This window comes from Hymenobacter nitidus, from assembly GCF_020447315.1.
GTDB lineage: Bacteria > Bacteroidota > Bacteroidia > Cytophagales > Hymenobacteraceae > Hymenobacter > Hymenobacter nitidus.
Map to the genome: position 1 here is coordinate 56,258 of NZ_JAJADQ010000010.1, position 57,544 is coordinate 113,801.

A 57,544-nucleotide genomic window follows, 5' to 3' on the forward strand; every position below is an offset into this window, starting at 1 on the left:
GCACGACGTTCAGCGCCATCCACTCTTCGTAGGAAAACGAGTCGGCCATGGGTGAGCGGCCGCCCCAATCCCAGGTGATGTATGGATATACTACCTGCAGGGCTTCTCCCGAGCCCAGGGTAATTTTCGACGTGAGGGCCTGCATGTACTGCAGCCACAGCTGATTTTGCGTTACCATTTCGTTTGTTTTTAGGAGGTGGTGAAAGGGCCCGTTCAGGTAAGCACGAGGCCACTTTGCAGCAGGTGTGGGGCGGGCGAAAAGAGCGGAGGCGTTGCGCAGACGCAGCAATGGAGGTGACTTTGGGCCGGCCGGCGTATTCTCCCTCATTGACCGATTCAAAGGAAGCGCATCGGTCCAGGTATTCTCAGCGCAGAACCACCCGATTTCGCAAGCACGTAGATCTACCTACTCCCCTCGGCTGCCCGCTTGCCCGGCCCCAAACGCCAAGCCCCGGCCCGGGCGCGGCATAGGCTTAGGCTACCTACTACCACGCCCGGACCGGGGCTTTGGATATTCTGAGTTTCGCGGTTTGCTCGTCGAGCGGGCTGGCGCCGCAACCCGTTTCCGCGGCGGTGCCAGCCTACAGCAGCACGTCGTAGAGCTGGTTTTTAACCGCGAATAAGACCAGGCCGGCGGTGTTGCGGCAGCCGGTTTTCAGCAGCAGGTTATTGCGGTGCCCTTCCACCGTGCGCACGCTCAAAAACAGCTTCTCCGCAATTTCGGCGTTGGAATATTCCTGGCAGATCAGCTGCAGAACCTCCTTCTCGCGGTTGGTCAGGTCGGCGCCGCCCGGCAGCAGGCTCGAAGCCGGCCGGTAGGTATGGGTTTGCTGAATGGCTTTGAGCACCTGCGGGCTCATGTAGAAGCCCGTGCGGTGCACTGACCGAATGGCTTGCACCAGCTCATCCTTGTTGCAGTTTTTGGCCAGGTAGCCTACTGCTCCCGCCGTTATCATCTTGGCCATCAGCCGCTCCTGGGTGTGCACCGACAGCACAATCACCTTCACGGTGGGGTACTGACGCTGGAGCGCCTCGTTGAGCTCTACCCCGTTGAGGCCGGGCATGTTCATGTCCATCAGCACGATGTCGGGCAGGGCGGGCAGCCGGGCGCACACGTCCAGAAAGGCTGCCCCGTCGCTGGCTTCGGCTACGTGCTCAAAATCGGGCTCGTAGCCAATTAGGGCAATCAGGCTTTCACGAAACAGGTTCTGGTCGTCGACGACAGCCAGGCGAATCTTAGCGGAAACACTCATGCGAAAGGATAGAATAAGTTGTGAATAAGCAGGTTATAGCGGAAGACGGGCCACAAATCCGAAGCCGGCGCCGGGGGCCGTGTGCACCGTGTAGGTGGCCTGCAAGATGGTCAGCCGGCTTTCAATATTGTGCAGCCCCATGCCTTTTTTGCTGGCGGGTTCCCAGCGCATGCCCTGGCCGTCGTCGTGGCAGGAAAAAACCAGGGCATTGGGCTCGAAGTAGAACTTCAAGGCCACGTGCTGCCCCCCGGAATGCTTGATGGCATTGTTGAGCAGCTCTTCCACCACGCGGTAGAGGGCCGTGGCCTGCGGGGCGGGCAGCGCGTCGAGCAGGGCGGCAGCTTCATTATCGAGGGAGCAGCGCAGGCGGCCGCCATTGTTGAGCATGTCGGCCAGCTCTTCCACGGCCTCCGTGAAGCCGTACAGGTTCAGGCTGACGGGTGAGAGGTTGTGCGAAATCTGCCGTACCTCCCCCATCACCTTGTCGATAATGGTTTTGCAGGTGCTGATAAAGGCGGTAGGGTCGGCCGCGAAGCCGTCCCGCTGCTGGTACAGCTCCACGGTCATGCGCAGGTTCGACAGGGCCGTGCCCACGTCATCGTGCAAATCCTGCCCGATTCGCCGCCGCTCGGCTTCCTGCGACTCGATAACGGCCTCCAGCAGCTTCTGCTGGTATTGAATCTGGGCCTGCTGCAGTGCCTCGGCCTGGACCGAAAGCCGGTTCAGGTTGCGGAAATGCAGCAGTACGAAGGAAACAATGATGCCGAACGTGGCAACCATGCTGAGCATAATCAGCAGGTAGATATTATCGCCGTTTTCCAAGGCTTAGAAACCCGAAGGAGAATAGAATATACATAATCAGAACCAGCGTGGCGTGGAACAGGCCGATGATAAACTGCCCCTGGCGGCTGGCGTGCTGGTAGAGCACGTTGGAGAAGGCAAACATAAATATAGAGCTTCCGAAATATTGCAGCAAGCCGAAATTAATCCAGCGGTTGGCCTGGCCGTGCGGGCCTTTGCGGGCTTCCTCGGCAAAGAAGTAGAACACCGCCAGGGCCACCACTACTACGGCCGCGACCGAGCGGGGATAGGAGTTGAAGGTGAAGATGTCCTGCACGAGCAGGAAATTCAGAACGGCGGCCACCGGAAAGGCAATGCTAAGCCAGCCGAGGGCCCGACCCAATACCGGGTGCCGCAGAATTTTGCCGTAGTAGCTCAGCAGGAGCAGAAACTCGACAATAGTATAGATGTGCAGCAGCGGCAGGTTGTTGAGGCGGGCTTCCCCCAGCAGCTTGGCCAGGATGTTGGTAGCCCCCGCAACGAGCAGATACAGAAACACGGCCCGCAATTCGGGCTGAGCATAGACGCGACGGTACGCGCCTATGCTCAGCGGAATCAGGACGGAGGCCGGCAGAAATATGCCAACGTAGAAATAGCTGGCCTGAACAAAACCAGACTCCGGCGCCATCAAACCTATACGTGCATGGGGCTGGGCTTACCGCAAAAAATGGGGCAAGGCGACGTGAAGTCGTAAATCGAGCTTTTCGCCCCGTCGCTGAGGATGACGTCGTTGTACTGACCTTCCTCCTCCTCCACGGGCACCACCGAGCCGATCAGCCGCATCTTGCCTTCAAACTCTTCCAGTCCGAAGTAGATACGGATGCCCGACGCTTCCGGAAAATTCTTCCGCAGGCCGTCCAGGTCTTCGTGCTTGACCAGGATGGCCCGTGGAATATCCTCAGGGTGCTCCTGGAAATACTGAATGCTCTGGGCCTCAGTCAGCCATTTGGTGATTCGGGCCTGGGCCTTTTCCAGCGAGATTTCGGGGTATTGGGGCTCTTCCTGCGAATGAGCGTTTTGGTCGGGGGTAGTGGTCATGGTGAATAAATTGGGGTAAGGAAAGTATAGTCCGAAACGGCGGCTCCGGAAGGAAGCACAACAGTACGGGTTTATTTGTCAATAGAATACTAGCGGCGCATGGCCTTCTCAATTTCGTCCCACATGGGGGCCGGAATCAGCTCCAGCTTATTGAACTCGCCGGCTCCGTTGAGCCACTCGCCCCCGTCGATGGTCACGACTTCACCGTTGACGTAAGCCGAGAAATCGGATACGAGGTAGGCGGCCAGGTTAGCCAGCTCCTGGTACTCGCCCACGCGCTTGAGCGGCACCGAAGCGGCCGGATCGAGCTTGGCGGCCAGTGGGGCCGGAAACAGGCGGCTCCAGGCACCTTCCGTCGGGAACGGGCCGGGGGCAATGGCATTGGAACGGATGCCATACTTGGCCCATTCCACGGCCAGTGAGCGGGTCATGGCCAGCACGCCGGCTTTGGCCGCGGCCGAGGGCACCACGTAGGCCGAGCCCACGGAGGCGTAGGTGGTAACGATATTGAGGATGGTACCGGGCTTCTTATCGGCAATCCAGCGCTTGCCGAAAGCCAGGGTGCAGTTGTAGGAACCGCGCAGCACGATGTCCACAATCACGTCGAAAGCCTTGTGCGACAGACGTTCAGTGGGCGAAATGAAATTGCCGGCCGCATTGTTCAGCAGCACGTCGACGCCGCCAAACTCGTCGATGGTGCGCTGCAGCATGTTTTCTACCTCGTCGTATTTGCGCACGTCGCACTGCACGGCCAGCACCTTGCCGCCGGTTTGCTGACGCAGCTCCTCGGCCGTTTTTTCCAGCACGTCGAGCTTGCGGCTGCTGATGGTTACGTTGGCGCCCAGTTGCAGAAAATACGTGGTCATGGCCCGGCCCAGGCCGGTGCCGCCGCCGGTCACGACGATGGTTTTGCCTTGGAGCGCATTGTCACGGAGCATGGGTTGAGTGTACGCAGACATAGAAAGGGAGAGTAATGAGGGAAGGATGGAAAGCTGCAAGAACGGTAATTGTTGGCTTTGCCCCCAACTAAACCGAGAAGAAGGATTTTTTACCACCTTTGGCCCCAGATGACCGCTCCAACTCCTTCTGCCCTTCCCACTATTGCCGTGCTTGGCTGCGGCTGGCTGGGCCTGCCCCTGGCCAAAAGCCTCGTGGCGGCCGGCTACCCCGTGGTAGGCTCCACCACCACGCCCAAGCAACTGCTGACTCTGCGTGACGCCGGTATTACGCCGTATCTGCTGCGTTTGGGCCCCGATTTCAGCGCCACCGACGCCGACACGCTGCGCGCCATGCTCAGCGGCGTGGATGTGCTGGTGCTGAATATTCCGCCGAGCAAAGTGGGCCCGGGCGGCTACCCGGCACTGCTGCGGCCGGTGGGCAGCGCCGTGGCCGCCACGGGCGTGAAGCAGGTGCTGTTTGTCAGCTCCACGAGCGTATATCCCGACGAGCCCCGGCGCATGAGCGAAGCCGATGCCGTGGCCTCCGCCGAAGCAGCCTCCGACCTGCTGCGGGCCGAGGGGCAGTTTATGTCGGCGCAGGGCCAGTGGCAAACCACGGTGGTGCGCCTCAGCGGCCTGATGGGCCCCGACCGGCCGCCGGGCCGTTTTCTGGCGGGCCGGCAGGATGTGCCCAACGGGGACGCACCCGTCAACCTGATTCACCTCGACGACTGCATCGGTCTGCTTATCAGCATTATCCGGCAGCAGCGCTGGGGCTATACCTTCAATGCCAGCGCCGCCCAGCACCTACCCCGCCGCGAGTTTTACGCCGCCGCGGCCCGTCAGCTCGGGCTCGACACCCCGGTTTTTCAGGCGGTTTCCGCGGGCGGCAAAATCATCGACAGCACCCTGATTCGCCAGACTCTGCACTACGAGTTTGCCCACGACGACCTGCTGGCCGCCCTGGCGCATTGTTAGGCCCCGCTTAAGCAGGATTCATCCTTCTCCGTGGGTTATCTTTGCGGGGTGAATACAACGAAACTTACGGTAGTTGTGCTGGGCGGCGGGGCGGCCGGCTTTTTTGGGGCAATTGCCTGCGCGGAGGCCAACCCCGCGGCCCGCGTATATCTGGTCGAGAAAACGGGTAAGCTGCTGAGCAAAGTCCGGGTATCGGGCGGGGGCCGCTGCAACGTGACTCACGCCTGCTTTTCGGCCGCGCAGTTGGTGCAGCACTATCCGCGGGGCGGCAAAAAACTTAAAGAGCCTTTTCAGCAGTTTGGGGCCCAGCATACGGTGCGCTGGTTTGAGCAGCGCGGCGTGGCGCTCAAAACGGAAGCCGACGGCCGCATGTTTCCCACCACCGACTCCTCCGAAACCATTGCGCAGTGCCTGCTGGAAGCGGCCCGCACGGCCGGCGTGCAGTTGCTGCTCAACACCAACGCCGAGCACCTGGAGCCCCTTCCTGAGGGGGGCTTCCGGGTGCAGCTCACCGGCACCCACGCCCAAACCCTGACAGCCCACCGCCTGCTGGTGGCCACGGGCGGCGTGCCCAAGTCGGAAGGCTACAACTGGCTGCGCAACCTGGGCCACACCATTGCTGAGCCGGTGCCGTCCCTGTTTACCTTCAACGTGCCTGAGTCGCCGTTAAAAGAGCTGATGGGCGTGAGCGTGCCCCTGGCCCGGGTGGTTATTGCCGGCGAAAAGCTCGACTACGAAGGTCCGCTGCTGATTACCCACTGGGGCGTCAGCGGACCGGCAGTCCTCAAGCTCTCGGCCTGGGGCGCACGCCGCCTGCACGAGCTGCAGTACACCGGCACGGCCCTAGTCAACTGGATTCCGCCGCAAAACGAAGAAAGCCTGCGCCAGTGGCTACACACCTACCGGGACGAAAACGGCCGGAAAGTAGTGCTCGTCAATCCGCTGCTGGGCCTGCCCCAGCGCCTGTGGCGGGCGCTGGTAGAGCAGGCCGGAATCGGGGCTGAAACCCGGTGGAGTGAGCTGCCCGCCAAGCCCCAGAACCGCTTAATCGAGCTGCTGCTACGCATGCCGTTGGCAGTGCGGGGCAAAACCACTTTTAAGGAAGAGTTTGTGACCTGCGGGGGCGTGGTACTGGGTGAAGTCAATATGAAAACTATGGAAAGCCGCCGACACCCGGGCCTGTACTTTGCCGGCGAGGTGCTCGACATTGACGGCATCACCGGGGGCTTCAATTTCCAGGCGGCCTGGACCACTGGCTTTCTGGCCGGACAGGCCATGAGCCAGGCTTAGCGGGCGGGCAGCGGCGCCTGGGGTAAGGCACTTGAGTGGCTTACGAAGCTGGCCGAGTACGACGCTGGGTGCTACGTACTGCCGTTAACCTGCTCTTTACTAAGGGCTCAGAACCGGGTGCAAAATACCGGACAACTATTGTACTCCAGGGTGTTGCGGTTAGTGGTTAACGGGAGGCCGACACGATGTGCAAGCGGTGTTACCTAGCGCTTTTATAATACTTTTTTAACATGGAATAGCACTTATATAAAGTCTTCCAACTGCTGGTTTGCAACCTAAACGACTTTCCAGCAGTAAAGACCTTCATATTCTTCGTATCCACAACCCCACAATTCACTGACCTACTCATGGAAGCCAAAGCAACCCAAGCCCTGCTCAACGAACTACTCGAAACGCTGAAAGACGGCGAAAAAGGCTACTCCACTGCCACCACCGATGTTGATGATCATGATCTGAAACAGGTATTCAAGAAATACGCCGTGCAGCGCGACGGTTTCCTGACCGAGCTGGAAGACCAGATGCACCAGCTCAACCTGAAAGCCGACGAGGAAAGCTCGATTACGGGCACCGTACACCGCGCCTTTATCAACCTGAAGGCCGCCATTACCAGCAAGAGCCGGGAAAGCATCCTCAACGAGTGCGAGCGGGGCGAAGACTACGCCGTAAAAGCGTACCAGACGGCCCTGAAAGCGGAAGGCCTGCCCGGCCAGCTCAAGACCATCATCGAAAAGCAATACCAGGGCATTCAGGCCGCGCACAACGAAATCCGCACCCTGCGCGACGCCGCTGCCAAGAAGTAATAGTGCCGCATATGCACAAAAAAAAGCCCCGCCAGATCTGGCGGGGCTTTTTTTGGTTGGCAGAAGTAACCAGCGGGTGAGGCAGTGGTACTACCCTCCCCGCCAGTCATTTTCTATCTATTCGTCGAAATCCTGACGCGGGCGGGGAGCCGGGCTGCCGCCTTCGCTGCGGTTGCCGCCGCGGAAGCCGCCACCGTCGTTGTCGCGCTTGCCTTTGTAGCCGCCGCCGTAGCTGCTGCCCCCGTCACGGTTGCCTTTGTAGCCACCGCCGTAGGAGCTGCCGCCGCTGTTGCCACCACGGTAGCCGCCGCCTTCACGACCACCACCGTAGGAGCTGCCGCCGCGGTTACCGCCGAAGCTGCTGCCTCCGCGCTGTCCACCGTAGCTGCTACCGCCTTCACGACGCTCGCCGAAACCACCGCTCCGGCGCGGACGATCCTCACCGCCGCCGAATCCGCCGGGGCCACGGGTGTTGCCTTCCTGCTGCGCATCGCCTTCCTGGCGGGGCGTGGCAATGTTGAAGGATACCGGACGGCCCTGAATAGAGGTGCGGCCCAGCTTGGAAGTAATTTCTTCGGCAAACTCCGAAGGCACTTCCACAAAGCTGAACTTGTCGTAGAGGGCAATATCACCGACTTTGCTGCCGATGAGCGCCGTGTTTTCGGCAATCAGGTCCACGATGTCACGAGGATGAACCCGGTCTTTCTTGCCCATGGTTACGAACAGGCGCGTGAAGCCGGGGCGCACGGCGCCCTGCTGGCGACCCGCCTCGAGGCTTTTCTCGGCCTGCTTGTCTTCCTTCATCGTCATACGGAGCAGGGCGGCGGCCACGTCCAGCGACGTGATATCCTCTTCCTGATCCAGCAGACGCTGCACGCGGGCCACGTATTTCTCCAGCTTGCCCTTCTCGATGATGTCCTTGATCTGAGCCAGGAACAGCGTGGTTTTCACCTCCGACACATCTTCGAAGGACGGAATCCGCTCCTGCTTGATGGTAGCCTTGGTGAAGCGCATGATGTCGCGCAGCTTGTAGATGTCGCGGCCACTCACGAAGGTGAAGGCTTTGCCCAGCTTGCCGGCGCGGCCGGTACGGCCGATGCGGTGCACGTAGTACTCTTCGTCGGCGGGCAGGTCGTAGTTCACCACGGCTTCCACGTTTTCCACGTCGATACCCCGGGCGGCTACGTCGGTAGCTACCAGAATCTCGAGCGTGCCCTTGCGGAACTTGTCGAGGGTGTTCTGGCGCTGCTGCTGGCCCATGTCGCCGTGCAAGCCGTCGGCGAAGTAGCCGCGGGCCTGCAGTTCAGCCACGCACTCGTCTACCATACGCTTCGTGTTGCAGAATACGATGGTCGACTTGAGGTTGTACATGTCGATGATGCGCGAGAGCACATCCTTCTTCATGGGGTTACGCACCTCGTAGTACATCTGCTCGATGTTCGTAACGGTCAGCTCCTGGTGGTTGACTTTTACGATCTGCGGATTTTTCTGGTACTTTTTGGTGAGCTCCATGATGGGCTTGCTCATCGTGGCCGAGAAGAATACCGTCTGGCGCTCCTCGGGCATTTTGCTCAGCACAATCTCGATGTCCTCGCGGAAGCCCATATCGAGCATTTCGTCGGCTTCATCCAGAATGATCTTGGTGGCCTTGTCCAGCTTCAGGGTACCACGCTCCAGGTGGTCCATTACGCGGCCGGGGGTACCAATGACGATCTGCACGCCGCGCTCCAGAGCCTGGAACTGGCGGTCGTAGCTCTGCCCGCCGTAGATTGGCACTACGGCCAGACCACGCTTATACTTGCCCAGCTTCTGGATTTCGCCCGAAACCTGTACTGCCAGCTCACGCGTGGGGCACAGAATCAGGACCTGAACGGCTTTGCTGTTGGTATCAACGCCTTCAATGGCGGGAATGCCGAAAGCGGCCGTTTTGCCGGTACCCGTCTGGGCCTGGCCAATAACGTCCTGGCCGGCCAGCAGCACGGGAATAGCAGCAGTTTGGATAGGGGATGCTTCTTCGTAGCCGAGGTCGGCAATGGCGCGCATCAACTCTTCAGAGAGGTTGAGCTCTTCAAATTTTACTTTTTCCATGACTTTGTTAGATGGAATGGGAGACACTAGCTCTGAAAACAGCGGATTCAGCGACGTTCCTCTCCCACTCAACAACAACGACAAGCGACGGAAGCAACGGACGGAAGACGAAGGCGGCCAGCCTATTAGATTACAGCAGCCTATGCTGCGCGGAACATGGCCGTTCTCAATGCGGCTGCAAAGGTACGTATTTTCCGCGAGAAAAGATACGTAGCAGGCATTTTAGCTAATTCTTAATTCCTTATGAAACGGGATGATTGTCCGCCTCAGACGGGGATGTATGCTAGCAAAAGCCGGCTCCCTTCCGAGTTGGATTGGTGTAACTACACACCTTGCATAGAAGTTCAGCGGTATAGGAATATAGCCGCTACCCTACTGGGCATCAGTAGACTACAGTATCTGGCTTAAACGCAAAAAAGCCTGCTCGAGGCAGGCTTTTTTGTTTCACTTGCGAGAAGTGAGTAAGGTGATTTACACCAACGACACCTTAACGGCGTTCAGACCCTTACGGCCCTGAGCTACGTCGAATTGTACTTTGTCGTTCTCGCGGATTTCGTCGACCAGGTCGCTTACGTGCACGAAGATGTCCTGACCGTTTTCGTCAGATTTAATGAAACCAAAGCCCTTGGTGTCATTGAAGAATTTTACTGTTCCTGTTTGCATGGGGGTAAAGTATGGATGTCATTCAAGCAAAGTCGCCATGCAATCTGCTGCAGCTCTTCACAGAACGTATAACAGAATAGATGTGCCTATTATCTTAAACTTGAACCAAAGGTACGCAAATATGCCATACTAGTTAGATTGAGGCGACTTATCTCGCTTGTAGCAAGCGGCCAAAACTCATCAAACCGGCCTTAGCAGGCTTTAAAGGCCTATAATCCAGCTATGAATTTCGAAGAAACTTTTGCACAGCTTCGCACTTTGGGCACCGAACCGACCCGCAAAACCTATCAACGCCACGGCAGCGGCCCGAATACGTTCGGGGTAAGCTTCGCCCAGTACGCGGCGCTGAAGAAGCAGTTCGTGGGCCGTGGCAAAGACAAAAACCACGCGCATCAGGTAGCCAAGCAGCTCTGGGACACCCAGAATATCGACGCCCAGTCGCTGGCGACGATGCTGGCCGACCCGCAGCAGCTGACCGAAACGCAAGCCGAGGCCTGGGCCCGCGACGTGCACTACCACGCCCTGGCCGATTTGCTGGCGGGCCTGATAGCGCAGACGCCCATTGCGCAAGCCAAGCTGGCGCAGTGGACTACTGAGCCCGGGGAAATGCGGCAGCGCCTGGGCTATACCCTGCTGAGCCGCCTGGCCCTGGATGACAAAGCATTGCCGGATGCCTATTTCGACAAGTGGCTGCCGCCGCTAGAAGCCGGCATTTCGCAGGCCCCGAATCGGGCCAAAGAAGCTATGAACACGGCGCTCATCAGCATCGGCAGCCGCTCCCCTTTGCTGCGCGACCTGGTAGAGCAGGCCGCCGGGCGTATCGGAGTGGTAGTTATCGACCACGGCGACACGAATTGCCAGACGTTCGATATTCGCGAGTATCTGGGCCGGGTGTGGGACCGAAAGGCAAAACAGGCCGCAAAGAAGTAACTGAACGTCACTTGTATGTAGCCTGCCTCCGCGCAGCCAACGCGTTTCTTCCACCTTATAGTACCTGATTACCACGGCCCGCGGGATTCCCCGCGGCTTGGAATGACGTTCTTGTTTTCTCTGGTAGCCTTTTTCTATGTCTGACCCCGCACCCTCCTTCCGCTTTTCCCGCCTGCTTACCGTGGTTGATTCCGATATTGACGAACTGAACCATGTGAATAATGTGCAGTACGTGCAGTTTGTGCAGGACACGGCAGCGGCGCACTGGCACGCGGCTTTCCCGGTGGGCGAGCGGGAACAGTACATCTGGGTGGTGCTGGAGCACCGGGTGCGCTACCACAAGCCCGCCTATCTGGGCGAGGAGCTGCGCTGTACTACCTGGATTGGCGAAGTACGCGGGGCACAGTCGCAGCGCTTCGTGCGCATCGAGCGGGCCGCCGACGGGGTGCTACTCTGCGAGGCCGAAACCCAGTGGGTGCTGCTGGAGCCTAGTACGCAACGGCCGAAACGGGTGACGACGGAGGTGGAGCAGCGGCTGCGGGTGGCGGTGCAGGACGACTACTCTATATCCTGAATAAACTGAGCTAAATTATCAGCTTATTACCTCCTGTACTTCTTCCTGTTTTCTTCACTGAAACTAATTAACACAACCCATTCCATTCGCAATAGCTCACCTCTTCTGTATAGAACATCCCATCTAGGTATCGATTTTATTACCCGAGCTGCTTCTTTTGCATAAACACTACTATCTTTCATTCTTATGTCCACACTATCGATAACACCTTTTCTGTTCGCTGAAAAAGAGACGAGCAAGCTTTTTCCATTAGTTGCATTTGGAATCTTATTCCAATCAATATTTCTATATATAAATTTTTTCAGCTTCTCAGGATTAGTCCTAAATGCAGAAATGCGAGACTTCGAGTTGTCATAATTTTTTGTATCTATTAACAAGCCACTTTCAAACTGTAGCTCTACTTCTTTCTCATACAAAGACCCATATCCCATATGAACATAATAAAGCAGCTTTCCTTGGGGTGATACGATCTTCCCTGTGAACCAATCAGCTTTCACCCTGCCATTGATGCATTTTTCACCGAAAAGGTTTTTTAAATCGGCACTTACTTTATCATCGTTATAGCAACAGCTATATATCCCGACAAGATATAGATTATCTTCACTTATTTCCCATGTCGCCTGATAGCCTCGCCAACAAGCAGTTGATTCGCAGGCTTCTTTTGCTCCAAAAAAGGCAGGATGCAATGAGTCATTCGAATACAGTTGTTCTAGTGGGTTCGCAAATATTTTGAGGGTATCTCCCTTATAAATCATTCTATCTGGAATTTGTCCGGTTGCATAAACGTGCACAACAGAAGACAGCCAGAGAACTATTGACAATGCATAGCATGTATATTTCATAGCTTTTCTTAAAAAGACATTGCGTAAGAATAGAGAAGAGCAATAATAGCTACAATATCCTATTCCCGGCGCTTATCGAGTATCTTGCACCCCGCTTTTCCCTGCCGCAATGCCCGCCACGTTCCGCATTTACTCGTCCTCCGCCGGCTCCGGCAAAACCTACCAGCTGACCAAGGAATACCTGAAGCTGGCCCTGGGCTCCGAGGACCCGGCTTACTTCAAGAGCATCCTGGCCATTACCTTCACCAACGATGCAGCGGGGGAAATGAAGGAGCGTATTATCAGCGCTTTACGGCGCTTTGCCTACCCCACCGAGTCCAACCAGGACGACGCTTTGCTGCGCGATATTGCCCGGGAGCTGGCCGAGGAAGGGCTGCTGCCGAAGCGCGCCGAAACGCCCGAGGAGCAACGGCAGGAGCTGCGGCGGCGGGCGGCGGCCACGTTCCGACTGGTGCTCTACCACTACGCCGACTTTGGCGTGAGCACCATTGACTCCTTCGTGCAGCGCATCGTGCAGGCCTTTACCCGGGAGCTGGGCTTGCCGGCCACGTTTGAGGTAGAGCTGGACGGCGACGCGGTGCTGCAAAGCGCGGTGGCCCTGCTGCTGGACCGCGTCAACCGGGACCCGAATGCGGCCCTGCTCAGCCGCTCCCTGGCCGACTACGCCCTGAGCAAGGCCGACGAGGGCCGCAGTTGGAATAACCTCTCCGACGAGCTGGTGCAGTTCGGGCGCTTTCTGCTCTCGGAGCCCGTGCACGAGGCCGTGAGCCAGCTGCAGCGCATGTCGTTGCAGGACTACCGGCGCCTGCACGAAACGCTGCGCAAGCGCAAGGAGGTCATTGAAGGCAAGTTTCAGCTGGCGGCGTTGCAGGCTATTGTGGCCCTGGAAACGGCCGGCGTGACGGAAGCCGACTTGTACCAGGGCAAAAACGGCATCATCGGCTACTTCACCAAGTGGGAAGAGCGGCTTTTGCCCGACAAGGAGGCCAACAGCTACGTGCGGGCCACTATGGAGCAGGATAAGTGGTACAGCGGCAAGGTGAAGACGGCCGCCGACAAGCAGCGCGTAGATGCCGTGAAGGAGGAAGTAACGCGCTACTACCTGGAGCTGGAAAACCTGCGCGCCACGCTGCTGTCGGACTATATTCTGGTGAACGGGATGCTGCCCTACCTGTTTCACGTGTCGCTGCTGAGTGAGCTGAGCAAGGCCGTGGACCAGCTGAGCCGGGAACGGGGCGTGGTGCTCATTGCCGAGTTTAACCGCCGCATTGCCAGCATCGTGCTGCGCGAGCCGGTGCCGTTTCTCTACGAGCGGATGGGCGAGCGGTACCTGCACCTGCTCATCGACGAGTTTCAGGACACCTCCGTTTTGCAGTGGAACAACCTGCTGCCGCTGGTCGAAAACGCCGTGTCGACTGGTAATCTGTCGTTGGCCGTGGGGGATGCTAAGCAGGCTATTTACCGCTGGCGGGGCGGGGAAATGGAGCAGATTCTGCGCCTGCACCAGAACGAGACGCAGTACCTCTACGGGCGCGTGGCCGACGAGGAATTGCGCGGCCTGCTGCAGGACCGCTACTACACCCTGGACCAGGCCCTGACGCCCGAGCACCTGAACACCAACTACCGCTCGGCCCCGGAGATTATTCAGTTCAACAACGACTTTTTCGGGCAGGTAAGCAGCTCCCACCCGCAGCTGCCGCTGGTGCAGGCTATTTACGATGAGCACTTTGGACAGCAGACGCCCGGCGGCGGCGCCGGCCACGTGGAGCTGCTCTTCACCGAAGACGAAGCCCCCGCCCGCCGCTACGACCCCGTATCGGGCGCCTATACCGAGGAAACCCTGCCCGGCGTGGGTCCGGATGAGGTATTCGACTACGAAGCCAGTACGCTCTACCTGACGTTGCAGTTGGTGGAGCAAGCCCTGCAGGATGGGTTTCGGCTCCAGGATATTGCCGTGCTCTGCCGCCGCCGCGACTCCAGCCGCCGGGTCGCTAAGTTTCTGAAAGAGCGGGGCTACCCCATTATTTCGGCCGATTCGCTGTCTTTGGAGTTTGCCGAGGTAGTAAACCTGCTGGTGGCCTTATTCCGGGTGCTGAACCGGCCCGCCGACACCCTGGCCCGGGCCGAGGCGCTGCTCTTGGTGGATAAAGTAGTGCGGCAGCTGGCCCCTACTCCGGCCCGGGCCCGCCACATTGCCACGCTGGCCAACGCCGAAAAGGCCCAGGAGTTCTTCGACGAGCTGCGGACCCTGGGTTACGACGTGCGGGAGCGGGAAACCGGCAACCTCGGCCTCTACGAGCTGACCGAGCGGCTGATGGGCACCTTCGGGCTGCTGGGCCGTAACGAGGAAAGTGAGTACCTGTTCCGCTTCCTGGACCTCACGCTGGAATACAGCCTGCGCTTTGGCAACAACCTGAACAACTTCCTGGCTTACTGGGAGCAGAAGAAAAGCGCGCTGAGCATCAACGCCCCGGCCGGCCGCGACGCTATTACCATTACCACCGTGCACAAGGCCAAGGGTTTGGCCTACGGAGTCGTCATCGTGCCCTTCGCCGACTGGAGCCTGACGCCCTACCGCGGCACGCTGCTCTGGGGCCAATTACCCGACGACGCCAAGCCGGTGCCGGAGATGCCGCCCATTGCGGTGGTCGGCCAGACCCAGGCCTTGCTGCGCACCCCGCTGGCCCAGCAGTACACCGAGGAGCTGGAAAAGACGTTTTTGGAAGGTCTGAACATGCTGTACGTGGCCTTTACCCGGCCCCGCCACCGCCTCTACGCCATCAGCCGCCGGCCCAAGCCCACCAAAGCCGTCAAGGAGTTTGAAGCGCCGACGACGGCTGAACCAGCCAAAACCGTGGCCGAATTGCTGCACCGCTACCTGCTGGCTACCGGCGCCTGGAACGACGAGCGCACGGCCTATGCCCTGGCCGACAGCCACAACTTCGTGCCCGAGTTGAAAACCAAGGCCGCCACTCAGACCTACCCCCTGGCCAACCTGAGCAGCACCCCCTGGGAGGAGCGGCTGCGGCTGCGCCGCCACGCCAACACCATTTTCGATTTCGACGACCAGCAGGTGCAGCGCGAGTGGAACCGCAAGCTGCACTACGCCCTGCGCCGCCTCGAAGTAGCCACCGACGTAGATCGGGTAGCAACTCAGCTCGTGGCCGAGGGCTTGGTCAGCAGCAAGGAAAAAGGGCAACTGGTGAGCCTGCTGCGCCGCACAGTGGAAAACCCGCGGATGGGCCACTACTTCAGCCCGGCCGTGGCGGTGGAAACCGAGCGGGAAATCCTGGTGGGCGGCACGCGCCGCCAGGACTACAAGCCCGACCGGATTGTGTTCGAGCCCGAGGTGAAGCCGGCGCCGGGCCGCGTCACGCTCATCGACTTCAAGATTCCGCCGCCCGAGCCCCAGCACCGCCGCCAGCTGCAGCAGTACGCGGGCCTGTTCCGGCAGCTGGGCTACTCCGACGTGCAGTGCGTGCTCTACTACTTCGACACGGAAGAGGTAATCGTATTTTAAGCGTGTATTCTGGCCGGGCCTTTCCCCGCCCTACCGCAGGCGGATAAACTCCTTATTGAACTGCCGCACGGTTTGCCATTGCTTTTTCTGCCAGGCAGTAGCCTCGTTAGCCGCCGATACCGAGTCGCGCAGGGCGCGGGTTATCATGGCCGCGGAGGGGGCAGACCGCAGCGGGTCGGTGATGCGGAAATAGACGCTGTCGGGGGTAGTTTTGGTGACCTGCATAAGCGAGTACCGACCGGCATCCATCGGCATCAGGTACACCGCCCCGGCAGTGGGCAGCACCGCAGCGTCGTTGGCGGCGGTGTCGGTGGGTTTGGCGGTAGCCGGTGGTGCCTCGGCGGCCGGAGCAGCCGAAGACTTGTCGCTGAAGAGGCCCACGCCTAGCATAAAGAGGACACCAGCCCCGAGCAGAATCAGGGCCAGATAATTGGTAAGCGGCAGGCGGACCTGTTGCTGAATAGCGGCCACGGGAGCCTGGTACGCGGCGGGCATTTCCTTCTGTTCCAGCACCTGCTTGCAGTGGCCGCACTGAGTCAGGCTGAATTTGCCCAGCGGAATTACCGGAATCCAGAACACGTGAAAGTAGCGCGAGAATACCGTGGCCGTCACAGAATTCGGGGCGCTGCAGTAAGCGCAGGCAACACCCGCCAGGGGAGTTGTCGTAATGCGGGTCCGACCTAATCCAAAGAAAAACAGCATAGGCAAAGAAGAATAAAACGTGGAGGATCCAGCCGCAAGAAAACCCACGTATGCGGTTTGCAGGCGTATCCCGGATACGGATTGCCCCAACAGTTGATACATTTCAGGCCAACTATATTCAACTTTGTCATCCTGATTGCGTAAAATTTTAGTATTTTAGACGCGCCAAAAAAATTAGCAAACCAGATTTATCATGTCCGATAAACGCCAGGCCGCCCTCGGCTTCATCTTTATCACGCTGCTGCTGGACGTTATTGGCTTCGGCATCATCATCCCCGTCATTCCCAAGCTGATCAGTCAGCTCATCGGGGGCTCTTTGAGTGAGGCCTCCAAGTACGGGGGCTGGCTCATGTTTGCCTTTGCCAGCATGCAGTTCCTGTTTTCGCCGGTGCTGGGCAACCTCTCCGACCAGTACGGGCGGCGGCCGGTGCTGCTGTTTGCCCTCTTCGGCTTCGGCCTCGACTACCTGTTCGTGGCCTTTGCGCCCACCATTACCTGGCTGTTTGTGGGCCGTATTATTGCGGGCATCACCGGGGCCAGCTTTTCCACGGCCTCGGCCTACATTGCCGACATCAGCACCCCGGAAAAGCGGGCTCAGAACTTTGGCATGATCGGGGCGGCGTTTGGGCTGGGCTTTATCATCGGGCCGGTCATTGGCGGAGTATTGGGGCAGTACGGGCCCCGCGTGCCTTTCTACTTCGCCGCGGGCCTGACGCTGCTCAACTGGCTCTACGGGTTCTTTATTCTGCCCGAGTCGCTCGACAAAGAGCACCGCCGTAAGTTCGACTGGCGCCGGGCCAACCCCATCGGCTCGTTGCGGCAGCTACAGAAATACCCCGTGATTCTGGGCATGGTGGGCTCGTTGGTGCTCATCTACATTGCGGCCCACTCCACCCAGAGCACCTGGTCGTACTACACCATGTACAAGTTCCACTGGAACGAGGCCTGGGTGGGCTACTCCCTGGGCGTGATTGGGGCCCTGACGGCCCTGGTGCAGGGGGTCCTGATTCGCCACCTTAACCCCCGCCTGGGCCCCAAACGCTCGGTATTTCTGGGCCTGGCCTTCTACGCCCTGGGCTTTCTGCTGTTTGCCCTGGCCCCTACCGGCTGGCTGATGTTCGTATTTCTGGTGCCCTATTGCCTGGGCGGCATAGCTGGCCCGGCCCTGCAGGGCATTATGTCGGGGCAGGTGCCGCCCAACGAGCAGGGCGAGCTGCAGGGGGCGCTTACCAGCCTTGTGAGCCTCACCTCCATCATTGGACCGCCGCTGATGACCAACCTGTTCTCCTTTTTCACCAGCAGCAAGGCCCCCGTGCACTTTCCCGGCGCGGCCTTCTTGACCGGTGCCGTGCTGACCGTTATCAGCATGCTACTGGCCATGAAGTCGTTGCGGCACTACGTGGCTCCGGCGGTGCCTACGGCCGTACCGGAAGAAGCAGTGGCCAGTCATTAGCAGCAGTCCCAGTAGAAGTAGGCCTTATTGAACTCGCCGTTTTGCAGGGCCTGGGGAGCAATGAAAAAGTGGGCCACGCCGGAGTCGCCGAACATAATCTGCTCGTCCGTATCAATTTGCAGCAGCTGCACGTCGTGGGCCGTGCCGGGGGTATACTCACGCGGGTCGCCCTGGGTAAACATGGCGTAGCCGCCCAGCTTGTGTCCTTCACTGTTGAAGAATTTGGCAAATTCCCGCTTCCGTTCCATGGGTAGCTTCTTGCCATAAGCTCGAGCAGCGAGTCCCTGGAAGTCAACGTCAAAGCGGCTATCCTGGAAGCCACCGTACTCAGTGGTCAGCTCGAAATGCAGGCGGTGCTCACACTGCATGGGGCTGTCGTCGTAGTGGTCGGCGGGCAGAAAGCTGAAATCCTGCTGCATTTCCTCGGTCAGCTGCTCCGGCCTGATATAGCGCACTGCGGCCTCCTCCGTATTGTAGAGCGCTGAGGCCGAGGCGTAGAACTGCAGCAGGCCCGCGGCGGGCAGCCAGTCCGTGGGCGGCAGCTCGGCCAGGTTAATCTGGGCCAGCAGCAGCAGCGGCGCCCCTTTCCCGTCCCGGGGGTAGGGCACGCTCAGGGGCAGAAACGGCAGGCCACGAAACTTGCTGGCCGCCGAGGCCGGCTGGTCCTCCGAAAGCGGGGTGGCCTTGATTTTAATGCTTTGCAGCGCATAGTGCTGGAGCTGCTCGACGAAGGGGGCTAAGAATTCGGGTATCATGGAGTTAACGAAATGAGCCTGGTGCTGGAAGCTGATAAACCAACCGAAATGCCTGCCACGGGGCCGAATAACCCGCGGGATATCCTTGCCCGCAAGGTATCTTTACTTTCTATGGAAACCATTGCCTCCACCCTGCCCATCACCACTACCGACTCGTTCCTGAGCCAGGCCGCCCGCGACCTGCTCACGCGCTTTCCCGGCGCGGAGCTGTCGGACCTGGTGGTGGTAGTGCCCACGCGGCGGGCGGTGGTGTACCTGAAAAATGAGCTGAGCCTGGCCGCCGAAGTGGGCTCGGCGGTGTGGAGCCCCCGCGTGGCGGCCATGGAAGACTACATGGTGGAGCTGTCGGGCGTGCAGGTCGAGGAGCCCATTGCCCTGCAGCTGCTGCTCTTCGACATCCTGCGCGACATTGACCCCAAGCTCGACTTCGACCAGTTCGTGGGCTGGTCGGGCCTCTTGGTGCAGGACTTCTCCAACCTCGACCAGAACCTGGCCTCACCGGCCAAAGTATTCGAGTACCTGACCCAAGCCAAGGCCCTGGAGCGCTGGGAGTTGGCCGACACGCCCGCTGAAGTCAGCACCACGGCCGCCTACTTCCGCTTCTGGGACGACCTGGAAAAGGTGTACTGGCGGTTGCGCCGCCGCATGGAGCAAACTCACCTGGCCTACCCCGGCCTGGCTTACCGACTGGCCGTGAACAAGGTGCAGAACCGCCTGGAAAACGGCGACACCCTGCCCCGCCACGTATTTCTGGGGCTGGGCTCGTTGTCGAGGGCCGAGCAGCGCCTGATTCAGCTGCTGCTCAAGGAAGGCCGGGCCGAGGTGCGCTTCGACGGCGACGCGTTTTACCTGGAAACCGACTCGCCCAACCGCGCCGGCCAGCACCTGCGCCAGTACCGCAAAAACTGGGATTTGCCCGCCGAAGCCTTTGGCGACACCGGCACGGGCCTGCCCAACCTGCTGCGGACCCTGGAGCGCGAAATCCAGTTTGTGGGCGTAGCCAACGCCAGCATGCAGGGCAAAGTGGCCGGGCAGCTGCTAGCTGCCTCCCGCCGCGAGAATCCGCGGGCTAAAGTGGCCGTGGTGCTGCCCGACGAAACCCTGCTGCTGCCCGTACTGCACGGTTTGCCGCCCCGGGAAGTGCCCGAGTACAACGTGACCATGGGCCTGAGCTTCCAGAGCACGCCCCTATTTAACTTGGTGGATCTGCTGTTTGAAGTCCACCTGACCGGCATCCGGGAGGGCAGCGCCGAAACTGGCTACGGGGTGCCGCGCTACCACCATTTGGCCGTGAGCAAGCTGCTGGGTCACCCGTTCCTGCGGCGCTACCAGCAGTGGCTCGACAAGCAGCCCCAGAAGCAGTACCACGGCCTGCTCGACAGGATCTGCAACCAGATTATCAAGCGCAACGCCGTGCTGCTGCCGGCCTCCGAACTGCTGGAACTGGGCCAGCAGCACCCGTTGGTGGAGGCCCTGTTTGCCACCTGGGACACCTGCGACGATATTATTGCGGCCTGCTACACGCTGATTGACCTGCTTAAAAAAGCTTACCAGGACCAGCATTCGGCTATTGAGGCCGAGTACCTGTTCCTGTTCTTCACCCTGGTAAAGCGCCTGGATTCGGTGTTCGACTGCCGGGAGCAGCGGCTGTCGGTGCGCTCCTTCCGCCGGTTCTTGTACGAGCAGATGACCCGCACCCGCCTGCCTTTCAGTGGGGAGCCCATTGCCGACGTACAGGTGATGGGCCTCTTGGAAACCCGGGCCCTGGACTTCGACCACGTTATTATTCTGAGCTGCAACGAGCGGGTGCTGCCGGCCCCGAAGAACAACTCCTCGCTGTTCCCCTACGACGTGCTGACCCAGTTCAAGATGCCAACCTACGCCGACCACGAGGCGGCCACGGCCCACCAGTTCTGGCGCCTGCTGCAGCGGGCCCGCCGCGTGGACCTGCTGCACGTGCTGCCCGGCGCCGAGGGCACCCGCACCGGGGAACGAAGCCGGTTTCTGCTGCAAATCGAGAATGACCTGCTGCCCCAGAACCCCCACCTGACCCTGCGGGACTTAACCGCCAGTGTGCTGGACGACGCCCCCGACTCGGCCGCCCGGCGCGAGTACGGCGGGGATTTGGTGCTGGAAAAAGACGCCGAAATGCTGGCCGCCCTGCGCACGTTGCTGGAAAAAGGCCTTTCTCCTTCGGCCCTGAATCAGTACCTGAACTGTTCGTTGCAGTTCTACTTTGCCCGCCTGGCCAAGTTTCAGGAGGCCGACGAGGTCGAGGAAAAGCTGGGGGCCGACAGCTTCGGCACGGTGGTGCACGAAACCCTGGAAATGCTGTTTCAGCCCTTCGTGGAAGCCCAGAAAGCCATTACGGCCGAAGATATTCCGGTGCTGGTGCGCCTGATTCCCCAGGAGCTGGAGCGGGCCCTACGCCACGAGCAGGATGAGCGCCACGCCCGCCCCGACGAGGGCCTGAACCACGTGCTGGGCCAAGTGGCGGCTCAGCTGGTGCGGCGCTACCTGGAAGGCCTCGCCGAAACGCCCGGGGCCCTGCCCCTGCGCATCGTGGCCCTGGAAAAGATTCTCGATTCCCGGGTACCCGTCACGCTGGAAAACGGGGAGAGCTTCGACCTGATAGTGTTCGGCTACACCGACCGGCTCGACGAGCTGCCCGACGGCCGCCTGCGGGTGGTCGACTACAAAACCGGCCTGGTGCAGCCCTACGACCTCAAGCTGCAGAAACGCGGCGACGATGCCGCGGCCGCCACCCAGCGCCTGCTCCACGATGCGACCTCCTCGGCCGACAAGGTGCGGCAGCTCTGGCTCTACCGCTTTATGCTGGAACGCGCCGGCCGCCCCGCCGCCGATGCCGCCATCATTTCTCTGCGCAACCTTACGGCCGGCCCCATGACGGCCGACATGGCGTTTCTGACCGAAGACGGCACCTCATTCGTGGAAAAAGGGGAAGAACTGCTCACCCAGTTTGTACGCAAAATCATGGACCCACTGGAGCCCATCCGCAAAACCGACGACCTGGAACGGTGCCAGTACTGCCCCTACCGCGGCATCTGCGCCCGGTAGAAACCGGTTTTCACTTCTGTCATCCTGAACGCAGGGAATGACCTTATTCACGTTAGCCTGAGTCGTTGTTAAGCTTGTTGTTCAACCGCTATAAGGTCCTTCGCTGGGCTCAGGATGACACACCGTTTTTAGACAGGCCGTTTTTCACTAGCCCAAAAAAGCTGTCCAGGAACATTACTTTTGCTTTCTTCACCTCTCTCCACTCAAAATAGATATATCATGGATGAATTCATGCAGGCCGCCATCGACGAGGCGCGCCAGGGCCGCCAGCAGGGCGGTATTCCCATTGGCTCAGTACTGGTGCGCGACGGCAAAATCGTGGCTCGCGGGCGCAACAAGCGCGTGCAGGAAGACAACCCCATCAAGCACGGCGAAATGGATTGCCTCTTCAACGCCGGCCGCCAGCGCAGCTACCGCGACACGGTAATTTACACTACTCTGATGCCCTGCTACATGTGCGCCGGCACCATCGTGCAGTTCAAAATCCCGAAGGTGATGGTGGGCGAGTCGCGTACGTTCGGCGAGTCGCGGGCCTTCCTGGAAAGCCACGGCGTGGAAGTCGTGGACCTGGACCTGCAGGAGTGCGTCGACATGATGAACGAGTTCGTCGAGGCCGAGCCCACGCTCTGGAACGAGGATATTATGGAGCTGTAACCCGGCTTCTAGCTTCTAGCTACGCGTTAGAACGTCAAGCAGAGGCGTAAGCCGAAGCATCTCGCGTGCTGACGTTTTCAAACTAATCGTCATGCTGCGCTTGCCGAAGCATCTCTCCCACTGCAGTAATTCAATTTACTTTGGCGGCAGAGATGCTTCGGCAAGCGCAGCATGACGTTCTGGTTTTTAGCCTTGGTTGAAAAGCAGGCGGGCAGGAATGTTTCTGCTTTATTCCTGCTTCGTTATTGCTTTTCCAACGGCTACCTGCGTGGTTAGGAGCCTACTTCCTTCGCTCCCGCCCCACGAATTTTGCCCGTATGAGCTTCTCTACTGCCCGTTTTACTGCCGCCCTCGAACGGTTTGACGCCGCCAACACCGAAGACCCCAACCAGGATACGGATACCGAAGGCCGCAGCTGGCCCAAGGAGCTGCTCTACGCACAGCGCATGAGTGCCTGCCTGGCCCGCGTGGCGCCCGAGGCCCCGGAGGCGGTGCAGCTGGCGGCCCGTTGCCAGCACATTCGCCGCTGGGCCATCCCGCGCCACGACTTCCCAATGGACCGCGCCGGCTACCATCAGTGGCGCAATACGCTCAAGAAATACCACGCCGACGTGGCCGGCCAGATCCTGACGGAAGTGGGCTACGATGAAGCCACCATTGCCCGGGTGCAGGCCCTGCTACAGAAGCAGCAGCTCACCCGGGACGCCGACGTGCAGCTGCTGGAAGACGTGATTTGCCTGGTGTTCCTGGAGTATTACTTCCTGGATTTCGCCCGCCAGCACCCCGAGGAGAAAATCATCGACATCGTGCAGAAAACCTGGCGCAAGATGACCCCGCAGGGCCACGCCCTAGCCCTGCAGCTCCCACTGCCCCCCGATGCTCAGGCTTTGGTAGCCAAGGCGCTGGCTTAGCGCACCAGTCGGTATTTCGTGGCCCAGGGCCACCACTGCGCCAATTACAATCAGGGCCGGGTAGGTAATCTGCTGGCTGGCGACCAGCGCGGGCAGGGTGCGGACCGGGCCCACGGCCAGCTTGCGCTGGGGCAGAGTGAGGTGCTGCACCACGGCGGCGGGCGTGTCGCCCTTGCCCATTTCGCAGTAGGCGGCGGCAATTTCGGCGGCTTTTTTCAGGCCCATGTAAATTACTACGGTGGAGTTGCTCTGCATGGCCAGGCGCAGGTCCACCGACAGGCTACCGTCCTTTTTGGTGCCCGTCACCATCCAGACGCCCTCACTCACAATGCGGTGGGTCAGAGGAATATCCTCGAAGCCCAGGGCCTGCATGCTGGAAATGCCCGGAATGTAGTGCGTGGCAATGCCGTGGGCGCGGGCAAACAGGATTTCCTCGAAGCCGCGCCCGAAGATGAACGGGTCGCCGCCCTTGAGGCGGATGACGCGGCCCCGGCTTCGGGCTTTTTCCAGAATCAACTCGTGAATGGTTTCCTGGGGCGTATAGTCGCCGTAGGGCTTTTTGCCCACGTACAGGCACTCACAGCCGGCCGGGGCCAGGGCCAGCAGCTCCTGGTTAGCCAGGTTGTCGTAGAGAATGACGGCGGCGGTTTGCAGCACGCGGTGGGCTTTGAGCGTGAGTAATTCCGGGTCGCCGGGGCCCGCTCCTACCACGTACAGCTCCGGCACCACGCCGGGCAGGTTTTCTTGCTTGCTACTCAAGTGTTCTGGTCTTTTTGGGGTCGGAAGAGGAAAGCCGGGCCCGCATCTGCACGGCGGCCAGGGCGCCGGCAGCCAGCAAAGCGCCCAGGGCCACGCGCCGCCACCGCCGCGTGGCCGGCACCTCGAAGCCGGGGCCGCCGGCCAGCCCGGCCGTTACCGCATTCAGGGTGCGGACCTTGGCGGCAAAGTCGCCGGTGAGCTGCTGGCGGATGGCGGGCATTTTCTGCAGTACCGCGTCGAGCTCGTCGGGCAGGGCTTCTTCCAGCACCGCCCGCACCCGCTTGGCCACCGTGGGCGACTGGCCATTAGTGGAAACCGCAATTTTCAGCGCCCCTTTCTGCACCACCGACGAGAGGTAAAAGTCACACAGTGGCGGTGTGTCGGCCACGTTCACCAGCAAACGGCGGCTGCGGGCTGCTGCCTTGATGCGCGCGTGCAGGGCCGGGTCGTCGGTGGCGGCAAACACGATGTCGGCTTCGTCGAGCAGCTCATCGGTGTAGGGTTCTTCGCGCAGCTGCACCTGGCGGTAGCGGGCGGCCAGCTCCCGCAATTCGGGCAGAAAGGTGATGCTGACCACCGTTACGGCCGTGGCCGGGCTGCTGCGCAGGATGGCCGAGACCTTTTCCAGGCCCACGTTGCCGCCGCCCACGAGCAGCACGCGCAACTGCTCCAGCTTGAGAAAGACCGGAAATAGAGGATTGGCATTGGGTGGGGGAAGCATGGAGACGGGAATACTGAAGTAAAAAACCAAAAGCCGGAAGCCGGACGATTTACGGAGCAGCCCCAATGGCGCTCAAACCGGCGCCGACCGACTCTTCCCACGCTTCAAACCCGGTGGCCGGGGCCTCGCAGGTCGGGCAGCGGTAGTCGGGCAGCGCGGCCCAGGGCGTGCCCGGCGCGACGCCCTGCTCCGGGTCCCCGTACGCCGGGTCGTAGACCGTCAGGCAGCGGCGGCAGCGCGGCAGCGGGGTCGTAGCCGGCCGGGAATTTTCCACCGGCGACAACACGGCTACCTCTTCCTCCCGCGGCATTTCGGCCCCGGCCTGGGTGTAGAACTGGTGGCAGAGCTCGGCCAAATACCAGCCCAGCATGTCGGGGCGCACCTGCTGGCGGAAGGAGACGAAGTCGCGGGAGTTGGGGTTGAAGTCGCGGGTGTGCAGAATTTCGTACTGCTCGGCGCCGGGGCGCCCCGGCTGGCTCCGGATGATAATGGAGCCAAATAGGCCGGTCTGGGGCCGGGTTTTGATGGCAAAGCAGAGCTGGTAGGTGCGCACGTCTTCCTCGTGGAGGTAGCGCACCAGCTCGTGCTTGAGGGCCAGGCCGGCGGGGCAGTTATCCTCCACCTGCCAGTTTAGCTCGTTGGCCGCGTGCCGCACGTTGATGCGGTGGCGGCAGAGCACGGCGTCCCACGCCGGCCGGTCGGCGGGGGCAATACCTTTTATAATCAACGACTTCCAGGGCGTGGTGCAGAGCTGGCCCACCCGCGTTTGCAAACACACCCGGGCCAGGTCGCGCAGGAAAGCCACCGAAAACTGCTCGTTGCGCCGGTAGATACCCAGCCACAGCTGTTGCCCGCTGCGGTTGAAGCCCTCGTAATAGGGCAGCATAAACGGCGGCAATGCCAGCGGCCCGGCTACCACGCGCTGTCCCAGCGGCAGGGCCGCGCTGACCAGCGCGTAGAGCCGCGCGCCGGCCGTCGTCAGGTCGTTGTCAAACTGGCCGACGGTCGGCAGCAGCACCCGCTCCACGGCTGCGCTCAGCACCGGCACGTCCTCGGAATACACCAGATGAGGCCAGGCGTAGAGGTGGCCGGTGCGGGGAAAGCGCACGTGCAGGTGCCAGTAGTTGCTGGTGTCGGCGGCAATAAAGTTGAGGTGGCCGGTGAAAAACGGCACGAAGGTCTGCCGGCTGTCGACCAGGTTGATTTTCAGCCGGGGCCGGTAGTCGAACAAATCCAGAATATCCTTGTACACGCCTTCCCGCAGCCAAGCCGCGCTGTAGAACACGTCCTCGCCCACGTAGGAGCTGACGATGTTGGGATGATCTTCCGGGTCAGGCTCGGCCAGCACACCGGCCGCGGCCAGCGCCTGCAACAGGGCGCGCCGCTGGGCCGGCTCCACAGCCAGCAGCAGCTGCTGCCGGTGCCCGAGCTGCACCTGCTCAATGCCCGCTGCCTCGGCGGCCGTCAGCACCGCCAGCAGGTCGCCGGCCGGCACGATGCCCCCGGACAGGTTTACGGCCACTACCTGGGCAGAAGCGTCAGCGGCTTTCATACGGAATCAGCGTAAGTCGCCACCACTGGATGAGGCGCCAGCTCGGCCGGCCTGGTGCCGGCCAGCCCGGCGGCCAGGATTTGCTGTACTTCGGGCTGGCAGGAGCCGCAGCCGGTACCCGCGCCGGTAGCGGCGCACAGGCCCTGGAGTGTAGTGCAGCCGGCGCCGATGGCCTGGCGCAGGTTATCGGCACCGACGTTGTTGCAGCTGCACACCAGCTTACCCAGTACCGGGGTGGCGGGTCGGCCGCTGCGCAGCAGTTGCAGGCGTTTGTCGCTCAGCTCGATTTTGCCCTCAATCAAGGCCCGAAACTCCGCAAACTCGGTTTTGTCGCCGATGAGAATGGCCCCGACGAGCCGGTCCTGGTGCACGATGCACTTCTTGTAGTAGCGCCGGGCTTTGTCAACGAAGGTAATTTCCTCGTAGCTGCCGTCGTCCGGGGGGCACTCGGGCAGGCCGATGCTGCACAAATCGAAGCCGTGAATCTTGATGATGTTCATGAAGGTGCTGCCCCGGTACACACTGCCCACGTCGCCGCTCAGGTAGCGGGCTACCACGGCGGCCTGCTGCTCGGCGGCGGCCGTGATGCCGTAGAGCGTGCCGTCGAATTCGGCAATTTCGCCCAGGGCAAACACGCTGGAGTCGGAGGTCTGCAGCCGCTGGTTTACCACCACCCCGCGGCGGCACTCCAACCCACTGTCGCGGGCTAGTTCCAGGTTGGGCACCGTGCCGATGGCTAAGATCAGCGCGTCGCAGTCGAGGCGCCGGCCGCTTTTCAGGCCCACCCCGGTGAGGCGCGCACGGCCGTAGAACAGCTCCACCTCGTCGTTGAAGTACAGCTCGCAGCCCTGCTCGGCCATTTCTTCCTGCAGCAGCTGGCTGCCCAGGGCATCGAGCTGCCGGTCCAGAAAGCGGGAAATGCGCTGAATGATGGACACCCGCACGCCGGTTTCGCGCAGGGAAGCCGCCATTTCCAGCCCCAGCAGCCCCCCGCCCACAATGACGACGTGGGCATTCTGGGCCGGCAAGTGGCTGGTAAACGCATCGGCGTCGAGGCGGCTGCGCATGGTGAAGATGCCGGCCAGGGCGGGCACGTTGCGGGGCACGGCCGCCCGGCTGCCGGTGGCCAGGATCAGCACGTCGTAGTCGGTGCGCTGCCCGCGGGAGTCCAGCACGTACTTCTCGGCCCGGTTCACTTCTTCCACGCTCACGCCCCGGCACAGTTCGATGTTATAGCCGGGCTCCTCGTCGTCGCGCATTTTGACCAGCTGCGCCCAATTTTGGTGGCCGCTGATGTAGTCGGGCAGCATTACCCGGTTGTAAAACGGAAAGTCTTCCTTGCTGAAAATGGTGATGCTGTCGTCCTGGTTCAGCTCCCGGTAAGCCCGCACGAACCCAAAGGCCCCGGCCCCCGCGCCCACCACCACGATGCGCTGCCGGGGCTGGCGGTACCTGGCGAGCTGTACAGCGCAAAACTTGAAGTCGGGCTCCTTGGAAACCGGGTCCACGGCGCCGGAAGTCACGTTGTTGGCCCGGTGCAAATCCGAGCCGAGCTGTTTGCCCCAGTGCATGGGCAGAAACACCACGCCCGGCCGGATGCCCGCACTCAGCCGCGCCGCCACCCGCACCTCGCCCCGCCGCGAGCTGACCGTTACCAACTCCCCTTCGGCCACCTGCAGGGCCGCCGCGTCCTGGGGGTGCAGCTCGATAAAAGCCTGCGGGCTATGCTGGCGCAGCTTGCTGACTTTGCCCGTTTTGGTCATCGTGTGCCACTGGTCCCGGATGCGGCCGGTGGTCAGGATAAAGGGGAAATCCGCGTCGGGCATCTCGCTACACCCGGCCACGGCCACCGGGTGAATCCGGGCCCGGCCCGAGGGCGTGTAAAACTGCCGGTCGGTGAACAGGCGGGCCGTATCGGGGTCGGCCTGCCCGGGGCGGTAGGGCCACTGCACCGAGCCGCGCTGGCGCAGCACCGCGTAGGTCAGGCCCGAAATGTCCAGGGTGGTGCCGGCCGTCAGGCGGGTGTGCTCCTGGTAAATGGCCTCGGTCGTGGAGAAGTCGAAGCCGGAAAAATCCATCTTCCGGGCAAAGCGGCAGATGATTTCGGCGTCGGGCAGGGCTTCGCCGGGGGCGGCCACCACCCGGGGCAGGTAGCTAATGCGCCGCTCGGAGTTGGTCATGGTGCCCTCCTTCTCGGCCCAGGCGGCGGCGGGCAGAATCACATCGGCGTAGGCCAGGGTTTCGGGCTTGTTGCTGATGTCCTGCACCACCACGAATTTGGCTTTGGCCAAAGCCGCTTCGGCCTGGCGCACGTTGGGTAGGCTGGTCAGCGGGTTGGTACAGATGATCCAGATGGCTTTGAGGCGGCCGTCTGCCAGGGCCTCAAACATTTCGGTGGCCGTGAAGCCGGGTTTTTCCGCCAAGGGGCCGCTGCCCCAGAACTGCTGCACCTCGGCCCGGTGCGCGGGGTCGGCCAGGGTACGGTGGGCCGGCAGCAGGTTCGAGAGGCCGCCGACTTCCCGCCCGCCCATGGCGTTGGGCTGGCCGGTCAGGGACAACGGCCCCGCGCCGGGCTTGCCGATCTGGCCGGTTAGCAGGTGCAGGTTCAGCAGGCTCAGGTTTTTGTCGACGCCGACCACGCTCTGGTTCAGGCCCATCGTCCACATCGACAGAAAGGCCCGGGCCGAGCCGATGTAGCCGGCCGCCAGGCGAATATCCGCCTCGGCTACCCCACACAGCCGGGCCGACTCAGCCACGGTGCGTTCCAGAATGATGGCGCGGTAGGCCTCGAAGCCTTCGGCGTGCTGCTCGATAAAGGCCATATCCAGGTCGCCGTTTTCCAGCAGCACCCGGGCCAGGGCCTGGTGCAGCACCACATCGGTGCCCGGAATCAGCTGCAAGTGTACGTCGGCCAGGGCGCAAGTATCCGTCACGCGCGGGTCTACCACAATGATTTTGGTGGTCGGATTGGCCACTTTGTGGGCTTCCACCCGCCGCCACAGAATCGGGTGGCACCAGGCCGGGTTGGCCCCGGTCACCAGCAGGCAGTCAGAAAGCTCAATGTCGTCGTAGCAGACCGGCACGCTGTCCTCGCCCAAAGCCATTTTGTAACCCACCACCGCGCTGCTCATGCACAGGCGGGAGTTGGTGTCGAGGTTGTTGGAGCCGATAAAGCCCTTCATGAGCTTGTTGATGACGTAGTACTCCTCCGTCAGGCACTGGCCGGAGGCGTAGAAAGCCACCGAATCGGGGCCGTACTGCTCAATAAAGGTTTTGAACACGGCGGCCGTGCGCTCCAGGGCCTCGTCCCAGCTCACACGCTGCAACGGGCGGCTTTTGCTGTAGCGCATCTGCGGAAACAGCAGCCGGTCCGTCCGGTCGTTGACGGTGTACTGCAGGTTCAGGCCCTTGCTACACAGCGCCCCGCGGTTCACGGGGTAGTCGGGGTTGCCCGTCACGGTCACGTCGCCGTTCTTGTCGGGCCTGACGAGCACACCACAGCCCACGCCACAGTAGCAACAGGTGGAAGCGGCGGCGGGGGCAGTCAGGGCCATATATGCTGGTTGGGTGAGGCAGTCAGAACAATCGGTTTAAGCACCGGCCAGCGTCAGGGGAGCTTGGGCAGAAGTGTCGGTGGTCGGCTCCCCGATTTGCTTGCCGACCAGGCGCACGAGCAGCACCAGGCCGCCCACGGCCACCACCCCGATGCCGATGTAGAGAAAGGCCGTGCTGTAGCTGATGGAGGCCGATTTGAACAGGAAGCCCACCAGCATGGCGCCCAGGTTGCCGCCCGCCCCCACCACGCCACTCACGCTGCCCAGGGCCTGCTTATTCACGAAAGGCACAATGGAATAGGTGCAGCCGTTGGCCATTTTCAGGAACAGGGCAAACCCCAGCATGGCGGCAATGGCCAGGGGCAAGCTCGGGGCCAGGGCAAACAGGGCAATACCCACGCCTTCCAGCACCAGCAGCCCGCTCAGCAGCAGCCACTTGCCCTGCATACCGTAGGCCCGCCCGGCTTTGTCGCTCACCCAGCCGCCCAGGCCGCGGGCAAAGATGTTCATGAACCCGAAAATGCCGGCCAGCAGTCCGGCCACAACTAGCGTAGCCCCGAACTGGTCGACGAAGTAGACGGCCGCCACGTTGTCGATGGTGATTTCGATGCCGAAGCAGGCCCCGTAGGCCAAAGCCAGCACCCAGGTGCGGGAGTCGCGCAGGGCCAGCAGAAACGTACCCTTGGGCTTCTGGGCCGACTCGCGCTGGATGTCGGCGTAGTTGCCGCGGGGCGTATCCTGGGTGTATTTATAGTAGAGCCAGGCCATGAGGAGCAGAATAACGCCCGGCACGACCATGGCCAGGCGCCAGGAATTGGCCTGATCCACGTAGCCCAACGAGACGAAAGCGGCGGCCACCAGGGGCATTACCATGTTGGCAATGCCCCCGCCGAGGTTGCCCCAGCCGCCGGCCACGGCATTGGCCGTGCCTACCACATTGGGGGCAAACATCATCGAGGTGTGAAACTGGGTGATGACAAACGAAGCCCCGATAATGCCGATGGCCAGGCGAAACAGCAGAAAGCTGGTGTAGCTCTGGCTCAGGCCGATAAGCAGCACCGGCACGGACCCTACTACCAGCAGCAGCGTATAGGTAAGCCGCGGCCCGAGCGTGTCGCAGAGCTTGCCGATAACCAGGCGGGCCAGAATGGTGGCCGACACCGAGGCAATGACGATGTTGCCGATCTGGGCCTTATCGAGGTGGAGCTGCTCGCGCACCAAAGGCATAAGGGGCGCAATGCCGAACCAGCCGAAAAAGCAGAAGAAAAACGTGAGCCAGGTCAGGTGAAAGGTGCGCATTGGCACGCCCGTGAAGGCAAAAATGCGGAGCCGCTGCAGGGGCTGCTGGTCGGAGTGCGGGGCATCCATAGGCGTAGGGCCAGGGCGTTAGTAGTTAAGAATAAACCCAGCCGGCTCAGGCCCAGCCGATGTACACCACGCCGTCTTCCACCTTTACCGGGTAAGTCTGAATGCTGCACTCCTCGCCGTTCAGGCACTCCCCCGTGAGCAGGGAAAACGTGCGCTTGTGAAACGGACAGGCCACTTTGGGCTCACAGGCTTCGCCGGTGCTGCCAATCATGCCCCGGGCCAGGGCCATCTGCTGCTTGTGCGGGCACAGGTTCTGGGTGGCGTACCACTCGCCACGGCGGGCAAAGTTGAAAATGGCTACCTGCTCGCCTTCTACCAGGGCGCAAGCGCCCCCGTCGGCCGGAATGTCGGTGGCCCGGCACACGGCCACCCACGTTACGTCAATGACTGCTTCCATTGGTTGTAGCTTGGTTTGAAAGAATTTGGGCGGCGAATGAGCGGCGCTGCAACACCACCCACCGCGCCCGGTTGGCTCGTTGGTCGGCCGGGCCACCCCGGCGTGGGGCGGCAGTAGTTCCGGCGTAAAAAGTGCGTGGGGAAGCCCGTTACCAGGCTTTTACAATCTTCTGGCCCCGCACCGGCTCGAACTCAATCGAGGGGTCTTTGAGGGTGGGCGCATTCACGAAGTGCGTGAACTGCCGGCGCAGCTCGGGGTTTTCGACCACCTCCCGCCACTCGCAGTGGTAGTTCTGGATGAGCAGGGCCATTTCCGCTTCCAGTTCGGCGCAGATGCCCAGGCTGTCGTTGATGACCACGTTTTTGAGGTAAGCCAGGCCGCCCTCCAGCTTGTTGAGCCAAGTGGCAGTGCGCATCAGCGGGTCGGCGGTTTTGATGTAGAACATCAGGAACCGGTCGAGGTAGCGCACCAGGGTTTCCTTGTCCACGTCGGTGGCCAGCAACTGGGCGTGCTGGGGCTTGGCCCCGCCGTTGCCGCACACGTACAGGTTCCAGCCCTTCTCGGTGGCAATGATGCCGAAGTCCTTGGCCTGGGCCTCGGCGCACTCCCGCACGCAGCCGCTCACCCCGCTCTTGAGTTTGTGGGGCGAGCGGATGCCCTTGTAGCGGTTCTCGATTTCGATGGCCAGCGACACGCTGTCGTGCAGGCCAAACCGGCACCAGGTGCTGCCCACGCAGCTTTTCACCGTCCGCAACGACTTGCCGTAAGCGTGCCCGCTCTCGAAGCCCGCGTTGATGAGCTCTTCCCAGATATCGGGCAGGTCACTCACGTGGGCCCCAAACAGGTCGATGCGCTGCCCGCCGGTAATCTTGGTGTAGAGCCCGTACTTCTGGGCCACCCGGCCAATGACCATCAGCTGCTCGGGCGTGACTTCGCCGGCGGCAATGCGGGGCACCACCGAGTAAGAGCCACCCTTCTGGATGTTGGCCAAATACCGGTCGTTGGTGTCCTGAATGGTGTTCTGCTTGACAATCAAATCATTCCACAAACCCGACAGAATGCTGCCGATGGCGGGCTTGCAGGTCTCGCACCCGTCGCCCCTACCGAAGTGGTCGAGGGCCGCGTCGTAGGTACGGATGTCATTGATTTTGAGCAGGTCGAACAGCTCCTGCCGGGAGTATTCGAAATGTTCGCACAGCACGTTTTTGATGTAAGCGCCCTGGGCCAGCAGCGTGCCCTGAATCAGGTCCTTAACCATGGGCACGCAGCCCCCGCAGCCAGTGCCGGCCTTGTTGCACTTCTTCATGCCCTCCACCGTCGTGATGCCCAGTTCGGTGACGGCCCCGCAGATGGCGCCTTTGGTGACAGCCTCGCAGGAGCACACCAGGGCCTCGTCGGGCAGGCTCAGCACCCCCGCGCCTTCGGTTGCTTCCCCGCCCCTGGCGCCCAGAATCAGGTCTTCGGGGTGAGGCGGCAGCACGATTTTGTTGTTGACCGTCTGCAGCAGCAGGTTGTAAGCCTCCGCATCGCCGATGAGCACGCCGCCGAGCAAGTACTTGCCGTCGGGGCTGATGTTGATGCGCTTGTAGACGCCGCGGTGGGCATCCTCGAACACGATGGAGCGGCTGTGGGGCTCGGCAATGAACGGGTCGCCGAAGCTGGCCACGTCCACGCCGATGAGCTTGAGCTTGCTGCTCATATCGTAGCCGGTAAAGGCGCGGGCGCCCTGGGTGAGCTGGCTGGCGACTACCTCGGCCATGTCGTAGCCGGGCGCCACCAGGCCGTAGATCATGCCCCCGTGCAGGGCGCACTCGCCGATGGCAAAGATGCGCGGGTCACTGGTCTGCATTTCATCATTGACCACGATGCCGCCCCGCAACCCCACTTCCAGACCGGCCAGCCGGGCCAGCTCGTCGCGGGGCCGGATGCCGGCCGAAATCACCAGCATGTCGACTTCCAGCCGGGAGCCGTCGCCGAAGTGCAGGGCGTCGATTGTATCCTCGCCGCCGATGCTACTGGTGGCCTTGCTCAGGTGAATCTGCAGACCCAGGGCTTCGAGCTTGGTTTGCAGCATCTGGCTGCCGGCCGCGTCGATTTGTCGGGGCATGAGGCGGGGCGCAAACTCAATAACGTGGGTTTCGGGCACGCCCAGGTCGAGCAGGGCTTTGGCCGCTTCCAGGCCCAGCAGCCCCCCGCCCAGCACGGCCCCGCGCTTAGCCGTGGCGGCATAGGCCTTGATTTCCTCCAGATCCTCGATGGTGCGGTAGACCATGACGCCGGCTTTTTCCACGCCGGGAATGTCGGGCACGAAGGCCGAGGACCCGGTGGCTAATACCAGATAATCGTAGGGCTGCACCAGGCCGCCACGGGAATGCACCGTCCGATTGGCCCGGTCAATTTCCTGGACCGGGTCGCCCAGGTGCAGGGTTATAGTATTGTCGTGGTACCACTGCAGGGGCGCCAGCAGCAGGTCGTCGGCCGTCTTACCCCCGAAGTACTCGCACAGATGCACCCGGTCGTAGGCCACGCGGGGCTCCTCGCCGAAGACCACCAGTTTGAAGGCCTGGGTTTTGGCGAGAAGCTTCTCGCAAAACTTGTAGCCCACCATGCCATTGCCAATAACAACGACGGTAGGAAGCGGCTGCAGTACCATATGCCTAAGGATTAGGACGACAAAAAGAGACGGGGCTTAAGAGTGGGTGGGATGGGTAGAGCGGAGCGGCTACTTCATGAAGGGAATGAAAACATGGACCCTTCAAAATTTATAGTGGTTTTACTTTCATTTCTACAAGTATAGGCAATCACACCTTATACACAAAGGTCATTTCCCATATTTCATGTATAATTTAAATAAATACCCCTTTATTAAATGGGTAGTATTTTATAAATGCACAATTTCGTTTTAGCCCATTCCTAGTATAAAGCTGGCTTAACCAGACATAGCAAGGCCCCCCTGAAACGCTGTTCAGCGGGGCCTCTCCAGGTCAGAATTCGAGTCGTATCTTCCTAAAATAACAGCCGGTCGGCCAAAGCCTCTATTTCGGCCCGTTGCACCAGCACCTGCCGCCAATCGGCCGGAATCTGCTCTACTCCATAATACAGCCCAGCCAGGCCACCCGCCACGGCCCCGGTGGTATCAGTATCGTCGCCCAGGTTGACGGCTGTCAGCACTGTATCGGCGTACGATTCTCCGCGCAGCAAGCACCACAGCGCGGCTTCCAGGGTGTGCACCACGTAGCCCGAAGATTGAATATCCGCTTCCGGAACCAGGGCCAGCTGCTCGTCCAGCACCCGGGCGTAGCGGTCCACTTCCTTTGCTAGTTTGGGCAACAGGCCCGCGGCCACCTCGCGCCGTAGCCGCTGGTGCGCCTGCGCCGGCGTTTGGCCCTGCAGCAGGCCCCAAGCCATTTCCAGGTAGAGGTAGCAGCCCAGCGTGGAGCGGTAGTGGCCGTGGGTAAGGCTGCACACCCGGTGCGTGAGGCGCTGCCGCTCGGCCCCGTCGGCCCGCTGCCAAAGCGGGTGAAACACCAGGGGAAGAATCCGCATCAGGGCGCCGTTGCCGTTGTCGTATTCCCGGGTGCCGCCGGCTTTTTCGGGGGCCGTACCATCCCGCAGCCGACTTATAGCCTCGCGCGTGGCAATGCCTACGTCGAACACCTGGCCGTGGGGCGTCCAGTAGCCCGCGTCCAGCCAGTTCCTAAAGCGGCGGCTCAGATCCTGCACGTCGATGGCGTAGGCCCCAACGTACGTTAAGGAGGCAGCCAGGCAAAACGTCAGGGAGGAATCATCCGACCAGGTCCCGGCGGGCTGATGGTGGGTGCCATATTCGCGCATGCTCACCACGGGGTCAAGGTGGCGCCGGGCCCGGCTTTCAAACTCAACCGGTACGCCCAGCGCATCGGCTACGGCCAGGCCCAGCAAGGCCCCACGGCATTTATCTGCATTCATCATCTCGGCTATTTTACCCGTAAAGTAGAGGGATTCTTTTGCAACGAAGGTCCACTTCCTGCAACCACATGATTGTGTAGGGCAGGTGGCGGCCAACTCCGTGGCCCGTGGCTTACCTTTGCGCCATGAACGACGCTGCGCCCCTCTCCGCCTCCAAAAAGTGCCCCCATTGCGGCTTCTGGTCGCCCTGGCAGCAGAAGTCGGACGACACCTGCCAGCGGTGCGGGCAGCTACTGGACCCGGTGCGCAACCGCAGTGAGCAGGTGCGGGAGCAGGAGGCCAACGAGCCCCTGCCCCAGTTCATGATGATTGAGATTAAGCCCGAAGACAAGGGCCTGGTGCGGTTTGCCAAGCAGATTATCCGGAGTGGACAGCTGGCTTTTGCCGCCACCGTTTCCTTTATTCTGTGGTTTCTGACCCTGGCCGCGGGCTAAATGAGCTGGCCCCGGGAGTTCCGCCGCCCGGCCTTCTGGCTGCCGCTGCTCACCTATTTGCTCTACCAGCTCAACGCCCGCCTCTGGCACCGGCCCCTGCCCACGCTGGTCACGGCCTACCTCTCCGACCTGCTGGCCATGCCCGTCATTCTGACCCTGGCTTTGGTGGTGCAGCGGCGCTGGGTGCAGCACCGGGCCGACTTCCGGCTGCCCGACTCCTGGCTGCTGGGCGCCTGGCTCTACGTATCGGTGTGGTTTGAGCTGGTGATGCCCCGGCTGTCGGGCGGCTTCGTGAGCGACGTGCTCGACGCAGTGGCCTACGGCCTGGGGACGCTGTTTTTCCGGCAGTTTCTCAACCGCTCGGCCTAGCCCGGCCCAACCTTCGGCGGCCCGGTGCTCGTACACCCTGGCTTGGGCCGGGCGCCGCAGGAGTGCCCGGTCAAGGTTGCGTACTTAATTCAAGGGCATGTTATCCGATCTGCAGCGCGTACTGAACACCTACTGGCAACAGTTTTTATACATCTCTCCCAAGCTTCTTATTGCCTTTATCGTCCTGGTGCTGGCCATTTTTGTCGCCAACCACCTGAGCAGCCTGCTCGGCAGCAAGCTGCGGGCCAAGTCGCACGACCCGCTGATGGCCGAATTCCTGACGCGCTTCAGCAAGTGGGCCCTGATTCTGGCCGGCCTGGTGCTGGCCATGGAAGTCGTGGGGCTCTACGCTTTGGTAGGTGGCTTGGTGGCCGGCGCGGGTCTGTCGGCCTTTATCGTGGGCTTTGCCCTCAAGGACATTGCCGAGAACTTCCTGGCCGGCGTGGTGCTGGCCTTCAACCGCCCGTTCCGCATTCACGACACGGTGCAGATCAAGGACCTAGTGGGCAAGGTGGAAGATCTGAGCCTGCGCGTGACGCTAATCAAGACCTTTGACGGCAAGCACATCTTTCTGCCCAACGCCATGGTGCTGCGCGAGCCCCTCATCAACTTCACCCGTGACGGCTACATCCGCCAGGATTTTCTGGTGACCGTGGACCTGGGCGAGCAGGGCGACTCCCAGCAGGCCACCGCCCTGTTGCTCAACTACCTGAAGGCCAATAAGGGTGTGGAAGTCAGGGAGCCGCACACGCCCTACGTTATCCTGGAAAAAGCCAGTGCCAACACGGCCGACCTGCGCGCCTATTTCTGGACTTTTTCCGAGGACTACCGCCGGGGCACGCTCGAGCTGAAAAGTGAGCTGATGCGCGACGTGAGGGCGCGCCTCTCCGACCAGGGCTACGCCGTGCAGAACGTGGCGCAATAGTTTTTTTCGGGTTTGCGGGCCTGGCCATACCCGTTTTTCGCTATCATGCGTTGAGGTAACCTAGTCGAGCTGCGGCATGCTCGCGCCATTTGCTTTCCGCCCTTTCTGCCGATGCCTAAAACGCTTCTACACCGAACGCTTAGCCCCCTGCTGCTGTGGCGCTTACGCCACGTCAACGACCGGGTCTACCTGATTTTGGTGAGCGTGCTGGTGGGCGGCCTGGCCGGCTTGGCGGCGGTGCTGCTGAAAACCTCGGTGCAGAAAGCCCAGGAGCTGCTTTATTCCTGGGTACCCGAGCAGGACCGGGTGTTTGCTCTGTTTCTCTACCCCATTATTGGCATTGGCCTCACAGTGCTCTTCACGCGCTACGTGCTGGGCGGCACCCTGAGCCGGGGCATTGGCCCCATCATCTACAACATCGCCCGGCAGGGCAGCATCGTGCCCCGCAGCAAGCTGTACTCCCAGCTCGTTACGTCCTTTCTGACCGTGACCTTCGGCGGCTCGGCTGGTCTGGAAGCCCCGATTTCGGTGACGGGCTCAGCTTTGGGTTCCAACCTGGGCCGGATTCTTCGCGTGGGCCGGCGCGAGCGGCGCCTGCTGGTAGGCTGTGGCGCGGCGGCGGGCGTGGCGGCCATTTTCAACAGCCCCATTGCCGGCGTGCTGTTTGCCGTCGAGGTAATTCTGTCGGAGCTGTCGGCGCCGTTTTTTATTCCCCTGCTCATTTCCTCGGCCACGGCTACGGTGGTGTCCAAGTCCCTGTACGCGGGCCAGCCCTTCGTACTGATTACCACCACCTGGCCGGTGCAGGCCATTCCCTTCTACCTCGTGCTGGGGCTAATGGCCGCGCTGCTGTCGGTCTACATGATTCGGGTGTACTTTTTGGCCGACAAGTACTTCGAGCGCAAGAAGGGCACAACCAGCAAGGTGCTGCTGGGCGGGCTGGCCCTGGGCATAATGGTGTTCATCTTCCCGCCGCTCTATGGCGAGGGCTACAACATCGTGCAGCTGCTGCTGGGCGGACAGCCCGAACGCCTCACCGATGGCTCCGTCTTCTCAGTCTACCGCGACGAAAACGTGTGGACGCTACTGCTTGTGGCCGTGGCCAGTATGCTGCTCAAAGTGTTTGCCACCTGCATCACGGTAGGCTCGGGCGGCAACGGAGGCATGTTCGGCTCCTCGCTGTTTGCCGGGGCGCTGGTGGGCTTCGTCACGGCCCGCCTGATTAATCTGAGCGGCCTCTACCCCATTTCCGAGGTCCACTTCATCGTGCTGGGCATGGCTGGCACCCTGGCCGGCGTTATTCATGCCCCGCTCACCGCCATCTTCCTCATTGCCGAAATCACCGGCGGCTATGCCCTGTTTGTGCCCCTGATGGTGGTCTGCTCCAGCTCCTACCTGATTACGCGCTACTTTGAGCCCTACTCGGTCTATACGCGCAAGCTCGTGACCCGGGGCGTGTACATGCACGCCGACCGTGACCGAAGCCTGCTGGCCCAGCTCGACCCAATGTCGCTGGTCAGCAACGATTTCGTGGCCGTAAGTCCCGACAGTACGCTGGGCGAGCTGGTGATGGTGTTTCGCCACGCCTCGCGCAACCTGTTTCCGGTGGTGGAGGCCGACGGGCGCCTGGTCGGCATCGTGGCCCTGGATACCATGCGCGACGCGCTCTTCGACGACGCGCACTACAACACGACCCGGGTGCGCGACCTGATGACCCAGCCCCCGGCCACCGTCAACCCCGACGACACGATGCTCGACATCCTGCGCTGCATGGAGCAGCTCGACGCCTGGGCCCTGCCCGTGGTCAGCAACGGCCGCTACGCTGGCTTTATCCTCAAAGCGGCCATTCTGGCCAGCTACCGCCGCCAGCTGCTGAAAGAAACGGAGTGATTGAGGTGCTCGGGGGCTGATGTGTTTTGAATGTGCTAAATGTGAGTGAATGTGGGTGAATGTGTCCTTGCGAGGCACGAAGCAATCCGTCCGCTGCGAAGCGCCGAGCCTTCTAATGTAAAAAGCCCCTTACTACTGTGTGTAATAAGGGGCTTTCTGGTAAGAGGTCAGGTCATACTGCCCAGCGGACGGATTGCTTCGCAAGCTCGCAAGGACACATTCACCCACATTCCTCACATTCACTCACATTTAGCACATTCCTCACATTTAGCACATTCCCCTTTAGTACTCCCCTATTTCCGGCTCTTTGCGGGTGAGCAGCAGGCCTACCATCATCAGCACGCCGGTGAGCAGAATAACTACGAACAGGATATTCTCGCTGATTTCGCCGATGAGGTGCTCGGGCGGAATGCTATAAAACAGCAGCACCGTTATCAGGCCTTTGGGGGCAATAAACAGTTCGGGTATTAGCTCGGTGCGGGCAATAAAGCGCAGGTACACGTAGCGGATGGCTACCAGCACGGCCACGATAAGTACGCCCTGGAGCAGCAGCGAGAGGCTGAGCAGGCTGGCCAGGGTGATGGAATAGCCAAAGAGCAGAAAGAAGAAGGTGCGAATCAGAAAGGCCGACTCGGCGGTAATGCTTTTGAGCTGGTGCAGCTCACCGGCCAGCCGCTCGGGCCGGAACCAGCGCTTGAGCGGGCCCTTCAGAAACAGCTCGGCATTATTCACGGCCAGGCCAAAGACCAGCACCAGCAGCAACGACGACAGGTGCAGCTTCTTGGCCACGCTGTACATCAGAATCAGAAAGGCGAAAATCAGGAAGAACTTGATGTGCAGCCGAATCCGGTCGAGCAGAAAGGCCAGGGCTGCCGTGCTCAGAATAGCTACTACTACAATGGCCACCACGTCGCGCGAGAAGGTGATGACCGACACGCCCTGGGCGAAATCGTCCTGCAAGGCGAAGTTGAAGAACATGATGCCCAGGATGTCGGAAAACGTGCTTTCATAGACGATAAACTCCTGCTTTTCGCCCCACAGCCCGGCCACGCTCGGAATGGCAATGGCGCTGCTGATGACGGCCAGTGGAATGGCATTCACCAGGCAGCTCTGCCACGACACGCCCAGGTAGGCGTGCAGCAGAGCCGCAATGGCCACGGCCTGCACCACCAGCATCAGGGCCGCGGCAAAGAAGGAGCGCCGGATCAGCGGGGTTTTCTCCCGGCTGATTTTCAAATCCATAGCCCCTTCCAGCACAATCATGATCAGGCCGATGATGCCGAAGATCTGGAGCACCACCGAGGGCACCTGAAAGGCAAAGTCGAAGTAGTCGGCGGCCTGGCGCAGAGCAATGCCGGTGAGCAGCAGCATGAGTACCGAGGGCACCTTGGTGGCGCGGGCGGCCAGGTCGAACAGGTAGGACAGAATGACGGCAATGCTCAGCCCAATCAGAATGGAATATGGCCCCATAAGCGCGGAAAAAGGGTAAGGAACAGCTCGGCTATACGGGTTTCCGGTGCCGGCCGCCGAGTTTGCGGGTCCGCAGCGCCCCTCTCCGGCCCCGCACCGTCGCCCGACGGGCGTGGGCTTTACCCGCCTGGCGTCGTACCTTGCGGCCCGATGAACACTGAATCTAGGGGCTCTTTTATTGCCGTTGTCGGGGGCGGACCGGCGGGGCTGCTGGCGGCCCAGCACCTGGCCGAAGCCGGCCACCGCGTCACGGTATTTGAAGCCCAGCCCACGGTAGGCCGCAAGTTTCTGGTGGCCGGGCACGGGGGCTTCAACCTCTCCAATGCCGAGCCGCTGCCCACGTTCGAGCAGCGCTACGGGCCGCGGCAAGCCAGCTTCGGCTCCTTTTTGCAGCATTTTTCCCCCGACGACCTGCGCCAGTGGCTGCATGCTCTGGGCATTGCTACGTTTGTCGGCACCAGTGGCCGCATCTTTCCCACCGAGGCCCACAAGCCGGCCCAGGTGCTGCGGGCCTGGCTGAATCATCTGCACCAACTGGGGGTGGAGCTGCGGGTGCGGCACCGCTGGCTGGGCTTTGCGCCCAACAAGGGGCTGCTACTGCGCGACGAACTCACGGGCCAGGAGCTGACGGTGCAGCCCGCGGCCACGGTGCTGGCCCTGGGCGGCGCGAGCTGGAGCAAAACCGGCTCCGATGGGCAGTGGACCACAGCGCTCCGGCATATCGGGGTGCAGTGCGTGCCGTTTGCGCCCTCCAACTGCGGGGCGGAAGTGGCTTGGTCAACGTTTTTCCGGGAGAAAATAGGCCGGGCGCCCCTCAAGAACATTGCCCTCTCCTGCGGCGGCCACACTGTGCGCGGCGAGCTGCTGCTAACCGACTACGGCGTGGAAGGCACCCCGGTATACGCCCTGACGCCCGCTCTGCGCGCCGCCTTCACGACCCACACCCCGGCCCCGCTGCAGCTCAACCTCAAGCCCGACCTTTCGGCCGAGCAGCTGGTGCAGAAGCTGCGGGCCCCACGCAATGGCAAGTCCTTGGCGGTGTACCTGGACAAAACGCTCCGCCTGGGTTCGCCCGTGCCCACGCTGCTGCGCGAGCTGGCCCCCGCCGACGCCGGCGCTACCCCGGAGGCGCTGGCCGCCCTGCTGCAGGCAGTGCCCATTCCCGTAACCGGGCTGCGGCCCCTGGAAGAAGCCATTTCTACGGCGGGCGGCGTGGCCTGGCAGGAAGTAGATGAGCAGCTGATGCTGCGGCGCCGGCCGGGCGTATTCGTGGCCGGCGAAATGCTCGACTGGGAAGCGCCCACCGGCGGCTACCTGCTGCAAGGCTGCCTCAGCACCGGCGCCTGGGCGGCGCGGGGCGCGCAGCAGTGGCTGGCCAGCCGGAACGAGTAAACCCAAGCTGTGCCTTCGTGGGCGCTACTCTTCGTCCTCAATCTTCACGCCCCGGGCCCGGGCTTCGTCGGCGGCCAGAATGGCTTTGACCTCGGCCAGCAGCTGCTCACCCCGGTCCATTTCCTTGCGGTAGAGCAGGGCAAACAGGATGAAGAACGAGACGATAGGCAGCACGCAGCCCAGCGTAAACCATAGCCAGAACGAGCGGCCGTAGCTGTAGGCGCAGTAGCCAGTCGTCAGCGGCAGGAAGGACAAGGCGCAGAAGAAAGCCAGCAGGATATCAATAAACATAACGGCAGCCGCTCGGCCCTGACAACGCGTGGACGCAACTATTCTGAGTTTCCTAAGTTACGCTTCTGCCCAGGCAATGACAAGCAGAAACCATGCTTTTTCTCCCGGTCATAACCGCCACTTCGGGCACTTGTTGGGCGGACGGGCCACAATGTTGCGGGCGGGCGGCATTACCTTATGCGGCGTTTTCCCGTACCTTCCGCAGTACGCCCCTTCCTCTCGCTCGTTTGCCCGCCCCCAGAATGCCCATGTGGGACCATCAAAGCCTATTCCGTGTCACGGCCCAGTTATTTGCCGATGGCATTTTTAACCTGCTTGACCGTAATCTTAAGCCTGAAGTTTTTTTGCTTGGCCTGGCTTCGGCCCGTGAAACGGACGAGCCCCAGGCCGTCGTGATTGAGCCCGCCAGCCACCGCTACTCCCCCGCCGACTTTGCCGACGTGAAAGCCCAGGCCGCGGCCCTCGAATCGGATGGCCCCCGCGACATGGTCTACCACCTGTACTCTACCGACCAGGACCGCTACGAGAAGCTGCGCTGGTACGATTTGATGCGCCGCGCCACCCTGCGCCTGCTCACTGACCTGACCGAGCAGCGCGGCGAAGATCGTATCAGCTTCTGCTCCCTGCCCGTGAGTTTGTATGGGTACCTGGTGGTGGTGGTGCTGCAGCTGTCGAGCGAAACTTACCACAGCTACTACTCGCTGCCGGCCCAACCCCGCGGCACCCGCGCACCCTCGCTGCTGAACGCCGCCGTGTACGAGTTTCTGCAGGACTGCTCCCGGGCCCTACGCGAGTCTGATACCGACGAGGACCGCCCCATTCTCGACCGCGACTACAACGAGGTTTTGCGGGCGGCGGGCCGGCGCTTTATGCTGCGCGCCGCCGCCGGCACCCACGGCCTCTACGATGCCTGCAACGGCGTGGCGGCCCTGCGCCACGAGGGCGACGAAGGCGTGGGGACCATGCTCGTGGCGCGCCGCCACCACCCGGCCGTAGTGCCCGTCCTGACGCTGGAAAGCCCGATTCCGCTGCGCGACCACCGCTCGATCCGCAAGCTACTGGAGCTCAGCGAGGGCCGTACTTCCCTGATTACCGATGCCTCCGACGTGTTTGGCCTGGGCCACGTAGTAGAGCCCAGCGACGCGCACTACGAGCCGCTGTTTACGGTGCACTTTACCAAGCACTACAGCTGGGAGCTCAGCCACGCCGGCCACGTGATGATGAAAGTGGTATCGAATACGCCCCGCCTGCCCCAGGGCCGCGTCGATGCCGAAAACTTCGCCAAGGCCGTGGGTCGCATCTTCCCCGACCTCGACGAGCCGAGTATTTCCTACCTCTGGGAGCTGACCCAGAATGCCACCAGGCAAACCAACGGCACCATTCTGGTCATTTCGGAAGGGGCCGCCCAGGAGGCCGTGCGCCTCACGCGCCAGTGCTTCCGCGTGACGCCCCGCATCATGACGCCCTCGGTGCTGCGGCTGGTGACCAACATCGACGGCGCCGTCTTTATTGACCCCAGCGGCGTGTGCTACGCCATCGGGGCCATTCTCGACGGCCTGGCCACCGAAAAGGGCGACTCTTCCCGCGGCTCCCGCTTCAACTCGGCCGTGCGCTACGTGGAAAGCAGCCGCTACGCCTGCGTGGCCATTGTAGTGAGCGAAGATGGCCTGATTGACCTGCTGCCGCCGCTGAAAAGGTAGTCTGCCCAGCACCAGTGCCCCGGCGGGTACGGCCGCGTCGGAGGCTCTTCATTCTAGCCTCTCAAAACCTGCCAGAAACCCTGCACCAGTTCCTTCCCGGTGGCTGACCGGCAGGCCTATGCTTATTTTTAGAAGATTGAATAAAATATATAACAAATCATACAAACCGCGGTTGGCATAGCTACCGTATGTTTTCACACTCACATCAATTGCTCAATTTTCATTTTTCCATGAAGCACGCCTACATGTACCTGGCCCTCGGCGCCGTTAGCCTCTTTACTGCCTGCAGCAAAAACGACGACGAGGCCACGCCGGCCCCCGTAACTACGACTGAGCTGGTAGCAACCGTCAACAGTGCCCAGCAGGTGCCGACCAACAACTCTACTGCTACCGGTACCTTCGCGGGCACCTACAACAGCAGCACCGACCAGATGACCTACACGCTTACCTACCAAGGCATTACGCCCACGGCTATGCACATCCACATAGGTGGTCCGGGCACCGGCGAAGGTCAGGTAGCCATTCCGCTGACCCGCGCGGCCTCGCCCATGACCGGCACGGTAGCCGTGACCAAAGACCAGGCCGCCAAGCTGTTAGCCAACGGCATGTACGTGAACATTCACTCGTCTGCTTACGGCCTGGGTGAAATCCGCGGTGATATTCGCAAAAAGTAAGTAGCATACGGCCGGCAGTAGATGCTTTCGGCTTACGCCTAGTACCCAAAAAAACGGCCGCTCCTGAATGGAGCGGCCGTTTTTTGTGCTTGGGAAACCTGCGTACAGGTACTGCCGGCTTAGCCGTTCACGCTGCGCATCATCTGCTCGGGGTAGCGCAGGCCGGCGGCCGCACCCTGCGGGGCAATTTCATTGATCTGCTCCAGCTCCTGACGGCTGAGCTGTACCTGCAGGGCCCCCAGGTTTTCTTCCAGGTAGCTGATGCGCTTGGTGCCGGGAATCGGGACGATGTCCGGGCCCTGGGCCAGCACCCAGGCCAGGGCCAGCTGGCTGGCCGAGCAGCCTTTCTGGGCCGCCAGGTCCTTGATGCGGGCTACGAGGTCCAGGTTTTTCTGGAAGTTCTCCCCCTGAAACCGGGGCGTGTGGCGGCGGTAGTCGTCCGGGTCGAGGTCGTCGAACTGCTGAATCTGGCCGGTCAGGAAGCCGCGGCCGAGCGGGCTGTAGGGCACGAAGCCAATGCCCAGCTCCCGCACCGTGGGTAGAATCTCGTCTTCCGGCTCGCGGCTCCAGAGCGAATACTCGGTTTGCAGGGCCGAAATCGGGTGTACGCGGTGGGCCCGGCGCACGGTGTCGGCAGCGGCTTCCGACAGGCCCAGGTAGCGCACTTTGCCTTCTTCCACCAGCCGGCTCATGGCACCCACGGTTTCCTCGATGGGCGTATCAGGGTCGACCCGGTGCTGATAGTAGAGGTCAATGTAGTCGGTGCCGAGGCGCTTGAGGCTGGCGTCGCAGGCTTGGCGCACGTACTCGGGCCGGCCGCTCACGCCGCGCTTGCTGGGGTCGTTCGGGTCGCGCAGGATGCCGAACTTGGTGGCAATAACAACCTGCTGACGCCGCCCCTGGAAGGCGCGGCCCACCAGTTCTTCATTGAGAAAGGGGCCGTACATATCGGCCGTGTCGAAAAAGGTGACGCCCAGCTCCTGGGCGCGGTGCAGGGTGCGGGTGCTTTCGGCATCGTCGCGCTGCCCGTAGAAGTCGGACATGCCCATGCAGCCCAGGCCCAGGGCCGAGACGCGCAGGCCTTGCGGGCCCAGATTGCGAGTTTCCATAGAAGTGTGTGGTTGTGGTTAAAGAGTATTGAGGAAGTATAACCTACGAGCGGCCGGCTTGATTGGCTGCGCCCCCGGAAATTGGCTTCGCCATTTTGGCTACTCGTGCGTTAAAGGCAGAAAACCCTCCCGTCATGGCCGCCCCGACTCACTCTACCACTTCGCCCACCGCCCCTGCCACCTTCGACCAGGACGAGCGGCTGCGCTGGGTGGAGCGCATTGCCCGGCTGATGGACAGCCAGTTCAAGCTGCCCGGCACCTCGTTCCGCTTCGGCCTCGACCCGCTGCTGGGGCTGCTGCCCGTCGTCGGCGACTTGTCGACCTTTGCCGTGTCGGGGGCCCTGCTGATGACCATGATGCGGCACGGAGCCAGCGGAGCAGTGGTGATACGCATGGTGCTCAACATCCTGCTCGACACCATCGTGGGAGCCATTCCCATCCTGGGCAACATCTTCGACTTCGCCTATAAAAGCAACGACCGGAACGTGGCGTTGCTGCGCGCCCACTACGCCGAGGGCAAGCACACCGGCAGCGGCCGGGGCCTGCTTACGGTGGTGCTTATCGGCTTTTTGATCTTTTTGGCAGCGCTTATCTGGGGCCTCTGGACGATGACGGCCTGGCTCTGGCAGTACGGCAGCCAAAACTGGTGGTAAAGGCCGGTGGCAGCTGCGCACTGCCGGAGCAATGAGCCAGTCAGATGCTTTCTACTAGCCGCTTCTAACACTATTAAGACGTCATGCTGCGCTTGTCGAAGCATCTCTGCCGCCAAAGTAAATTGAATTACTGCTGCGGGAGAGATGCTTCGACAGGCCCAGCATGACGTTCTTTTTATCCGGGTTTGCTCGCCATACTTAATAGGCAAAGCAAGCTCATTTTCTTATTCCTGCTCTTCCTCAGCCGAAACAGCCGCCGGGCCTTCGGGCAGGTTTAGCAGTGGGCCCAGCAGCAGGGCGTTGGCAAACAGGCGCGAGGTACCGTGCCAGTAGTGGCGGAAGTTGGGGTCGTCGGCGAAGAGCACGACCCGCCCCGCGCCTACTTTGCTTACGACCACCGCCGCCGAGCTGCTGATCTGCCGCAGGTTGGCCGGCGACACGTAACCGCTCACCAGGGGCTGGGCCGTGTACTGGGCCACGGTGGCGTAGGGGTTGCGGCTAGGCCTGAGGAAGGTGGTACCATTGCGGAACACGTAGAGCCGGCGGTTGGTCAGCCCGAAGCCGATGGGGTTGGTAATGTCAATATCGGCCGAGTAGATAGAGCCGGCAATGGCGCGCGTGCCCTCCTGCTCCTGCTGCACGAAGTCGGCCCGGCGGCCTGGGGCAGCTTTGCCTTTCGCACCGACTACCGTGGTGTCGGCCCAGCCGCCAGAAGCCGGAATCAGCAGCTTTTCTTTCACGATGCCCTGCCGGATGGCCCATTCGGAGGCGCTTTTCAGGGTAATGAGCGTGCCGCCATCCTGCACCCACTGCCGCAGCTTGGCCACGGCCGCCTTATCGAGGGCCGCGTAGGTGCCGCCCACCAGCACAAGGCTGGAATAGCGCCCCAGCGGGGCCCGGCCGAAGTTGCCGACTTCGATGCGGCTCAGAGGCACGCCCAGCTGCTGGCTGGCCACGAACCAGGCCTCGCCCACTTCCGAGGAGTTGGTTCCCTGCCCCACCAGAATGGCCGCCCGGGTTTCGGGCGCCGTGCGCACGTTGTTGGAGCCCAGGTCAATACCATTGGCACTGAAGCCCGTGCCGACGCTGGTGAAGGTGACCTGATTCTGGCGGCTGATGCGGCTCACAATCTGGAAAACCGAGTCGGCGGGCAGCTTCTGGGCCGCTACGGGAATCACCAGCGTGCCGTAGCCGAAGTCGGTAGCATTATCGGTAGTGCCGGCACTGAAGGGCTTGAAGCTGACTTTGGCCACCAGCCCGGCCCGCTGCAATGCCGTCAGGCTGCGCGGGGCGTTGTAGTCGGACCAGGGCAAGAGGTAGGCGTAGCTGCTTTGACCGCCGCGCACGGTCCCGGCCAGGGCTTTCGGGGCCTGCACCGGGGCGCCCTGCACCAGGGTGGTATTCTTCTGCTTCGCCACCGCCAGACCGTAGGCGTGAGCCTGGCTCCAGCCGGTTACGTCGTAGAATACACTGTCATGAAAAGCGGTCAGCTCCTCAAACAGGGAGTTGACGATGCGGTACTGGGGCTGGGCCGTGGGCACCACGTAGGCTTTGCCCTTTTCGAAGGGCTGCTTGTCGAGCGTCACGGTTTTGCCCAGCTCGTGCACCTCGATTTTGTGCTGGAGCAGCAGGCTCAAGAACTTGTTAGTCAGCGTCTCGTCCTGGGCGTTGCCGAAGACGTAGGCCTTGGTCGGAAACTTGCGGGCGTCGGTGAGGGCCGAGGCAAAAAACTCCCGCTGGTGCTTCAGGTACAGCTCTTTTTCCTCCACCGCCCCGCGCACCGTGGCCAGGCCGGTAGCCACGTGATTGCGAATCGTGAAGGGAAACGTGACCACGCCGTTGGTACCTTCCTGAGCTAGGCCCCGTGAACTGCCTACTTCGAAGGTAATGCCCACCCCACCCTGAAAATCGGGGTAGGTAGAGCCGTAGATGGGCGAGAGGTTGTCGAACTGCTCTTTGGTCCAGTACAAGGAGCCCAGGTTGTCGAGGGCCTTGGCAAAGTACTTGGCCAGGTGCACGTTGAGCACTTCGTAGGTAGCCCGCGGAATCAGGTCGTTTTCAGTGCTGAAGGGCTTCGACGGCTCGAAGTAGTAGGTTCCGTTGGTGCCCATTTCGTGAAAGTCGATCATCACGTTGGGGTACCACTCGTGGAAAAACGCCATCCGGGCCCGGCTTTCGGGTTGGGTCAGGGCTAGCCAGTCGCGGTTCAAATCGGTATAGAAATGGTTGGTGCGGCCGCCCGGCCAGGCCTCGGTGTGCTCCCGGTCGAGCGGGTCCGTCACGTTGGGCCACGACTTGTTCTGGTCGAACCAGTGGGAGGCCCGGTCGCGCCCGTCGGGGTTTTCCAGCGGGTCGATGGTAATGACCGACTGTTCGAGCCACTGCTGGGTTTCGGGGCTGGTGGAGGCCGTCAGGTAGTAGGCCAGCAGCAGGGCCGCTTCCGACGAAGAGCTTTCATTGCCGTGCACCCCGAAGTTGAGGCTCACCACCACCGGCAGCTTGCGGTAGTCGGGCGCCGGCTGCTTCGGGTCGACCAGGGCCCGGCGGGCCTGTTGCAGCCCGGCCAGGTTCTGCTGGTTCTGCGGGGCCGTGATGGTCGCCACTACCTGGGGCCGCTCCTCAAAGGTCGTCCCAATCGTGCGCAAACTCACCCGATCTGACACCCGGTCCAGTTCCCGCAAATAGGCCACAATTTGGTCGGTGCGGGTGTAGTGCGTGCCGATGGCATAGCCCAGAAACTGTTCGGGCGTGGGGATTTGGGAGTCGAAAGTGGAGGCCGGGGCGGCGGGGAAAAAGTAGCTATTCTGGGCCACGGCCGGCTTATGGAGCGCCAGGCCCAAGGTGAGCAAAGCGGCGGAAGCGTAGATTTTAAACATGAGTATAAAAGGCAGTGAAAAGCCGGTTGAGGGTGAGGTTGTGGTTGTAAAGAGCAAGCCCGAACGTCATGTCGAGCAGCGCGAGGCATCTCGCGTGCCGTGGTATTGTCCTGCTTGATCTGACGTCCGCTTGTCGAAGCATCTCTACCACTTCGTTGATTCGGCATTGAATAGCGTTGCAGTAGAAATGCTTCGGCTCCGCTGAGCAGGACAGTTGGCTTGGCAACATCAGCACGCGAGATGCCTCGCATTGCTCGACATGACGTTCTGTTTGTCCTAAATGGAGCCTAATACCCCGGGTTCTGTTCCAGGCTCCGGTCGGCCACCAAGTCATTAAAAGGAATCGGGAACAGCCAGCGGCGCTGGTCCGTGACGCCGAGGACGGTGGCGGCGCGGCCGGTGCGCACCAGGTCAAACCACCGGTCGGCTTCGAAGGCAAATTCCACGCGCCGCTCGTTTTCGATGGCCAGCAGCAAGGCTTCGGCGGTGACAGCTTTGCTGGGCTCTATCCCGGCGCGGACCCGCACGGCGTTCAGGTCGGCCAGGGCATCGGTCAGCTTGCTTTGCCTGGCGCGGGCTTCGGCCCGGATGAGGTACTGCTCGGCCAGACGCAGTACGTAGCTCGGGTCGTCGCGCTGGGCCGAGCGGCTGTAGAGGTTGCCGTAGGTTACGCTGCTGCCGTTAATGGTCGTGGAGGCCAGCAATGCCGAGCGGCTGCCGCCCGTGGCGGGGTCATTGAGCAGGGTAATGGCGGCCGGCACGGGCTGGAAGTTGAACTGCCCGCCCAGGGCACTGGGAAACCAGTTGTTCCACATGCTGTTGGCGTCGGAGTTACTGAAGCTCAGCTCAAACACTGATTCCTGACTGAGGAACGGAGCCGTGGAAATGGCGCGGTAGGGCGTCACGAGGCGGTAGTTGCTGCTGCCGATAACCTGGGTAGCGTAGGCTTCGGCCTCGCTCCACTGCTGGCGGTAGAGGTGCAGGCGGGCCCGCAGAGCCCGGGCCGCGGCTTTCACGGCGCGGTTGCGGGTAGCGGTTTCGGGCAGTAAGCTTTCGGCCTGAGTCAGGTCGGAGAGCACCTGGTCGTAGGTCTGGGCCAGGGAGCTGCGGCGCTGGCCACTGCCGTTTTCCTTGGTGCGCGTCGGGGTGAGCACCAGCGGCACGCCGCCCCAGCCCCGGCCCAGGTCGAAGTAGACCAGGGCCCGCAGGAAGTGAGCCTCACCGAGCAGCTGGTTTTTCTCAGCCGCCGGCAGCAGCGGGTCGTTAATGGCGGGCAGGGCAGCCAGCACGTTGTTGGCCCCATTCACGGCCTGGTACATCTGGGTCCAGGCCTCGGTAATCAGCACGTTGTCGGCGCTAAGCTGGTTTTGGTCAATCTGCAGAAACTGGTTGAGCGTGCCGTTGAAGCGCACATTGTCGCCGGGCAGAAAGCCCAGCACGGGCCAGTTGAGCTGGTAGTAGGCCTGCACCCGGTCATACACGCCGATGGTAGCCGAGCGGGCACTGCCGGCGTCGGTTATGGCTTTGTCGTCGGCGAGCTGCTGCACCGGCGTGGGCTCCAAAAGGTCATTGCAGGCCGTGATGCTGAGCGTAGTAGCGCCGAGCAGGGCCGCGAAAAACAGGTGGTGTATCGTGGATTTCATCGTGGGTTGTCCGTTTTAGAGTCCGACTGTAACGCCCACCTGGAAGGTGCGGGGCTGGGGCACGGTGGCCCAGTCGAAGTTTTTGGTGTTGCTCACCCCGCTCTGGGAATTGACCTCGGGGTCGAGGCCGGAATAAGGCGTGAGGGTGAACAGGTTAGCGGCCTGCACATACACGCGCACCGAGTTCAGGCGGGCCTTGGCCAGGGTTTCCTTCGGGATGGTGTAGCCCAGCGTGAGGGTGCGCAAACGCAGGAAGGAGCCGTCTTCGAGGTATCGGTCACTGAGGTTTTGCACCACCCCGCCGTAGTTGTTGCTGGCCGCGTTGGTCGTCAGGCGCGGAATGTCGGTCTGGTCGCCGGGCTTTTGCCACCGGTCGAGCTGCTCGCGCAGGTAGCCAATATTGCTCTGGGTACCACCGTGCACGAGGAAGAAGCGGTTCATGTTCATGATTTTGGCGCCCTGCTCGAAGTTGAGTGAAAAGCCAAAATCCACTCCTTTATAAGTCACCGAGTTGGTCAGCCCGCCGAAGTAGTTGGGCCAGGCATTGCCCACCAGCTGCCGGTCGGCTACCGAGAGCAGCCCGTCCCCATTCACGTCCTCGTACCGGGCGTCGCCGCTTTCGGGGTCCACGCCAGTCTGGTGGTAAAGCCAGAACGAATAAAGCGGCGCGCCTTCTTCGAGGCGGAAAATGTCGCGGGAGCCGGTGGTAATGGGCGCGGCCAGCTTCTCGATGCGGTTTACGTTGCGGGACACATTTACCGTGGTGCTCCATTGCAAGGCGCCTTTCGCCAGCCAGTTCACCGTCGCCTGGGCCTCGAAGCCCTTGTTGCTGACGGCTCCGTAGTTTTCGACCACCGAGGCAAAGCCGGTTTTGCGCGGCACCGGTACGTTCAGCAGCAGGCCCGAGGTGTACTTGTCGTAGTAGTTCAGCTCCAGCAGCACCCGGTTGTTGAGCACGGCGGCATCCAGGCCCACGTTCCATTGCCGGGTGCTTTCCCAGCTCAGGTTGGGATTAGCCAGCTGCAACGGGGCCGTGCCGGGCAAGTCGAGGTAGTTGGCCCCACCCTGCACGAGGCCCAGGGCGGCAAAGTCGCTGATGCCGGCCTGATTGCCAGTTTTGCCTACGCTGGCCCGCAGCTTGAGCTCCTGGAAAATATTCAGGCTCTGAATGAAGGCTTCCTCGCCCAACCGCCAGCCTAACCCCACGGCCGGGAAATAGCCCCAGCGGTTGTCACGCCCGAAGCGGGAAGAAGCGTCGGCCCGTACGCTCACGTCGGCGGTGTAGCGGCTCTTGTAGGAGTAGGTGGCCTTGCCAAAAAACGACACCAGTCCGGCCTGGGAGCGGGACGAAGAGCCCGTTTGGGTAGCCGCCGAGGCAATGGTGGTCAGGTCGTTGCCGGGAAACTGCTGCCCGGCCAGGCTGGTGCGCTGAAAGGTATTGCGCTGCAGGGTATTGCCCACCAGGGCCTGCAGAGAGTGGTTTTCGCCCAGCTCGACGTTATAGTTCAGCGTCTGCTCGTTGAGCAAGGTAATGTCGCGCGACAGGAAGGAGGAGGCCGTGCCCCGGGGCTGGCCGGCCAGAATCAGGGTGTTGTTGAAGTTGTTTTCGTACATGTCGTTGAAGTCGATGCTCCAACTGCTGCGCAACGTCAGATTCTTCAGGAAGCGGTACTCGCCGTAGACGTTGGAAATAATGCGGGTGCCCACCGCGTCGTTGTTCAGGTTGTCAATCAGGGCCTGGTGGTTGTCGAAGGAGCCGTACTTGGCGTAGGAGCCGTCGGGGTTATACACCGGCAGATTGGTGCGCGGAAACAGGGCCGAGTTGATGACGCCCACCGGGTTGTTGTCGTTGCTGCTCACGTTGCGGTGGGTGCGGGCCAGGGCCGTACTGGTGCCGATGCGCAGCTTGTCAGTCACCGAGTTATCCAGGTTCACCCGCAGCGAAAACCGGTCGAAGGCGCTGGGCCGCGCAATGGATTCCTGCTGGAAATACCCCGCCCCGATGTAGAACTGGGTTTTGTCCGAGCCCCCGGCCGCTGATAATTCGTAGCTCTGAGTCTGGGCTGTGCGAAACACGTCGGAGAGCCGGTCGAAGGTGGGCTGCTCCTCGGGCAAGCCCCGCCCGCCCGCGGCCACCGGGCGGTAGGGCAATTGTGCCGGGTTGCCGCCGTCGTTCAGGAACCGCTCATTTTCCAGCGCCGCCAGCTCGGGGCCGGTTACCAAATCGTACTGCTTGGCGGCTTTCGACCAGCCGTGGTAGGTGTTGAAGGTAATGCGGGTTTTGTCGCCGGCTTTGCCGCGCTTGGTCTGAATCAGCACCACGCCGTTGGCCCCACGGGAGCCGTAAATGGCCGTGGCGTTGGCGTCCTTCAGAATTTCGATGCTCTCAATATCCTGCGGATTAATATCGGCCAGCGGGTTCGACGACACCTGGTTGCCCAGGCCCGTGGCAATCAGGTTGGTGTTGTTGATAAACACGCCGTCGACCACGTAGAGCGGGTCGTTGCTGGCATTCACCGAGTTGCTGCCCCGGATACGGATAAAGATGCCGCCGCCCGGCACGCCCGAATTGGCCGATACCTGCACGCCCGGCGCCTTGCCCTGCAACAGTTGGTCGGGGCTGGCGGCGGGAATGTCCTTCAGCGCGTCGCCCCGCACCGAGCTAATGGCGCTGGTCAGCGTCTTGCGGTTCTGCTCGCTGTAGCCCGTCACCACTACCTCGGACAGCTGCTTGACGTCGGCTTTCAAAGCAACGCGCACCGTGCCACCGGCGGCACTCACGGTCTGGGTTTCGTAGCCCACCGCGCTGATGACCAACGTACTGCTGCCCGCTGGCAAGCTCAGGGTGAACTGCCCACTGGGGTCGGTGGAGGCCCCGACGGTGGTGCCTTTCACCACGACCGTGACGCCGGGTAAGGGGCTGCGGTCGGTGGCGTCGGTAATGGTACCGGTAACGGTTTGCGCGTCGGCCGATTGGGCAAAGCCAGGGCTGGCCAGGCACACGAGGGCGGCTGGCACCGCCAGAAAAGTAAAGGATTTCATAGGAATGAATGGCGGTTTGATGGAGCATACTGCTCCCGGCCAATCCGTCCCGTTTTCGACAACCCGGATTCGTTTTCATCAGGCTTACAGCACTTTGCGCAGCTAAACCCAACGACTATAAAGGCCGAAGTCTGCCCAGCGCAACGCTGCCTGCGAAGCCGAACGAGTAGAAAAATGTCGAAAAACTGGTTGCTTCTCTCCCTGCGCCCGACTCGTGCACAGTCGGACTGTTTCAGCCAACTAAAGCCGCTGAAATAGAATTATGAGAAGGCAGAATGGAGTGGCCAGAAATATGAATCTGGGTGGCCCGGGCTCTAAACCGTCCGGAACGGCTGTAGCCGGGCCCGCAGGGCGCAAATGCAGCCCAAGCGAGGGTGCAGCCAGCCAACGTGCTAGGTCAGCCGACTACGCGAGCAAACAAGAAGGAAAACGAGGAAGTACCTGATCCTTAGCAGCTCAAGCCCGGCGCGGGCATACAGACCGCGCAACACCGCATGCCACAACAGCCCGTTGACAGGGCAGCGCGGGGGGTCACGAAGGCGAGGGAGCTGGTAAAGGCTTTCACGGCGTTGTTGTTTTTATATGGTCAGGACTTGGCACCGTTCCGGATGGTCCGGGGGTTGCCGGCGTTTCATAGAGCCTGTCTCTCCACGCCTCTGTATAAAAACAATCCTTTGATGAACTCAAGAATTGATACTCCAAAGGTAAAGACGCGAAATTCAGAAACGCAAATATTATTTTTCACCCGGGTAGATTACTGAAACTTCCCTCCTGCTTGGTGCGGACCGAAAACCTTGCGTTCCTCGCTTCCCTGCCTATATTTGCCGCCTCTGGCTGCGGTTAGACCACCCGTAAAATTGGCAGCTAACTTCGGTTTCTTTGCCCTCTTTTTGCCCGCATGCACCCCGTCAAGCTGACTGAAACCCGCCGCTGTTGTTGTTGCCCCGCAACTGCCTGAATACCGCGTAGTGGTAGCCCGTGGGCCGCCCGTTTCCTTCCGCTTTTCGCTTCTGCATGACTTCTGCTCCCGTCGCCGCGCCGCGGCTTGATCTGGTGCGCGGTATCCGCCGCTGGGACTTCGTGGCCCTTATCGTCAACATCACCATCGGGGCCGGCATTCTGGGTTTGCCGGCCAAGATTTATGCCCTGGTCGGGGACTACAGCCTGGTGGCCTACGTAGCTGCCGCCGCTATTGTCGCCCTGATTATTCTCTGCTTTGCCGAAGTCAGCAGCCGCTTCAACGGGGCCGGCGGGCCCTACCTCTACGCTCGGGAAGCCTTCGGGCCCCTGGTCGGCTTTGAGGTCGGCTGGCTGTTGTGGGTGTCGCGCCTGGCGAGCTTCGCGGCGCTCTGCAACCTGTTCGTGGACTACGCGGCCTACTTCTGGCCGGGCGTGGGCGCGGGGTTGGGCCGCGGCTTGCTGATGGCGGCGTTGATTACGGCCCTGACGCTGCTCAACCTGGTGGGCGTGCGGCGGGCGGCGGTGGCCAACAACGTGTTTACCGTCAGCAAGGTATTGCTGCTGATTCTGTTCACGGTGGTCGGCTTGTTTTTCGTGGACTGGCAGGCGTTTTCCTTTGCCGTGGCGCCCACTTATTCGGGCTTTTCCAGCGCCGTGCTGCTGCTGATTTTCACCTTTTCGGGCTTCGACGTGGCTGCTATTCCGGCCGGGGAAATCCAGCAGCCCCAGCGCAACGTGCCCTTTGCCCTGTTCACGGCCATTGCCACCGTGGCCGTGCTGTTTCTGCTGGTACAAGTGGTCTGCATCGGCACCCTGCCCAACCTGGCCTCAGCCGAGCGGCCCCTGGCCAGCGCCACCCAGCAGTTTCTGGGCCCGCTTGGGGCGGCCTTCGTGGCCGCGGCGGCCATGCTTACGGCCCTGGGCACGCTCAATGCCCTAATGCTCACCGGTCCGCGCCTACTGTTTGCCCTGGCCGAGCAGGGACAGATTCCGGCGTTTTTTGGGGCCACGCACCCGCGGTTTCGCACACCTTACGTAGCCATTCTGGTGTCGGCGGGGCTGAAGCTCGTACTGGCCATTTCCGGCACCTTCATCTACGCCCTGACCCTGAGCACCATTATCCGCCTGGCCTACTTTGCCCTGACCTGCGCCGCTCTGCCGGTGCTGCGGCGGCGCCACCCCGCGTGGCCCGCCCCGTTTCGCGTGCTGGGCGGCCCGGTGGTAGCCGTGCTGTGCGTGGCCTTGTGCCTGTGGCTGCTCTCGAACAGTGCGGCCAATGAGGCCCGCGACGTGACTAGCGTGGCCGTAGTCGGGCTGGTGCTGTACTTTCTTTCCAACCGGCGCCGTGCCAGCTCCCCTGGTCGGTTGTAGCTTGGTTCCCTTTTCGGTTAACTCTTCCTCCGTTCTTATCCGGTGTTGCCGGTCCTGATTTCTGCCGATGCTTTCCACTCCCATTTCCCCCGTTGCCATCCGCACCCCGCAGCGGGTGGCCGAAATATCCTGGTTTGACGACCTCTGCGGCGGCGACACCCAGTATCTAAGCGTGCTCGACGGGGCTTACCGCAGTTCCTGGGCCCACTGCCGCGACATTGTGCTCCGGTCCGAGGAGCTGGGCTACTCCAACATCCTGCTGCCCACGTCCTACACCGTGGGCCAGGATGTGATGACCTTTGCCGCCGGCATTGCGCCCCAGACCTCGCGCATCAACCTGCTCACCGCCATCCGGACCGGGGAAATCCATCCGCCCATGCTGGCCCGGGCCCTGGCCTCGCTCGACCACATGCTGGAGGGCCGGCTGACCATCAATATCATCAACTCCGACCTGCCCGGCCTGCGTGAGGTGCCCGAGCTGCGCTACCAGCGCTGCGCCGAAACCATCGAAATCCTGCGCCAGGCCTGGACCCAGGAGCGCATCGTGCACAAGGGCGAATTGTACCAGTTCGATATGCCCGCCGACCCGGCCAAGCCCTACCAACAGAACGGCGGGCCGCTACTCTATTTCGGCGGCACTTCGGAAGGCGCCCGGGCCGTGTGCGCCCAGTACTGCGACATGTTTTTGATGTGGCCCGAAACCGAGGAAATGCTTTACGACACGATGCAGGACCTCAGCGCCCGCGCCGCCGCCCACGGCCGGCAGATTGACTTCGGCCTGCGCATCCACGTCATCGTGCGCGAAACCGAGGACGAAGCCCGGGCCTACGCCCAAAAGCTCATGTCCAAGTTTGACCCCGTGAAAGGGGCCGAAATCAAGGGCCGGGCCCAGGATTCGTGGTCGTTGGGCGTGCACCGCCAAAACCAGCTGCGCGAGCACGCCGACATGGAAGGCTTCGTAGAGCCCCTGCTCTGGACCGACATCGGCAAGGCCCGCTCCGGGGCCGGCGGGGCGTTAGTCGGCAACCCCGACCAGATTGTGGAGAAGCTCAACCGCTACATGGACATGGGGTTCCGGGCCTTTATCTTCTCGGGCTACCCCCTGCTGGGCGAGGCCGACTACTTTGCCCGCTACGTGC

45 protein-coding genes and 1 riboswitch (2 of these 46 cut by a window edge) are annotated in these 57,544 nt (G+C 61.6%); of the genes, 20 read left to right on the top strand and 25 right to left on the bottom strand.

Going from position 1 to position 57,544, the window contains the following annotated elements; translation table 11 throughout:
* The 6 genes from LGH70_RS17835 to LGH70_RS17860 all read right to left on the bottom strand — a co-directional run.
* Positions 1-178 carry the beginning of a hypothetical protein gene (locus tag LGH70_RS17835; RefSeq protein ID WP_226188396.1) on the bottom strand. 1,151 nt of this gene lie to the left of the window's left edge, so the window shows 178 of its 1,329 coding nt (coding positions 1-178); it begins with the start codon at positions 176-178; its stop codon lies beyond the left edge, outside the window.
* Between the two features lie 403 nt (positions 179-581).
* Positions 582-1,253, bottom strand: a complete 672-nt coding sequence (locus tag LGH70_RS17840) for a response regulator transcription factor (RefSeq protein ID WP_226188400.1) — start codon at positions 1,251-1,253, stop codon at positions 582-584.
* Between the two features lie 33 nt (positions 1,254-1,286).
* Positions 1,287-2,075: a sensor histidine kinase gene (locus LGH70_RS17845; RefSeq protein WP_226188402.1), complete on the bottom strand. Its 789-nt coding sequence runs from the start codon at positions 2,073-2,075 to the stop codon at positions 1,287-1,289.
* Positions 2,059-2,721, bottom strand: coding sequence for a hypothetical protein (locus LGH70_RS17850; protein WP_226188405.1), 663 nt, complete (start codon positions 2,719-2,721; stop codon positions 2,059-2,061). Before LGH70_RS17850 ends, LGH70_RS17845 begins: the two co-directional genes overlap by 17 nt.
* Before the next feature lie 5 nt (positions 2,722-2,726).
* Positions 2,727-3,131: a hypothetical protein gene (locus tag LGH70_RS17855; RefSeq protein ID WP_226188409.1), complete on the bottom strand. Its 405-nt coding sequence runs from the start codon at positions 3,129-3,131 to the stop codon at positions 2,727-2,729.
* Between the two features lie 89 nt (positions 3,132-3,220).
* Positions 3,221-4,090: an SDR family oxidoreductase gene (locus LGH70_RS17860; protein ID WP_226188411.1), complete on the bottom strand. Its 870-nt coding sequence runs from the start codon at positions 4,088-4,090 to the stop codon at positions 3,221-3,223.
* 108 nt (positions 4,091-4,198) lie between these two features.
* Between LGH70_RS17860 and LGH70_RS17865 the strand changes: the two genes are divergently transcribed.
* From LGH70_RS17865 to LGH70_RS17875, 3 genes are all read left to right on the top strand, one after another.
* Positions 4,199-5,047, top strand: a complete 849-nt coding sequence (locus LGH70_RS17865) for an NAD(P)H-binding protein (protein ID WP_226188413.1) — start codon at positions 4,199-4,201, stop codon at positions 5,045-5,047.
* A gap of 48 nt (positions 5,048-5,095) precedes the next feature.
* A complete protein-coding gene (locus LGH70_RS17870; RefSeq protein WP_226188415.1) occupies positions 5,096-6,337 on the top strand; it encodes a BaiN/RdsA family NAD(P)/FAD-dependent oxidoreductase in 1,242 nt (413 codons plus the stop codon).
* A gap of 347 nt (positions 6,338-6,684) precedes the next feature.
* A complete protein-coding gene (locus LGH70_RS17875) occupies positions 6,685-7,137 on the top strand; it encodes a ferritin-like domain-containing protein (RefSeq protein ID WP_226188417.1) in 453 nt (150 codons plus the stop codon).
* Between the two features lie 117 nt (positions 7,138-7,254).
* On the opposite strand, the gene LGH70_RS17880 is transcribed toward LGH70_RS17875, so the two are convergent.
* Both LGH70_RS17880 and LGH70_RS17885 read right to left on the bottom strand, forming a co-directional pair.
* Entirely contained in the window at positions 7,255-9,225 is a 1,971-nt protein-coding gene (locus tag LGH70_RS17880; protein ID WP_226188419.1) for a DEAD/DEAH box helicase, read from the bottom strand.
* Positions 9,226-9,696: 471 nt separating this feature from the next.
* The gene (locus tag LGH70_RS17885; RefSeq protein ID WP_135461406.1) at positions 9,697-9,888 is read right to left on the bottom strand and encodes a cold-shock protein; all 192 of its coding nucleotides are present in this window, start codon (positions 9,886-9,888) and stop codon (positions 9,697-9,699) included.
* Positions 9,889-10,110: 222 nt separating this feature from the next.
* On the opposite strand from LGH70_RS17885, the gene LGH70_RS17890 reads away from it, so the two are divergent.
* On the top strand, positions 10,111-10,818 hold the full coding sequence (locus LGH70_RS17890; protein WP_226188421.1) for a DNA alkylation repair protein: 708 nt from the start codon (positions 10,111-10,113) through the stop codon (positions 10,816-10,818).
* Between the two features lie 136 nt (positions 10,819-10,954).
* Complete coding sequence (locus LGH70_RS17895; RefSeq protein ID WP_226188424.1) at positions 10,955-11,392, top strand: acyl-CoA thioesterase; 438 nt, start codon at positions 10,955-10,957, stop codon at positions 11,390-11,392.
* 26 nt (positions 11,393-11,418) lie between these two features.
* On the opposite strand, the gene LGH70_RS17900 is transcribed toward LGH70_RS17895, so the two are convergent.
* The gene (locus LGH70_RS17900; protein WP_226188427.1) at positions 11,419-12,234 is read right to left on the bottom strand and encodes a hypothetical protein; all 816 of its coding nucleotides are present in this window, start codon (positions 12,232-12,234) and stop codon (positions 11,419-11,421) included.
* Between the two features lie 109 nt (positions 12,235-12,343).
* Between LGH70_RS17900 and LGH70_RS17905 the strand changes: the two genes are divergently transcribed.
* Positions 12,344-15,754: a UvrD-helicase domain-containing protein gene (locus LGH70_RS17905; RefSeq protein WP_226188430.1), complete on the top strand. Its 3,411-nt coding sequence runs from the start codon at positions 12,344-12,346 to the stop codon at positions 15,752-15,754.
* A 30-nt stretch (positions 15,755-15,784) separates the two neighbouring features.
* Here the strand turns inward: LGH70_RS17905 and LGH70_RS17910 are convergent, their stop codons facing one another.
* On the bottom strand, positions 15,785-16,456 hold the full coding sequence (locus LGH70_RS17910) for a zinc ribbon domain-containing protein (protein ID WP_226188433.1): 672 nt from the start codon (positions 16,454-16,456) through the stop codon (positions 15,785-15,787).
* Positions 16,457-16,649: 193 nt separating this feature from the next.
* Here LGH70_RS17910 and LGH70_RS17915 point away from each other — a divergent pair, with 193 nt between their 5' ends.
* Positions 16,650-17,909: a TCR/Tet family MFS transporter gene (locus tag LGH70_RS17915; RefSeq protein ID WP_226188436.1), complete on the top strand. Its 1,260-nt coding sequence runs from the start codon at positions 16,650-16,652 to the stop codon at positions 17,907-17,909.
* Here the strand turns inward: LGH70_RS17915 and LGH70_RS17920 are convergent.
* Positions 17,906-18,664 carry a YwqG family protein gene (locus LGH70_RS17920; protein ID WP_226188439.1) on the bottom strand — a complete coding sequence of 253 codons (759 nt, stop codon included), beginning with the start codon at positions 18,662-18,664 and terminating at the stop codon, positions 17,906-17,908. The two genes, LGH70_RS17915 and LGH70_RS17920, sit on opposite strands and share 4 nt — an antisense overlap.
* Before the next feature lie 111 nt (positions 18,665-18,775).
* Between LGH70_RS17920 and LGH70_RS17925 the strand changes: the two genes are divergently transcribed.
* The 3 genes from LGH70_RS17925 to LGH70_RS17935 all read left to right on the top strand — a co-directional run bounded on the left by LGH70_RS17925 (position 18,776) and on the right by LGH70_RS17935 (position 23,307).
* Positions 18,776-21,742, top strand: a complete 2,967-nt coding sequence (locus tag LGH70_RS17925; RefSeq protein WP_226188442.1) for a PD-(D/E)XK nuclease family protein — start codon at positions 18,776-18,778, stop codon at positions 21,740-21,742.
* Positions 21,743-21,961: 219 nt separating this feature from the next.
* Complete coding sequence (locus LGH70_RS17930) at positions 21,962-22,396, top strand: nucleoside deaminase (protein WP_100336328.1); 435 nt, start codon at positions 21,962-21,964, stop codon at positions 22,394-22,396.
* Positions 22,397-22,713: 317 nt separating this feature from the next.
* Entirely contained in the window at positions 22,714-23,307 is a 594-nt protein-coding gene (locus tag LGH70_RS17935; protein ID WP_226188444.1) for a DUF4202 domain-containing protein, read from the top strand.
* Here LGH70_RS17935 and cobA read toward each other — a convergent pair.
* From cobA to LGH70_RS17975, 8 genes are all read right to left on the bottom strand, one after another.
* Positions 23,245-24,066 (bottom strand): uroporphyrinogen-III C-methyltransferase, encoded by an 822-nt coding sequence (gene cobA, locus LGH70_RS17940; RefSeq protein WP_226188446.1) that lies wholly within the window; start codon positions 24,064-24,066, stop codon positions 23,245-23,247. The two genes, LGH70_RS17935 and cobA, sit on opposite strands and share 63 nt — an antisense overlap.
* Entirely contained in the window at positions 24,059-24,787 is a 729-nt protein-coding gene (locus LGH70_RS17945) for a precorrin-2 dehydrogenase/sirohydrochlorin ferrochelatase family protein (protein ID WP_348533752.1), read from the bottom strand. The genes cobA and LGH70_RS17945 overlap by 8 nt, the downstream gene beginning before the upstream one ends.
* Positions 24,788-24,836: 49 nt before the next feature.
* Positions 24,837-26,339: a rubredoxin gene (locus LGH70_RS17950; protein WP_226188448.1), complete on the bottom strand. Its 1,503-nt coding sequence runs from the start codon at positions 26,337-26,339 to the stop codon at positions 24,837-24,839.
* Positions 26,336-29,893 carry a nitrate reductase gene (locus LGH70_RS17955; protein WP_226188450.1) on the bottom strand — a complete coding sequence of 1,186 codons (3,558 nt, stop codon included), beginning with the start codon at positions 29,891-29,893 and terminating at the stop codon, positions 26,336-26,338. The genes LGH70_RS17950 and LGH70_RS17955 overlap by 4 nt, the downstream gene beginning before the upstream one ends.
* A gap of 36 nt (positions 29,894-29,929) precedes the next feature.
* Complete coding sequence (locus tag LGH70_RS17960) at positions 29,930-31,261, bottom strand: MFS transporter (RefSeq protein ID WP_226188452.1); 1,332 nt, start codon at positions 31,259-31,261, stop codon at positions 29,930-29,932.
* Positions 31,262-31,307: 46 nt separating this feature from the next.
* Positions 31,308-31,658 carry a nitrite reductase small subunit NirD gene (gene nirD, locus LGH70_RS17965; protein WP_226188454.1) on the bottom strand — a complete coding sequence of 117 codons (351 nt, stop codon included), beginning with the start codon at positions 31,656-31,658 and terminating at the stop codon, positions 31,308-31,310.
* 148 nt (positions 31,659-31,806) lie between these two features.
* Complete coding sequence (gene nirB / locus LGH70_RS17970; RefSeq protein ID WP_226188456.1) at positions 31,807-34,311, bottom strand: nitrite reductase large subunit NirB; 2,505 nt, start codon at positions 34,309-34,311, stop codon at positions 31,807-31,809.
* Positions 34,312-34,664: 353 nt separating this feature from the next.
* A complete protein-coding gene (locus LGH70_RS17975) occupies positions 34,665-35,609 on the bottom strand; it encodes an ADP-ribosylglycohydrolase family protein (protein ID WP_226188459.1) in 945 nt (314 codons plus the stop codon).
* A 122-nt stretch (positions 35,610-35,731) separates the two neighbouring features.
* On the opposite strand from LGH70_RS17975, the gene LGH70_RS17980 reads away from it, so the two are divergent.
* The 4 genes from LGH70_RS17980 (at position 35,732) to LGH70_RS17995 (ending at position 39,224) form a co-directional block, all read left to right on the top strand.
* Complete coding sequence (locus tag LGH70_RS17980; protein ID WP_226188462.1) at positions 35,732-36,040, top strand: hypothetical protein; 309 nt, start codon at positions 35,732-35,734, stop codon at positions 36,038-36,040.
* Complete coding sequence (locus tag LGH70_RS17985) at positions 36,041-36,409, top strand: hypothetical protein (protein ID WP_226188465.1); 369 nt, start codon at positions 36,041-36,043, stop codon at positions 36,407-36,409.
* A 97-nt stretch (positions 36,410-36,506) separates the two neighbouring features.
* Positions 36,507-37,334 (top strand): mechanosensitive ion channel family protein, encoded by an 828-nt coding sequence (locus tag LGH70_RS17990; RefSeq protein ID WP_226188467.1) that lies wholly within the window; start codon positions 36,507-36,509, stop codon positions 37,332-37,334.
* 111 nt (positions 37,335-37,445) lie between these two features.
* The gene (locus tag LGH70_RS17995) at positions 37,446-39,224 is read left to right on the top strand and encodes a chloride channel protein (protein ID WP_226188470.1); all 1,779 of its coding nucleotides are present in this window, start codon (positions 37,446-37,448) and stop codon (positions 39,222-39,224) included.
* Positions 39,225-39,506: 282 nt separating this feature from the next.
* On the opposite strand, the gene LGH70_RS18000 is transcribed toward LGH70_RS17995, so the two are convergent.
* Positions 39,507-40,694, bottom strand: coding sequence for a cation:proton antiporter domain-containing protein (locus LGH70_RS18000; RefSeq protein WP_226188473.1), 1,188 nt, complete (start codon positions 40,692-40,694; stop codon positions 39,507-39,509).
* Between the two features lie 150 nt (positions 40,695-40,844).
* Here LGH70_RS18000 and LGH70_RS18005 point away from each other — a divergent pair, with 150 nt between their 5' ends.
* Positions 40,845-42,086, top strand: a complete 1,242-nt coding sequence (locus LGH70_RS18005; RefSeq protein ID WP_226188476.1) for a BaiN/RdsA family NAD(P)/FAD-dependent oxidoreductase — start codon at positions 40,845-40,847, stop codon at positions 42,084-42,086.
* Between the two features lie 24 nt (positions 42,087-42,110).
* On the opposite strand, the gene LGH70_RS18010 is transcribed toward LGH70_RS18005, so the two are convergent.
* Positions 42,111-42,377: a hypothetical protein gene (locus LGH70_RS18010; RefSeq protein WP_226188478.1), complete on the bottom strand. Its 267-nt coding sequence runs from the start codon at positions 42,375-42,377 to the stop codon at positions 42,111-42,113.
* Positions 42,378-42,625: 248 nt separating this feature from the next.
* Between LGH70_RS18010 and LGH70_RS18015 the strand changes: the two genes are divergently transcribed.
* Both LGH70_RS18015 and LGH70_RS18020 read left to right on the top strand, forming a co-directional pair.
* Positions 42,626-44,077, top strand: coding sequence for a diadenylate cyclase (locus tag LGH70_RS18015; protein ID WP_348533753.1), 1,452 nt, complete (start codon positions 42,626-42,628; stop codon positions 44,075-44,077).
* A gap of 230 nt (positions 44,078-44,307) precedes the next feature.
* Positions 44,308-44,751, top strand: coding sequence for a CHRD domain-containing protein (locus tag LGH70_RS18020; RefSeq protein WP_226188484.1), 444 nt, complete (start codon positions 44,308-44,310; stop codon positions 44,749-44,751).
* Positions 44,752-44,870: 119 nt separating this feature from the next.
* On the opposite strand, the gene LGH70_RS18025 is transcribed toward LGH70_RS18020, so the two are convergent.
* A complete protein-coding gene (locus LGH70_RS18025) occupies positions 44,871-45,860 on the bottom strand; it encodes an aldo/keto reductase (protein ID WP_226188487.1) in 990 nt (329 codons plus the stop codon).
* Between the two features lie 134 nt (positions 45,861-45,994).
* Here LGH70_RS18025 and LGH70_RS18030 point away from each other — a divergent pair, with 134 nt between their 5' ends.
* Positions 45,995-46,513 (top strand): DUF4112 domain-containing protein, encoded by a 519-nt coding sequence (locus LGH70_RS18030; RefSeq protein WP_226188490.1) that lies wholly within the window; start codon positions 45,995-45,997, stop codon positions 46,511-46,513.
* A gap of 224 nt (positions 46,514-46,737) precedes the next feature.
* On the opposite strand, the gene LGH70_RS18035 is transcribed toward LGH70_RS18030, so the two are convergent.
* The 3 genes from LGH70_RS18035 to LGH70_RS18045 all read right to left on the bottom strand — a co-directional run bounded on the left by LGH70_RS18035 (position 46,738) and on the right by LGH70_RS18045 (position 54,074).
* Entirely contained in the window at positions 46,738-49,389 is a 2,652-nt protein-coding gene (locus LGH70_RS18035; RefSeq protein ID WP_226188493.1) for a M14 family zinc carboxypeptidase, read from the bottom strand.
* A 287-nt stretch (positions 49,390-49,676) separates the two neighbouring features.
* Positions 49,677-51,032, bottom strand: coding sequence for a RagB/SusD family nutrient uptake outer membrane protein (locus LGH70_RS18040; RefSeq protein ID WP_226188496.1), 1,356 nt, complete (start codon positions 51,030-51,032; stop codon positions 49,677-49,679).
* A gap of 15 nt (positions 51,033-51,047) precedes the next feature.
* A complete protein-coding gene (locus tag LGH70_RS18045; RefSeq protein ID WP_226188498.1) occupies positions 51,048-54,074 on the bottom strand; it encodes a SusC/RagA family TonB-linked outer membrane protein in 3,027 nt (1,008 codons plus the stop codon).
* A gap of 575 nt (positions 54,075-54,649) precedes the next feature.
* Positions 54,650-54,741, bottom strand: a riboswitch (SAM riboswitch).
* Between the two features lie 347 nt (positions 54,742-55,088).
* On the opposite strand from LGH70_RS18045, the gene LGH70_RS18050 reads away from it, so the two are divergent.
* Both LGH70_RS18050 and LGH70_RS18055 read left to right on the top strand, forming a co-directional pair.
* A complete protein-coding gene (locus LGH70_RS18050; RefSeq protein ID WP_226188500.1) occupies positions 55,089-56,405 on the top strand; it encodes an APC family permease in 1,317 nt (438 codons plus the stop codon).
* Between the two features lie 67 nt (positions 56,406-56,472).
* Positions 56,473-57,544, top strand: the 5' portion of a protein-coding gene (locus LGH70_RS18055; RefSeq protein WP_226188503.1) for an LLM class flavin-dependent oxidoreductase. Its footprint extends 95 nt past the window's final position; only the first 1,072 of its 1,167 coding nucleotides appear in the window; its start codon is at positions 56,473-56,475; its stop codon lies beyond the right edge, outside the window.

What these genes read in the sequence shown, in the direction of transcription:
- LGH70_RS17840 (WP_226188400.1), bottom strand. Translation starts at nt 1,253, where the DNA reads ATGAGTGTTTCCGCTAAGATTCGCCTGGCTGTCGTCGACGACCAGAAC.
- LGH70_RS17850 (WP_226188405.1), bottom strand. Translation starts at nt 2,721, where the DNA reads ATGGCGCCGGAGTCTGGTTTTGTTCAGGCCAGCTATTTCTACGTTGGC.
- LGH70_RS17855 (WP_226188409.1), bottom strand. Translation starts at nt 3,131, where the DNA reads ATGACCACTACCCCCGACCAAAACGCTCATTCGCAGGAAGAGCCCCAA.
- LGH70_RS17860 (WP_226188411.1), bottom strand. Translation starts at nt 4,090, where the DNA reads ATGTCTGCGTACACTCAACCCATGCTCCGTGACAATGCGCTCCAAGGC.
- LGH70_RS17865 (WP_226188413.1), top strand. Translation starts at nt 4,199, where the DNA reads ATGACCGCTCCAACTCCTTCTGCCCTTCCCACTATTGCCGTGCTTGGC.
- LGH70_RS17875 (WP_226188417.1), top strand. Translation starts at nt 6,685, where the DNA reads ATGGAAGCCAAAGCAACCCAAGCCCTGCTCAACGAACTACTCGAAACG.
- LGH70_RS17880 (WP_226188419.1), bottom strand. Translation starts at nt 9,225, where the DNA reads ATGGAAAAAGTAAAATTTGAAGAGCTCAACCTCTCTGAAGAGTTGATG.
- LGH70_RS17885 (WP_135461406.1), bottom strand. Translation starts at nt 9,888, where the DNA reads ATGCAAACAGGAACAGTAAAATTCTTCAATGACACCAAGGGCTTTGGT.
- LGH70_RS17890 (WP_226188421.1), top strand. Translation starts at nt 10,111, where the DNA reads ATGAATTTCGAAGAAACTTTTGCACAGCTTCGCACTTTGGGCACCGAA.
- LGH70_RS17895 (WP_226188424.1), top strand. Translation starts at nt 10,955, where the DNA reads ATGTCTGACCCCGCACCCTCCTTCCGCTTTTCCCGCCTGCTTACCGTG.
- LGH70_RS17900 (WP_226188427.1), bottom strand. Translation starts at nt 12,234, where the DNA reads ATGAAATATACATGCTATGCATTGTCAATAGTTCTCTGGCTGTCTTCT.
- LGH70_RS17905 (WP_226188430.1), top strand. Translation starts at nt 12,344, where the DNA reads ATGCCCGCCACGTTCCGCATTTACTCGTCCTCCGCCGGCTCCGGCAAA.
- LGH70_RS17910 (WP_226188433.1), bottom strand. Translation starts at nt 16,456, where the DNA reads ATGCTGTTTTTCTTTGGATTAGGTCGGACCCGCATTACGACAACTCCC.
- LGH70_RS17915 (WP_226188436.1), top strand. Translation starts at nt 16,650, where the DNA reads ATGTCCGATAAACGCCAGGCCGCCCTCGGCTTCATCTTTATCACGCTG.
- LGH70_RS17920 (WP_226188439.1), bottom strand. Translation starts at nt 18,664, where the DNA reads ATGATACCCGAATTCTTAGCCCCCTTCGTCGAGCAGCTCCAGCACTAT.
- LGH70_RS17925 (WP_226188442.1), top strand. Translation starts at nt 18,776, where the DNA reads ATGGAAACCATTGCCTCCACCCTGCCCATCACCACTACCGACTCGTTC.
- LGH70_RS17930 (WP_100336328.1), top strand. Translation starts at nt 21,962, where the DNA reads ATGGATGAATTCATGCAGGCCGCCATCGACGAGGCGCGCCAGGGCCGC.
- LGH70_RS17935 (WP_226188444.1), top strand. Translation starts at nt 22,714, where the DNA reads ATGAGCTTCTCTACTGCCCGTTTTACTGCCGCCCTCGAACGGTTTGAC.
- LGH70_RS17945 (WP_348533752.1), bottom strand. Translation starts at nt 24,787, where the DNA reads ATGCTTCCCCCACCCAATGCCAATCCTCTATTTCCGGTCTTTCTCAAG.
- LGH70_RS17950 (WP_226188448.1), bottom strand. Translation starts at nt 26,339, where the DNA reads ATGAAAGCCGCTGACGCTTCTGCCCAGGTAGTGGCCGTAAACCTGTCC.
- LGH70_RS17955 (WP_226188450.1), bottom strand. Translation starts at nt 29,893, where the DNA reads ATGGCCCTGACTGCCCCCGCCGCCGCTTCCACCTGTTGCTACTGTGGC.
- LGH70_RS17960 (WP_226188452.1), bottom strand. Translation starts at nt 31,261, where the DNA reads ATGGATGCCCCGCACTCCGACCAGCAGCCCCTGCAGCGGCTCCGCATT.
- nirD (WP_226188454.1), bottom strand. Translation starts at nt 31,658, where the DNA reads ATGGAAGCAGTCATTGACGTAACGTGGGTGGCCGTGTGCCGGGCCACC.
- nirB (WP_226188456.1), bottom strand. Translation starts at nt 34,311, where the DNA reads ATGGTACTGCAGCCGCTTCCTACCGTCGTTGTTATTGGCAATGGCATG.
- LGH70_RS17975 (WP_226188459.1), bottom strand. Translation starts at nt 35,609, where the DNA reads ATGATGAATGCAGATAAATGCCGTGGGGCCTTGCTGGGCCTGGCCGTA.
- LGH70_RS17980 (WP_226188462.1), top strand. Translation starts at nt 35,732, where the DNA reads ATGAACGACGCTGCGCCCCTCTCCGCCTCCAAAAAGTGCCCCCATTGC.
- LGH70_RS17985 (WP_226188465.1), top strand. Translation starts at nt 36,041, where the DNA reads ATGAGCTGGCCCCGGGAGTTCCGCCGCCCGGCCTTCTGGCTGCCGCTG.
- LGH70_RS17990 (WP_226188467.1), top strand. Translation starts at nt 36,507, where the DNA reads ATGTTATCCGATCTGCAGCGCGTACTGAACACCTACTGGCAACAGTTT.
- LGH70_RS17995 (WP_226188470.1), top strand. Translation starts at nt 37,446, where the DNA reads ATGCCTAAAACGCTTCTACACCGAACGCTTAGCCCCCTGCTGCTGTGG.
- LGH70_RS18000 (WP_226188473.1), bottom strand. Translation starts at nt 40,694, where the DNA reads ATGGGGCCATATTCCATTCTGATTGGGCTGAGCATTGCCGTCATTCTG.
- LGH70_RS18005 (WP_226188476.1), top strand. Translation starts at nt 40,845, where the DNA reads ATGAACACTGAATCTAGGGGCTCTTTTATTGCCGTTGTCGGGGGCGGA.
- LGH70_RS18010 (WP_226188478.1), bottom strand. Translation starts at nt 42,377, where the DNA reads ATGTTTATTGATATCCTGCTGGCTTTCTTCTGCGCCTTGTCCTTCCTG.
- LGH70_RS18015 (WP_348533753.1), top strand. Translation starts at nt 42,626, where the DNA reads ATGTGGGACCATCAAAGCCTATTCCGTGTCACGGCCCAGTTATTTGCC.
- LGH70_RS18020 (WP_226188484.1), top strand. Translation starts at nt 44,308, where the DNA reads ATGAAGCACGCCTACATGTACCTGGCCCTCGGCGCCGTTAGCCTCTTT.
- LGH70_RS18025 (WP_226188487.1), bottom strand. Translation starts at nt 45,860, where the DNA reads ATGGAAACTCGCAATCTGGGCCCGCAAGGCCTGCGCGTCTCGGCCCTG.
- LGH70_RS18030 (WP_226188490.1), top strand. Translation starts at nt 45,995, where the DNA reads ATGGCCGCCCCGACTCACTCTACCACTTCGCCCACCGCCCCTGCCACC.
- LGH70_RS18035 (WP_226188493.1), bottom strand. Translation starts at nt 49,389, where the DNA reads ATGTTTAAAATCTACGCTTCCGCCGCTTTGCTCACCTTGGGCCTGGCG.
- LGH70_RS18040 (WP_226188496.1), bottom strand. Translation starts at nt 51,032, where the DNA reads ATGAAATCCACGATACACCACCTGTTTTTCGCGGCCCTGCTCGGCGCT.
- LGH70_RS18045 (WP_226188498.1), bottom strand. Translation starts at nt 54,074, where the DNA reads ATGAAATCCTTTACTTTTCTGGCGGTGCCAGCCGCCCTCGTGTGCCTG.
- LGH70_RS18050 (WP_226188500.1), top strand. Translation starts at nt 55,089, where the DNA reads ATGACTTCTGCTCCCGTCGCCGCGCCGCGGCTTGATCTGGTGCGCGGT.